Source organism: Bacillus cereus group sp. TH152-1LC (assembly GCF_027710505.1).
Taxonomy (GTDB): Bacteria; Bacillota; Bacilli; order Bacillales; family Bacillaceae_G; genus Bacillus_A; species Bacillus_A mobilis.
In genome coordinates, this window is sequence record NZ_JAQFNK010000001.1 from 634,387 (window position 1) to 690,195 (window position 55,809).

Here is a 55,809-nt window from a genome sequence, read left to right on the forward strand (position 1 = left end):
ATTGGACAACTTGCTTATTATTTAAAAGGAATTGAGAAAATAGCTTCAAACAAGTCTTTTAAAGTGGAAATTGAAACGGATGGTAAAGTGATTGAAGAAGAAGTTATGATGTTTTTAGTAACAAACACAAATTCAGTAGGAGGGTTTGAGAAACTAGCTCCTTTTGCAAGCTATCAAGATGGTTACTTAGATGCATTATTTGTGAAAAAGTGTAATATTGCAGAATTCGGTAAACTGATGACATTATTATTGCGTGGTGGTCACTTAAATGACCCTAAAATCATTCATTTCAAAACAAATAATATGGTAATTCGAACAGAACAGGATATTCAAATTAATCTGGATGGAGAATTAGGAGGAATGGCTCCTTGTAATTTTGAAGTGTTGAAAAAACACATTAAAGTTATTGTGAATCAAGATTTTCTGAATTAAGAAAGAAGCTGCCTAGATAGAGGCAGCTTTATTTTTTTGCTGTTTTTGTAAGGGTTTAAGATTGTGTAATAACTATCAATCCTTTTTATTATTATTGATAGTTATAAAACCTCTTATGCCTCCAAATATAGTTTCTAAAAGGATTGCTGTTCCTAAAAAGTGCCATATATCTTTAAAAATAAATTCTAAAACCTCCAACATTTTCTTCACACCTTTCATTATTCTATTAAATGAATCTTTAATCATTTATACATTTACGTATCATTAAAACCTGCAATAATAATTAAGAGATTTTAAAAATGATATCAAATATACATACTAACGGAACTATCTGTAACTTAACATTATAGTATGCAGCACGTATAACAAATTAGAAGTAAATAACGTAACTTTTCTCTCAATATAAACGAAAAATAACCATCAAATTCTATTACAAATTGATGGTTATTTTAATATGTATTTTAGAATTTTGTGAAAGGTAACGGAATCCGCTATCCACTCCACAAAGTTTATTTTAAAATTCCTGGTCCGTCTTTGGACAAATCCTAATTGTTATTCCTGGCTCACTTGAGCAATGTTAAACTCGTAAATAGCAATCCTCATTTACGAATGTAAAGATTGAATTAATAAACCAAGTTTTTATGTTGCTCGCCAACCCTCGAACCTCAAGAGGTAAATAACAGGTTTTTATGTTGCCTGCCAACGACACTGGCACCCGTAGTCCAGGACGGCGGGATGAGGTATTTATTCTCCCTTATCGAGTTATTTCGTTGCTTGGTCAACGGTGACTTTTGGTTACGTCTCATATTTTGTGTCTCCGACGCAGAGAATTCGAGAGCCACCCCCGAATGTCTTTCGACCCGTGTTCATTATATATTTTATTTAATTTTTTTCAAGTAATTCCTCTTTTAAAAAACAACAATCGCTGCGAGAACATTATTTCATATACATTAACTACAAAACAAATTAAATATCGAAAAAAGAAAAACATACAATGATGGGAAATTATAGTTAATGAATAATTGGGGAGGTATCAATAGATATGATGATGAACTTTTTTTATGTTACAGAGATTATATCTAAGCAAAATGAAAAGGAATATGTGCGTAACTTCGCTGTGGAAATAAAAAAAACAAAATATGTAGTAACAAAGAAAAAAGGAAGGCAAAGAGGTGTAATAGAGTGGGGAAAGAGAGAAGTGAAATTCGAAATTAGAGATAATAAATACCTGTTTCTGTTTACCAACAAAAAAGAAGATATTTTAATTATAGAGAAATGTTGGCGAAAGATGTACGGGGACGATGATTTAAAATTAGTTGCTCAAGAAATACCAAAAGGCTTCTTTATTGGTGAATACTTTTCTTCTGAACTTGTTGATTTTGAATGTACGCAAGAAGGATTACAAGCAGAGTTGTGGATTGAAAAGGAAGAAGTAATGGTAGTGTATGATGTTTTCGGATATGTAACGTTTACTATGCACATGAATCCAGTGATAGGTGATAAAGTAATAGATTTTTCTATTGATTTCTTGCGGAAAATCGATGAAATAACAAGTGCTCCGGATTAAGATAAAAATTATTACTCTAAATAATATAGTTTTGGGGTAAAGATGTAGGGGCGAATTTAATGAATTAGTGAGGTGGTAACTGTGTCAATGCAGCCGAACCCAAAGAAAACAACATGCCAAAAGTGTGGAAAGGAATTTATGGGCGAATTCACTACACTGGGATTTGCTTTAGGGTGGCATAAATTCTGTTCAAAATGCAGAAAAAAGCAATGAAAATAGGGATTGCTAGTAATGAAACAACAAACTTTTAAAAAGGGAAGGTTGGTGTAAAATGTGATAACTGTATTTGCTGTTACAAAAGAGAAAAAAATTATCAAAAATATTACAATCAAAGAATTATCAACTTTAGATGTAGATTGGTATTGGGTGGATTTTGATAATCCAACAGAAGAAGAGGTTTTGTTACTAGAAAAACACTTTAATTTTCATCCTCTTGCGATAGAGGATTGTCTGCACTTTATTCAGCGACCAAAAATAAACTTTTATGAAAAAGGTGAACTTGATAAGTATGCATTTTTAGTGTTGACTGCTTTAAATAAAGAAACGTATGAAGCAGAAGAAGTGGATGTATTCTTAGGACAAAATTATATTGTTTCTTTTCATAAAGGCATACTAGATGGGCTTTCTCAGTTGAGACAAAAAATAGAAAGAGGGAATATGGACGAGATTTCTCCGGTCTATGTACTACATGCCTTAATTGATAACTTAGTGGATGGATATTTCCCAATTATCTACGAAGTAGAAGACCAAATTTTAATGTTAGAAGATAAAAAGAACGTGCTGCCAACAAATATTATTATGGAACGACTATATGAAGTTCGAAGTGATTTAGTTATGTTAAGAAAAAGCATTGTTCCTATGAGGGACTTGTTATATAGAATCATAAATATATCGAAAATCGATGGAATTTTGGACTTTAAACATTACTTTACAGATATTTACGACCACTTAATGAAATTAACCGAAATGGTCGAAACAAATAGAGAATTATCATCAGATATTCGCGATAATCAATTGTCGATACAAGCGCATAGAGCAAATGCTATTATGATGACTTTAACAGTTATCACAGTAATTTTTATGCCATTGACCTTTATAGCTGGAATATATGGAATGAATTTTGATTATATGCCAGAATTAAGTTACAAATATGGATATTTTATTGTTTTAGGAGCTATGTTTTTGATTAGTTTAGTTATGGCTGTATTTTTCAGAAAAAAAGGTTGGTTTAAATAAAAATTAAATACGATAAATAGAAGAGAAGTTGAATTGTTAGGGGTAATGGTTAGATGGATAATAAAAGTAATATTTTACAAGCTGAAAATAATAAAGATTCATTTGAAACATTAATAAAAGAATTAGGTGGAAAAGTAATTGAGATAAATCCAGATAAAACTTCATATATAAATCCACTTGAAATCGATGAAATATAGATTGGTTATTTAAAAGAAAATTAGATATATAGAAAATGATTCATAATAAAAATCAGTTGATTTCTTCATATCAACTGATTTTTTTAATTTACAGAATGGACAAAGCAGGTGCCATATTCGTGTATGTAGATTATTAATTTAGCATAGTTTTGTTAAACTACTGTTGAAATTTTTGTTTTTAAATCTTTTAAACAACTTGGACAAAGCCTAAAGTTTGCCACATCAACACAGTCCGACTCGATGGGCAATTCAATTGATATACAAAATAGTTTTACTTCGTCTTTGTCGTTTTTTGTAAAACAGGAATGGCACCAAAGGTGTGGTTCTGATACGCCTGAAAGTTTAATCATTTTTCGAAACCTCTCTTGCTGAGTAATTATAGTTAATTTAGAATATATTTGAATTTTTTTTCGAAACTCCTATGCTTAAACTAATATCGATTCAGAAGGGAAAGTAGAAAAAATACCAAGGAAAAGTGATAAAAAAGCAGTGAAATTATAAATCACCGCTTTTAATATATATAGTTTGTCTGTATTTTGAATTCTGTAATTATATAAAAATTATACTTAGTTTTTGTTTAATTCTCTATTTATATAATCTCTAGCCCATTGTAATTCTTTGTAATGAACAAGAGACTGCCAATCAGGATAGTAGCGTACATTCCCATAAGTATCGTCTTTACGGTAAATACCTATCCCTTTATATGTTTCTACCAATCTACTCTTTTTTAATTCATTTTCTACTGTTTCAGCATGTTCTTTGCAATACTCTCCGTCTAGAGTGCTAAAATCGACATCTCGAACATATACGATTAAATCTCCAGATTGAATACCCTTATTACATTTTTGACATATAAGCATAACTATCACCTTTTCTATTTTTTATGTCTTACTCTTTTTGTCTTACATACAACTTACAATGTAGATTTAGGGTGCAAATTGCCCTTTTTAATAAGCGTTACTGAAATTGGGCTTACTCTATTGATATATGGTAGTTTACCGTCTAAAGAAATACCGAAATCACCTAGTCTAGATACCATAACAATTTTGTAAGTTTTGTATCCATATTTCACTTCATCGCCTTTTAAAATGCCATTATATCCAACAATTTTACCTGCATTTGGAGTAATTTCACCTAGGTCTTGGAATGCTATCTTTTCTATTCCATTTTCATTTGCGTCTGCTTCGTGCCATTCGATTTTAGGCATTATTAATCCCGTCCTTTTCACTATATGTGTGTATTTTTCATTTCCTTAGTAATTAATCTACTCTATGCAACTACCGTAGTCAAAGGCAATAGATTCTTTTCTCATTCTCAAAATGGTGCATCATTTTCATTATTCATCTTCAAAAGATAATTTGTAATCTTCCCATTCTGCCTCACAATTGCACTCTACAACGTTCGTTTCACCAACAGGTTGGCAGTCGCACTGGCACATATCTAAAACTAGTTCATCTTCGTCCATAAAATTTAATATCTGCCTAGCGGTGTAAGATGCCTTAATTACTCGATTTGTTTTTTTGCTTGTTAAAGTTACTTCCATGAATGATTCCTCCGGTTTGCAACATGATTCTGTTGCTTATTTAGTAGAAAATACAAAAAAGATATATCTTTGATATCTATTAAGAAAGTGGTTTTTGAATTTCGAAGAAAAAGTAACCTTCGTATTCGTCTTGTCCTTCACCTGTGAAATAGAACCCATTTTGCTTATACCAAAAATTGTCCAATGTTTCTTCTTTTGACATTCCCCAGATTTTGTTTATTTGAGGGAAATAACTAAATAATTCTGTAATAAATTTAGTGCCCCAACCTTTTCGACGATATGGTTCGAATACCTCGAATAAATCAATGAATAACGATTGTTCGCTTATATATAAGTGAACTTTCCCGATTTCGTTTTCATTGTCGATATAAGTATATCTTTCTTCTTTGCCATCTGCCAATAGATGAATGCCTGTAGATTGATAGTTTTCTTTTTTTAGCATTAGTATTGCTCCTTTATTTTATATTTTCCTTGAATTAATTATAGTTGTAATTTGAAATATTTGTTGATTTAAATTTTGAAAATTAATTTCAAAGAAAAATAATAATTGGTACACAATTGTATTTGAAAAAAGGTGTTGCGATTCATACATGTTTTATATAAGAGCCGTTTATTTAAAAAGATTCACGTAAAAAATGAATAGGTGTTAAAATATAAAAAAACAAAAAGGAGCAAGTGCTATGAAACAAAAATTAATACAATTACTTCAAGAATCTATTAAAGAAAAATGGGAAGAAAATAAACTTCCAGTCATGATAAATGTACAAGAATTCATTGATATAGAGGATGTTGAATTGGTAGATATTTCATTTGATATGAAACAAAGTAAAAATTACGAATTTGAATATGAACAATATATTCTGCATTTTCAGGTGAAAGAAAAAGAAATTAAAGTGGACTATTTAGGGGAAGATGAAAACGAAGATGTTTGTGTAGAAGAATTGCTTCCAAATAATTTATATGTAATCGCAGAGAATAGTGAAAATGGCGGGGATGTATTTTTCTATGAAGAAGAAAATATAGAATATGAATGGAATTATGGATTGGTTCGTACACTAAATCAATTAGAGATAAGAGAAGTAATAGAATCTTATAAGGATGAATTAAAAGAAGCAGAGAATGAATATGTCCAAGGAAAAGATGTGGAATTTTTCGAAAAATACAAGGATTACTTGAGCGGTGTAGTATCTGTTAAGAATAGCTTGGGTTCTACTGTAACGCTGATATTAGAAAGCGGTATGCCTCTTCATGTAAGTAAATACAGTATTGAAAGTTGGGTTTCTAAGAAAAAAGGATAAACAAATCTTTGTATGAAAAATTAAAATTCACAAATAGGAAGAGGGAATAAGGAATGAAAGTTTCATTAAAAGATGTAGCTGAGTTGTTGTGTTTCGGGGGTGTAAAAACAGAAAAAGAATTATTACAGCGAATAGACGGACAATGGGAATACAGAAAAAATAAAACTGTAGAAGATGTAAAAAAGGCTATGTCAAAAGGAATAAAAATAGGTATGGGAAAAACGGAAAATGAAATAGATGGTATTGCTCTATATTTAAAAGATGTATTTAAGGAAGTTCGAAAAAAGCGTAATTGAAAGTTATGAAAATCATAATGTTAGAAAGTAGATTAAGTTGACCGCTAAAGTAATAGCGGTCTTTTTTTATAAATTAATAAAAAAAACCAGAAAAACAGTATTTTTTCATTCTGAATTGGTAAAATGGTCTTAGAGAATATTAAGTCCTTGAAAGGAAGAAAATAATATGGAATTACGTCATATTTATAAAGGTTTTGCCGTTTATTACGATGAAGAAAGTCAAAAATACATGGCAGACGGGTACAATGAGAAAAAATCAAGTGCGACAGAACTACACTCTTATATAGATGATAAAGGGATTTTTCCTATTTTAAGTGATGCAGCAGTAGTTGTTATGTACAAATTAGGTTATTTCAGAGTCAGCTTTTTGATAGAGTATGAAAACTTAATAAAGCAGGAAACATGGTCTAATGGAGAAACAGAATTGGTATTTCATTATGATAATGTAAATATTGATGTCAAAGGACCAATTAACCCACAAGAATTTATGCAAATCATTCGAAAAGTGGGGAATTTCCATACCAAAAAAGATAACAAAACAGTTTTTAGCAACATTATACAGGGGCATTTGAAGGCTCATTTAACTAAGAAAGGCAAAATCGCTAATCTTAAGAAGACTAGCGATATAATTGCGAAGGGCATTGTATCTCATATAGAATTTCACAATGAATGAATGCAAGGAGAAAACAAAATGACCCTAATATTCAAAATAAAAGCTAATTCTACACCGGTGAAAGAAATTCTTACGGTAGATATGAATGAACAAGACGTTAAAAAATCTATTGAAGGATTTGACATGATTTTTATTGTGAAAAATAAAGAAAATCCCCAAATAGGAAAATTAGCAGCTAAAGTTGCAAAGGAATTGGGTATTTTATCTGTTGGTATTGCGTCGATGTCGAGTTTGGATTGTTTAGGTTCAGAAATAATAAATAATCCAATACCACAATTCTTAAAAGAAGAACGCAGAAAAGCATATTTAGGCAAAAACTTAATATAAATAGTTTGCCTACAAATAATATTTTATAAAATATTATTTGTTAAAGAAGCCTTGTTCATGTTATCTAAACTTAACTTGTACAAGGCTTTTTTCTTTTAAGGGAATTTCACATGAGGATAAGGATTATGAGATTGGAAATACCATCATACACTCTGTATAACCATATAGGATGATTGAAATATAAAACAGTTTTTCAGGTGTAAAATAAATAAAAAAGGCGTAGATATATTGTACATGTATGATATATCTACGTTATTTGTTTTACTGTCTTGGGAGTAAATCTCCTAAATATAATTTAAAAATCGTTCTTTATGTTTTTATTATGGATGTTAAATTACGATTCCGATATTAAGTTCTTTAATTAGCAGATAATCCATACCTCGACCATCTGTTCCTTTTCTAATCTCTGCTTTCACCGACGAAATTCTAGTTGGAGAATGAAGAGCCGTAACAGCATTTTCGAATTCTTCCACGCTGTTTACCTCGGTATATATATCTAATTCACGCTCAACTCCTTCTTTCAGGATTTCGTTCCCATCTAGGATAAAGTAATTCCCTAATAATATGACAACCGTTAAATTTCTAATGCTATCTTTCATTATTTTGTAGTCCATTTTTTCTATCTCTTCTAAAAATACTTTGGTGGTGTTTACCATTTCTTCATTGCAAATATAAATTAATTCAGCTTGTTTCAGGAAATCTTCTACATTATCAATTTCTTTATCTACCAAAGCTTTCAATTTATTTGTCTCGAAAATCTCTCTAACTTCTTTTTCTAAATGTTTCATTGAATTTCCCCCTATTTGCATTTGTTATAAACATTATATCCCAAATTTGGATTGTTTTATTGAAAATCATGTTGGTATTTTATCTGTTGGAGTGGTATTAATAATGGAAATGTTTAGCCCTTCGATGATATGTTATAAAATGACTTGTTAAAAAGCCTTGCGCATGTTATCTAAACTTAACTTGTGCAAGGCTTTTTGTTTTGAAAAAGAATTTTTAAAAATATGAGTGATACAATGAAAGTTGTTGTTTTTGGAGATACACCGGTTTTTTAGAATAAGTTTATGTAATTATTATTTAAGGGTTTTAGGTTCATCTACATAAAATGCTAATACGTACCCACAATCACCACAATACTCTGCTGACATTGGAGAGGGTTTGTCTCTTAAGTTATTTGGAGAATACATATTAACTTTTGCAACCCCGGAAAACATGACTCCTTTTTTTATATTTTGACATTCGCATTGAGGGCATGCATTTTGCTTCATAATCAATCACACATCCTGTTTCAATTTATTTTCTTAATATTATGAATTATATCATATTAATCGTTTTAAAAATAGCAACAAGCTATATGAACCATCATACATATTGAGAATTAGAAACAATGTATTCTAAAATTCTAGTGAAATTCCACCAAAAATTTGTAATTGGTATATAATTTTAAAAAAAATGAATGGTAAGGTCACTATTACACATTGACCCTTACTATCGAAGGAGAATTAAGATGAAAATACAAAAGGCATTAAACTACGCTATTACTACTTTAACAAAAGAAATTGAAGAGTTGGAAAATGCATTGGAAACGAAAGACTATAGCATTGGACAAAGAAATATTCTTGAAAAGAAACTAAATCGTATGAAACTCGACTTAACAGAATTTCGTTCAATTTCAATTTAATGACAGCACAACCAGACTAAAAACAGTAAAAAAACAGAAACTCGCCTTCCATTTGGATTTAGGCGAGTTCATTTTTTTTTGTCTTAAATCAACCTTTTACTTTAACGTAATAATTAAATAAAAAAAGAATTTATAAATAATGCTTTTTTCACTTGGATTATATTTATTTTAAATTTTGGGGAATTTTTTAGTATGAACCATATTCTTACCTAAAATCTTTATGAGAATGGTGTTAAATATATAGAAAACCACAGCGTTTATTAAAGCAGACATGATAATCAAAGTTGCCCAAATTGTAGTATTCAAAATGCCTATGCTAAAAAATAAGTCTGGGTCAGTTATTATGGTGAGGACAGCAACTGAAAAGCCACCAATAAAGAAATAGAATAAATTTGTGAAGAATAACCATTTTGAGTTCTTCCAAAGTTTAGGAATAAATCGTTTTAAATAAAAAAATTGAGCCACATCAAGAAAAGCCACTAATAATATAACCCAAATAAAACCTGGCGGAGGTGGCATATCAGCACCGGCAAGAAGAATAATAATCCATACAAAGAAAAATAAAAAAACATTAATCAATATAATTTTGTTCAATGTATTGTTGTCCACGCTCAATAGCCTCCTAAGTCCAGTTTATAAATAAAACAGTTAATAATAAAAAATGCATAAAGTCCTATTATATGTATTAACCTTTTTACGCGATGTAATGGTCTTTAATTAGTATGTCCTTTGCTCGGATAAATTTTATGTTTTTTATTTAAATTTACAAAAAACCTCTCATAACTTTAAAAAGTGTTTGAAGTTGAGGTAAAGGAAAGCACCTAAATATTATTTAGATGCTTTTTGTTTTGTTTCGTATTAAATAGCCTTCCATATACCAGGTTTAACACATTTTACTCTGTTATTTTCCTGAAGAATACGCATATCATTTTGGATGGTTTTCTTTGTACATCCAAATTCCGTAGCTAAATGAGATGTTTTAGACATGCCTAATTGCTTTAAAAATATGTAGATTGATTTAATACGTAAAATTTGTCTTTGTTTTTGATGTGTCATAGTGTTTCCTCCTGCATGCAGACAATGTTGTCGCAATTTTTTTGAAACAAAATAATACAAAATCACATAATGTCAATCATGTTGTATGAAATTAATTGTTTCTTTGGTGCGCGAGGTTTATAATGATGATTATGAAATAGGGAGGTACAGGAAACATGAGTAATAGAGTATATGTATGTCCAACATGTTCTAATAGGCATACAACAGCAGCTTGGACATATCGTACTAGGTATGAACTAGGGATTATGAATATTGATAAAGAAGACATTATTCCGCTTACCAATAAGGAAGAAGTTGAAGAGATAAATCCATATTTTTTCTGTCCTTCTTGTGGAAGTAGTAATGAAGCTTTAGTGATTATTAAAAAAAGTAAACAGATTTATAAAGAAGGGAAAATCCTTGAGCAAATGTTAACGCCATTAGTGGCGTATGGTGGGAGTATTATTGGGTTAAAATCAGAAAAAATAAATCGTATTAGCGTAGATTATTATACAGAGCAGAAAAAAATCGACGTAAGATATAAAGAAAATCCTACGACTACAGTAATTGAAGATTTCGACAACATAAATGATGCCGTAGATTATTTACTGGTATTGGAAGCTAAAATACCTTTAATGAACAATAATTCAGATGTTACCAGAAAAAAGGGTAGATGATAATTCCGAAGAGTATCTCTTTATATTAAGAAACTTAGATAACATGTGGGAAAATGTAAATAACTACACAAAAACACAAAGGACTATATAGTTCTTTGTGTTTTTAATTTTATTTACTTTCGTTTCATATTGTTAATGGAGGAATTAGCTAAACGTAGTGTTTCCCAATTGCTTAACTATTAACTTAGTGCTAATACAACATCATCAAACAACATTTTTAATTCTTCGATTGTTGTGCCATTCTCCTCATATTCCTTGTATAGTTCTATTAAATTATGTGCTGTGTCATCATTAATTTCACCATTGTTCACTTTAATTTCTAAAATACCAACTTTCACAGCTAAATTATTTTTTAATTGCTCTATTTCGATGTTATTCATTATTTTCTCCTTTTTGTTACCCGATAGCGGTCAATTTTTTAGTACACTTTCTCCATAATTATACATGAAATTTAAACTTTTGATAAAAATGATAATGATTTATCTTGGATTAGATATTAGATTAGAAAACCTACTAATAACTCATTTATTTCTCCTATAAAAATTAAACTACTTGCTCTTATATGAGAATTTTTTTTGTTTATGTTTAGTTGATTTTTTCTGTTTAACTAATTTAATTGTAGATAGTGTTCCCGCTAGTAAAATCAGAAAAATTGTCAAATCGAGAAGAATGATTTGTGTAATTCCTTTTTTTAAGAGGAAACTGATAGAACCTAATCCGCTGCCAAATGCAGCAATTAAAAACGATAAGTTATTCGATTTTTCTTTTGTTTTAATTTCTTTAATGAAACGAAAAATCATAAATAACGAAAAGAATAAATATATCAATGAAAAGTAAATATAATTTTCGATATGCACTGTATTTCACCTCGTTTTCTAACATTCAATAAGTGTGTAGGAAGACCTCTAACAGAGTGTGTAAAAGTTGAATGTAGGAGTCTCCAAAAATAACCCCAAAGGACTTTTTCATTTTAAAGAAAATTAAATTTTTTTAATGAAATAGACTAGGATTTTCCCTTTATTTTTTCAAAATATTATGGATATGTTTGAGAAACGATGATAACAAGCAAAGGGTGAGTTCATTGGGATTAAAGGCAGAGAGTTATAAAGAAATCTTGAATTATGATGTGTTGAAAAAAGGTTCATTAAATTTTTTTGATGTAGTTAAGAATTCCAATAAATTTTATACAATTGAATTACATAAATGTGATGGGTATTTTCGAATTAGTACCGAATACGGGCGTTTAGGAGTAACAAGTAAAAAAGACCAAAGGGTAGCTATGTCTCTGGATATTGCGGAAAAAGAATATAACAAATTACTTAAGGGTAAATTGAGTAAAGGTTATAAAGAGGTAGAATTAGCTCAAAGCAATACAGGAAGCGATAAAGCGAAAGAGTTGGTTGATTTAGATGAAGTGAAAGTCAAGAAGGTAAAAAAGGTAAAAAGTAAACTTCATCAAAGTGTACAGGAATTTGTTTCTCAGATTTTTAAAGAGGCACAGGTTCAATTAAATTACTTAGCCGTTGGTAATAATGATAATCAAAATTCATCTCCGCTTGGTAAGTTAACAGTTAATCAAATCAATAAAGGTCGTTCAATATTACAAGAGATTTCGGATATCATCAACAATAAAACTCATATAATGATTGATGATGTATTAGAGCTTTCTAATAAGTATTACATGCATATTCCAAAAGCATTTGGATTACGAATAAGCAAAGAAGATGTAGCAATTCGTACGTTAAATGAAATCAACGACCAAATGAATATATTAAAGTTCTATGAGGATTCTCTGCGAATGGGAAATATTATGTATAACGATAATATCGACGAAAGATATAAGCAATTGGCTTCTGATATCGCTCCGTTAGCGAAAAATACAAAGGTGTATAAGCAGCTTGTTGATTACGTAGTCAATTCACAAAGTCGTCATCATAATGTCAATCTTGAGGTAAAGAGAATTTTTACACTTTCTCAAAAAAATGCGCCTGCGTTTGATGATAGTGTGGGAAATACTAAACTGTTATTCCACGGAACACGTTCAGCAAATCTACCAGGTATTTTGAGTACACACATTAAAATGCCGAATCAGTTAAAAGGTGTGTATATTACAGGCGCTATGTTTGGACCTGGTATATACTTTGCAGACCAATCTACTAAATCAAGCCAATATGCATGCGCACGTTTCGGTGGGAATCCAAACAAATTCGACACTGCATTCTTGTTAGTATCAGAAGTGGCATTAGGACGAATCAAGGAAGAGAAGAATGCTCGTTACCATATTCAAGCACCAGCAGGATATGATAGTGTTAAAGGTGTAGAAGGAAGTTCTTTACTACATAATGAATACATTATTTACCGTGAAAATCAGCATCAATTAAAATACATTATTGAGTTTCAACCGAAGAGAAGAAGATAAAAGTTACAAAAAATAAGAGAACAAACGAAAAAGCTAAACCTATATGTTTTTGGGTTTAGTTTTTTTCTTTGTGTAAAATATGATGATGGAGAATATGTGGATTATATTTGAAGGTTTTTTTCAAAGACAGAGAAGGTTAAAGATAGTAAGACAAATGGTTCAAAAATAAAAAGTCTTAATAATTGTTTTGTTTTTTGTGAATAGGAAGTGATACATGATGAGTAAAAAGCGTAAAGAAATGATTCAAGAAATCGAATCATTGTTATCTAAAAGCAAAGAAGACCTTGAAGAAGTCGATGGAATTCTGAAAAGAATAAAGAAAGCAGCATTTGCTGAATATCGTAAAGATTTGAGGCAAGGCGAAAATAGAATGATACATTAAATTAAAAGTTCTCAGAGTGAGAGCTTTTTTAAATTATTTTATAAATGAGAATGAAAAATAATTTCACGTACCAAAATATTGTAATCTAAAATTCTGATTGTTATAATAAAGGAACTATGAATATAAGTAGGTGATGTGTTTGGATTTATTTACGAAACTAAAACTTCCAGGTTATGCAATGGATTATTTATCTCATTTAGAGAGTAAAGGGAGGCAATTATCTACATTAAAAAGATATTCGTATGACTTAGAGGACTTTTTTAAATGGAAAAAAGCTAGAGATGGAAAAGAGTTGAGTTTTGAAGAGTGGCGTCAATTTGATATGAAAGAATACCATCTTTATTTTGATGTATTAAAAAATGAAAAAAGATATTCAGATAGAACGCTTCATCGAATTTTTACGGTGTTAAGAAGGATGGCGATATATTATAATTCCATAAATAAAAACGCTACAATACCTGAAATAAATGTAAAACTAATAGATGCACAAGGAAAGAAATTAACTAAATACGACTTTGTATCAGAAGAAGAATTTGAACGACTGGAAAAAAGAATTCAATCATTGGAGGGGTTAAGCAATAGGCAAATTAAAAAGAGACCTTTAGTAGTGGAAAGAAACTTGAGTATTGTTTATATGATGTATTATGAAGGTTTAACTCTGCAAGAAGTAGTTTCTTTAGATATGAAAGATATAAATTTTGTGAAAGGTATTATTAAGGTAAATTCACAAACCAGTAATTCGAGGGAAATACAAATTCCAAAATGGAGAAAAAATATTTATTATGCCTATTATAATAAAATACCTGAAGCGGTTAGACCGAAAATGCACAGTGGAGAGTGCTTTTTTTGCGCATTTCATTTTAATTTAGGAACCTATCATTATGTTTTTAATGAAAGTTTGGAACCGCTTTATCCAAAAAGAATTTCAGAAATTGGTTTGCAAAGGATGTTGCAAAAGGAAGTATCACGAGCTGGACTAAGAAAAGGCTTGGCTCCTCAACATTTTCGAAATACAGCCATATTAAAAGCTATTATGGAAGGGAAAAGCAATGAAGAGATTATGAAGCAATTCGGTTTCAAATTAGAACTATCATTGAAGAGATATGTTGATTATGCAAATCATATAAGAAACAATTAGAAAAAGAGAAAGTTTTTAAATCATAAAATTAAAGGAAGTCCACTTTAAAAAATGAAACTATTAATAGTTTCATGAAAGATTAAAGGAGTGATATTAAAGTGGATTTCTTACTGTACTTGTCACACATTATGAAGGATGCAATGTTTATAAGTGCATTTTTAGCACCTATTTTATTCTATGGTTTAAAACGTTATAAATTAGCTCTAACAAGTTTTATAGCGATTGGTTTTTCTTTGGTGATGCTAAGTATGTACCATTCAACTATTTCTTTTGTTGCCGAAGAATCAAGAATGTTTTTATATTTAACTCAAGCATTAAATATATGTGCAGCATCGCTTGTTCTGATTAAAATTTTCAAAAGAAGAGTGAAAACGAATATGCCGACTAATGTAAATAATCGTCTTGAAGAAAAAGATAATGAAGAAGAGAATGTTTATGTTGATGGGATGACTGGTTTACTAAGAACAAAAGGTGTTGTAAGAGAAGATAAAAATAATAAACGATATAGAGCTTAAAACGTCCTTTGAGGACGTTTTTTTCATGAAATAGAATTATTTACCTTTTGAAGTGTGGAATATTTTTCATTCGGAATGATGAAAAATAGGTACATGTTCTCCTAAAGGAGGTTCGTCATTGTGAATATAAAAGAAAAAAATGTAAGAATAAAATCGACAATATATAAAAAACTAAAAGAAATAAATTGCAACGATATTGCCAGGATGAAAATGGTAAGAAAAATATTTACGGACTGCCAAAAAGTAATAATGCCGACATTATGGTATGGGAAGTTATTTGCAGAAGAAGTATACGAAGAAAGAGGAAAAGAATTTTACATTCAAGTAGGAGAATTAGATTGGCAATTTACAGAAAAAGGGGATTGTATTCACGGAAGTATTAGGTCTTTAAGTAAACAAACAATTGAACTGTTAAAAGAATTAGGAAGAGAAAAAGATGAAAAGCCTAAATAAAAAGTTTCTTTCAAATAAATGAAAGAAACTTCAATACATGTGAATATTATATGCAATTCATATATGGGAATGAATTGCATATCCAGTTAGTTAATATGGAAATAACGTTTTGATTGTATGGTTCCAATTAGGTGTTTCGGCAATTGTTCACCTTTATATAAGTAACCAATTAATGAGGCTGCGTCGGTTGCTGATAAATTTGCAATCGGTTTAGTAAGAATCAAACGACTATTTTCTAAAAGAGAAGATAAAAATGATATTTGCTTTTGGGTAATTGAAATATGTGTATCTTTTGATTTTGTATTTTCTTCTCTTTTCTTTACAGTGGTAATGGATTGCATGATTCTTTGTGTATACTTCCCAGATTTTATCCACGTAATGTCCGTTTCGTTTAGTTCGAACCATTCACCGTTTACTCGTTTAGCTTGAAACAGTATGTGAAATAACTTCTCCGTATAATGATAGTTGTTGCTTTCAATTACATGTAATAAATCAACATGAAACGGTAATTTGACATTAAAAGTATCAAGCCTTTGGTTGATATCTTTCGTTTTTCCGATTTTAATTCTTCCTGCATAATCTTCTTGTATGAAATATACGTATCCTCGTTCTGAAGATTCAGGGGCAGACTCCGTATCATTGTGCTTAGTATCAATGCTATCATTAGCAGTGTAACTTTTATGCAATACAGGTGAGTCAATAGGTTCATTTGTGTCAAACTTTTTCAATATTTCTTCTGCCAATAATTTATTGTATTCTTTTTCATCCTCCATATAAATTTCTGTAATTTCTCCGTAGTATTCTGATGGGATAGTGAACTCACGTAAAGCTTTTAGTGTATATTGCCTAACTTGTGGTTTAGGACTTTTAATATTTTTTAATAAGAATGGTAACGCTGAATAACAATTTATATCTGCGTTCATTAATTTTATAATAGCAGAAGCAGCTAAACGTTTATCGTTATCACTTCCATTATGTAAATAAACAATCAAATGAGGAAGACTCTCTTTTGACTTGTGTTCACCTAATTCGTATGGTGACATAGTATTAAAATTCATCTTTAAATAGTACCTCCTTGCTAATTCCCGTATTTAGAATAAACATCAAAATACAGGGGATTTTTTTATTTTTTATTTGAAAAATCAATTAATCCTTTTTTTTACATAAGAGATAGTTGATTATTGTAGTGAAATTATAGGTGTTGGAAGTATATGAAGTGGTATTAGAAGAGTATTTGAGAAATGAACAATTAAAATTAAAAAGCGGGGAGTGCGTCCCCGATTTTTAATTGCTTCCTGATACTGATATATAACTAAAAGTTATGTAATCAACTCTGGTTCCATCTATTGATTCAAATAGAATGTTTTGGTCTCCACTAGGGCTGGTGTAGGTTAAGTAATGTTTTCCGTTGTTTGTACCTTCTTCAAACAAAATAGAACTATTTTCTTTTCCAATGGATTCTTTAACTTGTTTTATACTGTAATTTTGAACGTATTTACCACTAATTTGAGTCTCATAATTCAACTTAGAAGATTGTGAAATTTTAAAAGAGGCGTCTTTATACTGCATTATCACATAATCACCTTTTTGTTCTATTTTTTGCGGTTGTCCCAATTCATTAGTCAAAGATTCTTTGTTTTTCCCAAGATGAAGCGTTGTAAGTAATTCTCCTTTTTTAAAGGATTCTAATAGGTTAACATCGGGTATTATTACTTTTTCTTGTTTGGAATCAAGGGGCTCATTTGAACGGCTTTTTGTATCTTCTGAAGTAGTAACTGAGTTTGTATTGTTTTGAAAAAAATATGTAAAGCCTAAAAATGAAACAATTGCTACGATAATCAAAATAGAAAGTAATCCCCAAAAACGTTTCATATGGCAATTCTCCTTTTTTAAGTTGATGAATAGAGGGTAAATGGATAATAATTCATTTCCTTTCTATAAAATTATACGAAAAAATAAGAACATTATATAGTATATGGTTGTAACTTTTTGTAAATTACAAGTAACTTTTTGCACGTATAAAATATTGACAATTCGGATAAATCGATTACTATTTTAAAAAATACAAGGAGGAATAAGTAATGAAAGGAATAAAAATTTTACTAGCACCAGAATGGGAGGATGCGAAAGATATTCAGGCGGTAGCAACTGTTGAAGCAGAATATGGATTAAAGGTATTAAAAGGTTCTATTGTCACTCTTGCACATCATAGTCTTGAATATAAATCGAATCCTGCTCCGTGTAATAATATGGAGGTTCCTACTATAACAGATGGAACAATCGTTATTAGTCATATTGATTTTGACACGGTTGGAGGAATTATGCATTTACTGGGGAGAAAGCCGTTTAATCCACAATTTTGGTCTTCTGTGGAATATATAGATTTAAATGGTCCTCATCATATATGGAAGGTGCAAACAAAACATAAAGAGATGATTGAAGCATATTGGGCATGGTGTTTTAAAGAAAGAGCGGTTCCTAAAATTAGAGAATTGACAGATGTTACGGAATTAGTAAAAAAACACATGAATGCTATTAATCGAATTATGAATGGAGATAATAGATTAATTGAAAACGGGAAAAGATGGTCTCAAAATGTAAATGAGAGAGTTGAATCATGTTTACGTTATGAAGATGATTTTATTCGCGCCTTTGTAACAGAAAACGTATTTTGTAGTGCTGGCTATTATTCACCGGCAAGAAAAAAATCTGTTCCTGTTACGGTTGTATTTCATGCGGGTAAAAAAGAGGTTAGAATCGCTAATTCAGATGGAAGTGTGAATTGTGAAGTAATAGCTCAAAAAATATGGGGAACTGAAGCAGGGGGAAGAGCAAGTATTGCTGGTTCACCTAGAGGAAGCTTAATGACTGAAAGTGATTTTTATAATGCAATCAATTATTTGAATACATTAAACTTGTTGAAAGTTTCATAATATAGAAAGTATAGTTACAGCTTACTCTTTATGAGTAAGCTCTTTTTTACTTTTTTTAGAGACTCTATCTTAAGTGTAAATCGGTAAGCTAAATAGGATTCGAAGACATACAAAAACCCACAGCAGCCGCTGCGGGTTTTCAGTAAGAAATAAGATGTTATTCCAATATTCAACAAGTCGTCGTCGTATGTTAAATAGGATTTAAAATTATTTCTTTATTATTATAATACGTGATTTTTTGCATTACAATTGTTTTATATTTAATATGTTTGCTTGGTGAAGGAGGTTGAAAAAGAAAAATAAAAAAAGCGCTGTAAATAAGCGCTTATTATTTTTAATTTCTACTTTTGAACATGATATCAATAGGAGGATTGTCTTCGTGCATTAGATTGTACAATCCCTTTTCTTGGTACAACCATTTTTCTTCATTAGTCATTTGTATTGAACTATCTGAAGAAGCATATGGTTCGAACCAATGATAAACACGTCTTTCTACAGCTATATCAAATATGTCTTTTATATTTGATTCAAGAATTAATTCATCTAATTTGTAGTCTAATAAATTAGGTTTTTGTTTCATAATTATATGAAGTGTTTGTAAAGCTCCAAGTGATTCATTTTCTACGCGGGCATAGCAAAGTAAATGAAGTAAAGCATCTATATTATATTGATTCTTATTTTCATAGGATGCACCATACTGAAGAAGTAAGGAAGCGAAATTAAACTTCTTATATTGTAAGCAGTAATGTAAAATGAATCCGCCTTCCTGTGAACTAACATTTGGGTCAACTCCTGATTTCAATAACAATTCCACTTTGTGTTCATCAAAAGAATATGCAATGAGGTTGAATTGTGTTTGTGTAGGTAACAAATTGACTTTGGTAAATGGTAATGCCATTTCGAAAGCTTTATTGTTTTTTATACTTACTAAATCAGATAAAAAGGATACTTCTTTATCGCTTTCGATATTAGTATTTGCTCCTTGTTTTAATAGCCATTCAAGTAAGAATAAAAGAGGTGGTTCTTTTTCTTCGTTCTTTTTAGATTCAGAATTGATAAAATAAGAAACCATTGAAAGAACATTTCTTGTGTTCTCTTCGTTAGTAATCTCAAAAAGATACGTTAATGCATTTTTTGAAGACTCATCTAATACGGCTCCTTTAGAAATTACATGCTCTAACATTTTAAATTGACGTTTTAATATCGTTTCAGATTGGTCGTGAAAATCAAAATCTTCAATAGATGAAATGGCATGATACAAAGGTGTATAGCCATAATTATCTTTTTCATTGATGTCGTAACCATTTTTTAATAAAACATCAATATGTGTTGTGTTAGTAGAATAAATAGCTTGTGCTACAGGATTGATTAACTTCCTAAATTTATCATTGCATTTATCTAAAACTTTTTTAATTATCTTTGGGTTTCCATTTAAACAAGCAGTACCAAGAGGAGTTCCATCTTGTAAAACATTTACTTCGGCACCATTGTCTACTAACCATTCAGCAAATGATAACTTATTCATAGATAATGCCATGACAAGTAATGAAAATCCTTGTTCTTTTTCATAATATTGAATAGCATGAGGATGTTTTTTACACATCGTTTCTAATTCTTCCATAAAACCTTGATTATTCCAGTCTAAGTCTGCATATTGAGTCATAATATCAGCTCCGAGTTTTTTCTCTCATTTTATCATGAGTTCCATATTTTAGTTTGAAAAACATGATTTATTCTTATAGAACCATCATTATGGAATTTGGCATATTTTTCATGCGAAAATCAAGCGAAATATCATTGAAAGTGAAAGGTTTTCTATGTTACTGTTAATATCGTGCCAAAATCACATAGGGAGCATGTTCATGTTTAAGTTATTTAGAAAATGTAAAAAAATGAATAATCACTTTTTTAGAATGGATAGAAAAGACCAAAAAGAGATAGAGACATTTCTAGTTACATATGAAAAATTTGTGAAGAAAACTGTTGGAAAAGTGCAATCTAAAGCGTGTATCTCCATTGTGAATGAGGGAATCAAGGCTTTTACTAAAGCAATATTTACATTTGAAATAGATAAAAATACCGATTTTGAATCGTTCGCAGATTTGAAAATTCGTGTCGCAGTTGCAAAGAAAATTTCTAGTGGGAAGGAATCGATTGTTAGGGCTGCTGAAATTCGACATTTTCAAGAGAAGTTGAACGAATTTGGGGTAAGGTTTGATGACTTGGCTCAAGTGACACCAAAAAGAGAAGAAAAGAATAAAATATTTGGCATTTGTGATGCGATTTGTGAAGATAGGGAAATGTCAGCATATTTATTAGAAAGTAAAAAGGTTCCGGTTAAAAAATTGATGACGGTTATTAATGTTTCGAACAATATTTATAAACGGTATGAATGTTATATTATTGCGATAGCATTGATGCAGATTTTTAAATATGAATATTTAACATTTTTGTAGGAATTCTTATGATTTTCTCAAGGAGAGTTGAAGAAGATTGGATAAAATAGTAAAAAAAATTTTAGAGAAAAAAAACATTAATGCAAACGAACTAGCGAAACGCATTAATATTACACCTGGAAACTTATCGAAATTTTTAAATAAAAAAATTGAAATTGGGTTTTCGACTATTCTATCTATCATAATGGAATTAATTCCAGAGGAAGAAATAGAATTAATGGATAGATATGCTAGATTGTGTAAGAAGCCCGAAAACATCCGCATGTGTATGGAGTACGCATCGAGACATCAGATGACCGGCTTATTAGATTTTTTAATTGAAAAAGCCAAAAAAATGAAGAATTGTCAGACAGTAGAGAGCGCTAGGGTGTACGAACTGTATGAAAAAGTGGCTAATGGAGAATTTTTGGGGAATTCGCCAGAATTAGGTTTGAGTTTTAAAATAGCATATGAAGAAAGTGCAATTTTATTTAGAATTATGTTTATTTACAATATGTATATTCACCAAAAATTCGATTATCTATTTTTAGTTGCTAAACACTTAGAAGTATGGATAGGTAAACTACCTAACAGTTATATCAAGGAATCATTTGAAAAAAGAGTATGTATGATTTTTTCAGATGCCTACAGATACAGCTATGATATGGAAAAGTGTAGGGAATATTCGTATCGAATTATTCAATCTCCTTATTCTAGAGGGAAAGCAGCAGGAGATGCTTGTTATAATCTAGGGATGTCTTATCTATATGAAGACGCAGAAAAAACATTGTTTTTCATGAGTGAGTCAATCAAAGCTTATAATGAATTTGGTTTTGAAAATTATGCAAAACAGGTTAAAGAAAGTATGGTTCCGTTCGTTAAAAATCTTTATAATCTTTATGATGATGAATCATCAATAGAAGAACGGGAAGAAATAGCACATTATTATGCTAAGAATGGAAAGTTTGAGGAAGCATTAAAAATTCTCAACGAATTAGAGGAAAGTCCATATACAGATTATTTAAAAGGACTTTGTTATACAGGCGAAAAAGGTGTTGAGTATTTATATAAATCTATGATATTCTTTGAAAGGAACGGTGACAAATTTTGTTCACAACTACCTAGGTTGGAACTAATTAAACGAGGGAAATCATGGGCTACATATTAACGAAAAAATATAAGAGATAATTGATGTAGGAAAATAAAATGACATAACAAATGACGCTTTTTGGGAGAAAGCGTCATTTGTTATGTCACGAAATGTTTCTTAAAAATATAAATATAAAAATAAGAAACTTGGAAGGAGGGATACTGGGGATAATGAAACAGGGATTGATTTTAGAGATTCATAAAAAATATATGATATTAGCAGTAGCAGGAGCTGATATTGTAAAAGGGAAAAAAATAGACGGTGCGCAAGTAGGAGATGAAGTTTATTTTGAGCGTTACCGAGGAGAAAATAAATCATGTATACATATATTGTTTTCTACATTCTTACGTGTATTGGATGCCACATTTGTACGTGTATTGATTTCTATGTTAGGAAACTCTTTACAAGGTCGTAGGTTCGTTTATTTGATGATAAATTCTGTTGTAATAGGTTCTTTTGTAATTCCTAGTTATCAAGTACAGGCGTCCACATATATCTCTATTGATACTTTATCCAGCATTGAAATCGAATTAGATGATGAAATGAAAATCTTGCATATACGTGGTTATAACAAACAGGGATATAAATTAGCAATTGATTTGAAATCCTTTAAAGGTAAAGATGTAGAGGAACTAATGGAGGTTGCTATATCTCATAGAAAAGAGAGAGGTTCAGTCAGTAAACAATATCAGCCGTGTATTGTTGTAACAAAAACCTCTCGAACTGAAGATAAAAGTTTAGAAAAGATGAATCAAGTAACAAAAGAAATTAGCATGAGAGACGGGTTTAAAGTTCGATACGAAGAGATGGATGAAGAGTTTCGAGATAAAGCACTACAACATGGGCTTACTCCAGGAAGGTATAGTGTCTTTTTAACGGCAAAAAAGAAGGGATGCGATGTAACTGAAAATTTGATGAGAGAAAGTAGTCTGGTGAAATATTGGATGCATGATAAGGTATGTGAAAAAAATTATAGCGAAAATGAGCAAGTAAATGAATACTTTTATAACGGTTATCAAATAGTATATAACGTACAAAACAGTTACTTCACTTAATTTAACTATGTGAAGTAACTGTTTTTTTGATAAGAAAAATTTTTCAGAAATATTTAATTTAACTTAAAAAACAAAGGATGATTATAGTATTTAAGATTGCTATTGGGTAAACGTGGTAAAATATAAGTAGAAAGAATAAATTATTTCACACAAAAACGTATTTTCATTTATAGTGTAATCAAAGCAATTAGGAGGTCATCATTATGACGGAAAAGGAAAAGAAAGTTCAAAATGCTTTAAACTCTCTTCGTGTAGAAGGAATGGAGTTAACCAAAGAAGAGGAAGAAAACTTACGTGCTCATCAAGATGGACGCATTGACAGAAATGAATTTATAAAAAACGCAGCAAGAATTGCAAAAGGAGATAATAAAAAATGACTACATCTAGATATACTTACATTGAAACAAGTGGAAAAGATACAGAGGTTTTGATTAACAATCAAAACCTCCGCACTCATGATGAATTAGAGTCATTTGAAAAACAAATGACAGCTAATAGATTAATCGAGTTGGAGAACAATCCATATATGGTAAAAGGTAATTTTGATTTGGCACATTTGTGTGAAATTCATAAATTTATCTTTGGGGATGTATATCCTACAAGTGAAAAGGAAATGAACGTGTTAAGCAAAAAACAAAATCTTTCAAATAGAAGATACTTCGTTGGTAGACTTCGAGAGGAAGATATCTTTAAAGGTGGATTTCGATTCATTCCAGCACTTTATGTGGAATCTGGTTTAATGGATTTATTTAGGGAGTTGCAGCAAGAGAATTTTTTGAAAAATGAAACTCTTGAGACGTTTCCGAAAAGATTGGCATACTACATGGCTGAATTGAATGTAATACATCCATTTAGAGAAGGGAACGGACGTTCTAATCGTGAATTCATTAGACAATTAGCGCTAAATGCGGGCTATAAACTTGAATGGTCGAAGTTAGATGCTAAGGAATTATTGCATGCTTCAATTCGTTCTGTTGTAGATACTTCACTTTTAGAGGCACAACTGAAGAATGCTTTTTCTAAATAACAATACAAACATCAGAAAGGACCTGATAATCGCTTATAATGAACAGACAATGTAAACAAAAAGAGGAATCAAAAATAATCCCTCTTTTTTATATTGTGCCATCTTCGTAATGCTTAATCCAATTTTTATCTCCACGATGTTGAATATCTTCTACAGTCTTTTCCAACTCTTTTATAAGAACATTTTTCACTGTTTTTAATGTTTCTTTAAAAGTAAGGTCTTCTTGTATATCAGGTTTAATTCCTGCAACAGCATTGGAAGCAGCTAGTATTCTATGATAATCTTCCAATTTTTTAATTTCTTCAAAAGTATGTTGAATTAATTTTGCTAGTGCTTTGTTTTCTTCTGGAAGAATAGAATACAGTTCGTTAATTTTCTTGTTCATAAAAAAAGCTCCTTTAAAATATAAAATATAAGTGTTTTATACTCTGGTTTTTTTGAATGTCAACAACTTTTTTAAAAAAACTATGAAAAGATAGTTCCTATTAATGATTAATCAATAGGTTAGTTTTAAGTTAAGGTGGGAGAGGATAGAGTGAAATCTGTAAAAATACAGGGAAATAATATTAATACAGGAACCGCGAAAACACAGAGAAAATGAATGCTTGAAAGTAAGAATATATAGCTATTTTTATAAAATACTTTAATTTAGTACCAGGTAATAAATTAAAAAGGGTTTTGAAAAAATAATAGAAATTCTATGATAACAAATAAGAATTTGAAATGGAGTGAAATTTGTGGGTTTATTAACGAATAAAACATATGTAGTAATGGGTGTAGCTAATCATAGAAGTATTGCATGGGGGATTGCTCAGTCATTACATGAACATGGGGCAAAACTTGTATTTACATATCAGGGAGAACGTTTAAGAGAAGGAGTAGAAAAATTAGTAGCTACTCTTGATGGACAAGAATCATTATTAGTTTCTTGTGACGTAACAAGCGATGAAGATGTGAAAAAAGCATTTGAAACAATTGGGAAAGAAGTAGGCGTGATACATGGCGTAGCGCATTGTATTGCATTTGCAAATAAAGAAGATTTACAAGGCGAGTTTATTGATACATCTAGACAGGGATACCATTTAGCACAAGATATTAGTTCTTATTCATTGGTTGCAGTAGCTAGAGAAGCAAAGCCTTTTATAACTGAAGGTGGAAGTATTGTTACATTAACTTACCTAGGTGGAGAAAGAGTAGTGAAAAACTACAATCTTATGGGAGTAGCTAAAGCTGCTTTAGATGCGAATGTAAAATACCTAGCAAATGATTTAGGAAAAGATAATATTCGTGTGAATGCTGTTTCTGCTGGTCCAATTCGTACGTTAGCTGCAAAAGGTGTTGGTGGATTTAATGATATTCTACGTCAAATTGAAGAAAATGCACCTCTTAGAAGAACAGTTGACCAGCGTGAAGTAGGAGACAGTGCGATGTTCCTACTAAGTGATTTATCACGCGGAGTAACAGGCGAGATTTTACATGTTGATGCAGGACATAATATTTTAGGCTTCTAATTCTAATTGGACAGTATATTTTAAAACATAGGGTGTCATTCCATTATCGGAATGACGCTTTTTTATTAGAATGAAATAAATTCAGATAATTTAGAAATAAATCAATAACTACACAAGGAAATTTTAACGAAAAAAGAAAATGATAAAAAATAATTCTAATGTTTAAAGAAAGAAGGCAGGTATAAGCATATGAAGAAGATTAAGGTTGTTCATGTTTTGATTGGAATATCGGCTGTAATTTGGGCATTATTTTGGTACGGATATGCAACAGCAACTCAAGAAAAAGATAGTAAAGTGTTAAACCAAAACACCCAAAAGCATGTAGGAAGTTCTGTGAAGGAAGGAAAGGATGATGTAGCTGAAAAGCATCATATAGATGAAGAACAAACAAAATAAAACATGAAAATAGAAAAATAAAAAGAGAATCATTAAAGATTCTCTTTTTTTAGTATGATTTTCTTTTTGATAATCACAAATGCAAGGTACATAACGATTAATGTAATAGATGCAAACATTACTGGTTTAACATAAGGTTCTGCTATTGTATTGATTTGTTCCCAATTGTCGTTCAATTTAACTCCTAAAGATAAAAATAAAATAGTCCACGGTACCATAGCAATAGAAGTATACCCTATGAACTTATTTAATGGCATTTTAGATAAACCAGCAGGAATCGATATAGCATGTCTTACAACAGGAATGAATCTTGCGAAGAAAACTACCGCGCTGCCGTATTTTTGGAACCATTTTTCTGCAAGGTCAACATGTTTCTTTTGAATAAATATATATTTTCCAAACTTGTATATAAAGGCTCTGCCGCCATATAAACCAATCCAATATAAAAATAGTTGCGCGAATAAACCGCCTATTGAACCAGCGATAACAGCGCCAATAAACGTAATTTTACCTTGAGCAACTAAGAATCCACCGTAAGAAAGAACGATTTCACTAGGAATTACTTCTATCATTAAACCAAGTGCGATACCTAAATACCCTAAGTCACTCAAAAACATTAAAACATGCATGATAAAGTCTTTCATTATTTTCCCCCTTTTACCTAAGTATTAGTGAAAATAAAATAAAATCCTAATAAAATGAAAAATTCTGTTAAAATGTAAGAAAAAACGGAGATGAAACCAGATGGAACTAAAATTAATCCAAAAGAACTTTAGAAAACGAATTCAACCTCAACAGATTAGATTTATGAAACAAGACGAAGAATTTTCTTTTGTCGTGGGTCTTAAAAGTGACCGATACTGTGAGGTTTCTTATGTCGTTGATAACAATGTATTGGTTTGTAGGAAGTTTATAAATAATTACAAAATGGATAAGCATCATAGTCGAACAGCAATTGAATATTTGTTGTGGTTATCGGAAAACAAAGGATATGATGGAATCATATTTGATAAAACAGAGTATGTGTTCGAAAAGGATTCGTTGGTAATGTTAGGGCTGTGTATAAGGGATAAATTATATAATTACGGAAAAGAAGAACATGAAAAAAATGAAAATTGGTTGCCCAACAAAGTGAATTTAAAGCTTAAAAGTGGAAGTTATTTTGTTGATTTCAGAGATGGTCTGTATCGAAAAGAACTACAATGCTTTAATGCATTGATGGACTTAATAACGAACACAGTAAGGGAACAACCAGGAACAAATTTTAATTATTTGCCAAAATACTATGCTAATGAATTTAACTATTATTATAGAGGACATACAGGGAAATTGACGATGACTAGGGACGATTCTAAGGTTATTCTTTCTGATATTGATAGTTTGGAATTCAAGGCTGAACCGGAATCTGTAGAAAGCTTGGCTAAAGAATTCGAAAGGTTTTTGGAAGCAGCTTATATGAGTGCTAAAACAAAAGCTTTGTTTGAAACACCAAGAAAAAACTTTGATGTTGCATTATTGGAAATAGAACCTTTGCAGAAGTCGGAAAATTTGGATTTGATTCTAAATTATCTATTGGATAATAATGAAGAGCCTGTGGATATTGATAGTAGAATTATGAAAGAAAAGCCTTTCTTTATGGAAGAAAGGGGAATGTTCTATTTAGAAGTTTTAGGTTATCCAATTATCATTGATAACGAAATGCAGTTTCATTTTTATCGTAAAGAGGAACTAAATGAGACGAGGAATCGTTTCAAGAAATTGGTGATTGAATCTTATGAGAAATATTTGGACAGTAAATGGAATGATTAGAATAGATGTATTTGATTTTATGATTAGGGTCGATTAAAAAATAAAAAGTAAAATTAGAAAGTAGTGGATTTCATAAAAATACCGCTGCTTTTTGTTTGGTTAAAGTAATTAATATAATGGGTTAATTATTTTATGAATTTATTTATAGAAAAAATGTAATCTATGAATATATAATAAAAAGTAGTGTTCTTATAATGCTGATTTTTTTTATATTTTATATAAGAATGTAACAAAAAATATAGAAAATAAATTAAAAAAGTTAAATTCAAAAAATATTGGTGAATTCACTTTAAAATTGTTGTTGAAATGATGTTTTTTTGCTAAACTAAAAATACAAACATATGTACTGTATTGGACTCAAATAAGGAGGTATTTAATATGCCGGATATTGGTTCTCGTCAAATGAAAATTTTGGATTTCTTATATGAAGAGATTAATGAAAGAGGGTATCCACCAACTGTACGTGAAATCGGAGAGAGAGTTGGATTAGCTTCCAGTTCTACGGTTCATGGACACCTGGAAAAACTAGAGGAAAAAGGATACATCCTAAAAGACCCTACAAAGCCAAGAGCAATTCAATTGCTTAAACACTACGATGTGAACTATGTTAAGAAAATCAAACAAGAAAAAAACTTAATACAAGTACCGATTGTTGGAAAGGTGACGGCTGGTCAACCAATAACTGCTTTTGAAAACGTGGAAGGATACTTCCCGCTTATTGGTCCTGGTCATATAAATGAAAATTTATTTTCCCTACGTATTATGGGGCAAAGTATGATTGAAGCTGGAATTTTTGATGGAGATTTAGTAATTGTAAATCAACAAAAAACAGCCAACAACGGAGATATTGTAGTGGCAATGACAGAAGAAAATGAGGCTACAGTAAAACGATTTTATAAAGAAAAAGATTGTTTTAGATTGCAACCAGAGAATATGAGTATGGAACCTATATTCTTAAAAAAAGTAACTATATTAGGAAAAGTATTAAGTGTATACCGAGAATTGGTGCGATAAATATAACAAGCCTGTATCAAACATTTATGAAATTGTTGATACAGGCTTGTTTATTTTTGATTTTATAAATTAATTCTTTTATTTGTGTAGGTTCTCGATTCGTTTTAGTTTTTTATCTGATGGTTTAATATTGTATTCTGAGAATCGTATAGAAGGAACGTTACAGTTTTTATAAACCCATAAATTCGACAATTCTCGCTGAATATTATTTTGGATTTGCTGTCTATCGTTATCAGAACACTTGAGTTTTACTTCGATATTTGAATCAGCGTGCTGAATAACCTTAAATTCTTGAATTTCTTCAGAAGCAAGCATCACGGCTCTTCGAATAAAATCCGGGAAAATAGTAATCGTTTCATTTGAATCCTTTTTAAATCCAAAAAACATGTCATCACATCGACCATCTATTCTTTCTAAAGCTAAGAAAGGGGAATTGCAGCGACATGGTTGTTTTTTTTCAATTAATATATCGTTTAAACGATAACGAATAATCGGTTGTGTTTTACGTGAAAAATCAGTAATGATAGGTACAAAAACTCCATTTTCTTTATCCAAATATTCTTTTTCTATATACACAAGGTCTTCGTTTATGTGTAAGGTTCCGTGAGCACAAGTAGTAGCAAGAAAACCTTCTGTGCATTGATAAACTTGATGAACGATTTGGTTAAATGTGCTTTGTATGAATTCTTTGTCGATGTCTTCTAATACTTCAGCAACTGAGACAATTTTTATTGGACTGATTTGAATGAGACCTTCGTTCTTCCATTCAGCAATTTTCCGAAGCAACGAAGGGGGCGCTATGATAATAGATGGTTGTGTTTCATTCAAACGCTTAATATGGTTCTGAAATTCGTCTAGTAAATCAAAAAAATGAAAAGAAATTCGTTTATTTTGGGTCGTTTCATATAAGTTGCTATTGGCACGTAAAAAGAAGGCAACTGTGTGTTTACCTAAAATGCTGGATGGTAAAACTTTTGCTAGGGTTGAACCAGCCCATAAATAACGTTCTTCTTCCGAAACCAAGAAAATACCTCTATTACCACTTGTTCCGGAAGAAAGACCAATCGTGACATTATTAATAGTTGGAGTAAAATCTCGTGTTGATTCTGCCTCAATTGCAACTTCAAATGCTTCCTTTTTGCTAATTTTAACTGTATTTAAAAGGTCAAAATTATCCATCATCGTTTGTTTATCGATGATAGGTAATGATGACCATTGTTTTTCTTTTGTTTCTTGTGAGAACTCACCATACAATGAATTATAGAAAGGGGAATGCTGCAAGACAAAAGCAATGTGTTTCTCTATCTTTGCATTCTGAAATTTTTGAAGCTGCTCTTTAGTTTTTAATCGGTTTCCGTATTTCGTTTTTACATATTGTTTTAAAATGGATAGCTTATTCATAAATAACACCCTTTCTAGCAATGTTCCAAGTTAGACTACAGTGGGTTGGTAGTATCTCAATGTGAGGTGAAGATTTTGAGAGCTCATGTAATTTATTGATATTCATACGATAAGAATATGAATCAGCAGTTAAGAAATTTGTAATAAAGCTTGGAAAAACTAAATTTTGATACGTTTTACTCAGCCATACGGCATCGGAACAAAGGAAAACAGTTTTGTTGCTGTTGAAAACAACGAAAACCCCGAATTGTCCAATAGCATGTCCTGTGACATCTACTGCAAACATGGAACCATCATCGAATACGTCATATCCTTCGTTAAAGGGGGCATATTCATTAGATAATAGTTGTTTAGGCTTTTGGTCTATGAAGAGCATTCTATCTTCTAAATCAGACGGTAACGTATCTAATAAGCAACCTTTTGTAAGAGCCTTGAATTTACTTTTCCCCTTGATGTCATTGTAGGCTTTTTCAAATGTCAGGATTTTTGCATGTGGAAAATCCTTTAATCCAGCCGTATGGTCCCCGTGAAAGTGAGAAATAAGGATATAATTGATATCATTTGTTGATATGCCATCTTTTGATAATTGATTTTTAATAGATTGTTCTTCTTTAAAATAAACCGGGGTAAGTTTAGCGTATACAGAATACGGAAACGATTTTGTTGCCTCCATAAAATGATTTGCATATCCGGTATCGAATAATATATAACCATGTTTTGGATGGTTTAGTAATCCTACGATAGCAGGGAAACCTATTTGTTTCCAAGGTCCTTTTGAATACACTATTTTTTCTGGATGAGTACAATATCCACAATCATATAATTTAAGACTATTTATTTTCATTTTCTTTCCACCACTTTACAAAGTTTTGAATTCCATCTTCTATGCTTACTTGAGGTACATAACCTAGTTCATTTTTTGCCTTATCGATATTGAGTGTTTGACTCTTAGAAAGAACACTAACGGTATATTTGGTTAAAATAGGTTCTTTCCCAAATAATATAGTTTTAGAGATTCCTTCCATAAGAGAAGCCAGTGTAAAAGCGTTCTTAAATGAAATGTTTTTGTATCGAAACTCTTTTCCGAGTAATTGCATTACTTCTTCGATAATATTGTATAAATTCACACGAACTCCGTTTGTTATATTATATTTTTGACCTAGTGTCTGTTCGCTTGAATTCATACAAAGTAGAAGAGCATCTACTACATTTTCCACGTAAGTAATATCTATAAGGACTTCTCCATCTCCTATCTTTGGAAAAACACCCTTTTGGCAAACGTTGATAAGGCGGGGGAGAATGGCGTTGTCTCCAGGTCCAAACAAAGCTCGTGGACGAATAGTGATAGTCGAAAGACCGTCGCGAAATGCTTTATCAATTTCTTGTTCAGCCATGAATTTGGTTTCGGCATAATGATTTACAAATTGTTTAGGAAGCGTATCGTGTTCTTTTACATCTAAGCGTTCATCATAATAAAAATAAATGCTTGGTGTAGAAACATGAATGAGTCTTTTTACACCAGCTTTCTTGCTTCCTTCAATAATGTTTCTTGTGCCAATAACATTGGAGTTATAGAAATCTTTGTACTTTCCCCAGGGAGAAGATAATGCTCCACTGTGGAATACGTAGTCTTTTCCTTGGCAAGCAGAAATAATAGGCTCTCGTTCTTCAAGAGAACAAGAAATAAATTCAATTCCAGATTTTTCGAGCTTTTGTCCAATTTGCTTGTTTCGTCCTATAGCAGTAACCTCGTATCCCATATTAGCTAATCGATAAGCTAATTTTTGTCCTAAAAAACCAGTGGCTCCTGTTACTAAAGCTTTCATTGTTCTTCACCATCCCATGATATGTCATATGTCGTTTGTTCCAATAGTGAGTGTTTGTGTTTTTTACTTTGAATCCATAGTTGATACATACTGTAAACTTGATAGAAAAACGGCTTTTTATCCTCTTTGCTATAAACAATGTCAGTGTGAGAAAAGAATGTATGGAGCCATTTTGTAAAATTCAACGGACTGCTCCAATAATGATGACCATATATTAGTAAGGCTAATTTTAAAGCTGTTTTCTGGTCAGAAGAAGGAGTAAGTAATGTTGAATTTTTGTTTTCAGTTATAACGGGTATTAATTGTTCTGAAAATAAATGTAACCCACTAGTTGCTCGTGGATTACACTCGATAGGGTAAGGAATACCTGAATTATCCATGATAAAATCAAAAGCAATTTGACCTGAAAAATTAAGTTTTGCTACAACATCTGATACAAACTGAGTTATGGATGGTACATTTGTGTGATTAAAAGCAATAGTTGCTCCTAGACCAGCAGTAAACTCTGTTTTATAAACAGTATGAGCTAATAATTTCCCATCTTTCGCAATGCTATAAGAACAATATTGGTTTCCTTCTATGCGCTGTTGAATAATCCAACCTGGTAGAAGCTTTTCAGATTCAGAAAGAAGGAGCTCTTTTGTTGTAAATGCAACTTTGTCCGAAAATCGAGAATAGATAGGTTTCATTACAAATTCATGATGAGATGATTGAATCAGGCTTTCTTTGCATTGATTCATATCATTTGTATGAATCGTTTCCGGAGCATTCCAACCAATACTTTTTATAAATTCAATGAAGTTCAATTTATTGTGAAGTAATGTTAGTTTATCAATCGTATCGACAAATACATCACAGTTGAATTCATCTTTAAATTTCGAAAGATAAAACGTTTCCTCGCAGGTTGGAATGATTAAATCAATATGAAATTTTTGAATTAGTTTCTTTATTTCCTCCACAAATGCGTTTGTGCTGAGTTTTGGTGAAGGTATTAGAAAAAATTCAGAAACAACGTTGGAAGCTTTGGATATTGGATAAGGCGTACAATCCGCTACGAAAACATTCATTCCTTTGCTTTTAAATAAACGGCATAAATGTAAAGTAACAGGGGCTCTAGCTCCTGTTACCAATACATTTTTCACCGTTTTATTAATATTCAAGTAAAATTCCTCCGATAGATAATCCGGCAGAAGTTCCTAATAATAAAACTTTATCTCCACGTTGAATTTTTTCTTGTTGAATTGCTACATGAAGAGCTAGCGGAATAGAAGCAGAAATCATATTTCCATAGTCTTCAAAAATGGTCATAAAGTTTTCTTCTTTCACATTAAGCTTTTTACGAATGAGTTTCATAGCCGGTGCACTTGCTTGGTGTGGCACGACTAACTTAACGTCATTAATTGTTAAACCGGTTCCTTTGAAAATTGTTTCTACGAAATTCGGAATTAATTTAGAAGAAAGTTTAAATATCGCTCTGCCATTCATATCAAACAAGAAATCTTCCTTGTTTTCTTCTCGATGTTCTCTAGGGTGAATATTAGTACCTCCACCACGAATTTCTGATAAATGAGCGCCAGAACTATAAGTTTCCATATGAGAAGAAATAATTTTTGAATTTTCTTCAACACTTTTTGAAATAACCATAGCTACTGCGCCGTCTCCAAATAAAATGCTACTTTCATTTTGTCCCCAATTCAGACCAACTGAAGAAATTTCTGAAGAAACTATCAATACATTTTTGTATCTTCTTGCTTCAACAAGATAAGAAATGATATCTAAAGCTGTGATAAAACTCAAACAAGTAGAGTTCACATCAAAAGAAGGAATTCCTGAGTCTTGTAGTCCTAACTGTTCTTGAATTAAGGAGGCAGTAGAAGGGATAGGTTGTTGCATGGTACCACTTCCACAAATAATACAATCAATATCTTGAAGGGTTAATCCAGCATTTTCAACGGCTTTCTTAGCAGCTTCAGCACCCATAAAAGAAGAAGTTTCATCTTCAACAAAGTAGCGAGTTTTTACGCCAGCTTTATTTTCAGACCAACCTTTTTTTGCGCCAATCAGAGCATCTATTTCTTCTGAATTTACTTTGCGTTTAGGTAAATATGTACCTGTTCCTAAAATTTTAATCTTACGTTGCATATGTATCATCCTTTGCGGTTTATTTTAGCATTTAAATATAATTAATTCGCTTATTCTATTATAGGAAATTTTAAAAGCAGTTTGGGAGATTTTGAATTTTTTTTATAAAATAAAGAAAAATAATTTTTGAGGGGACTAAAAAAATAAAATAAATTAAATTCAGAAACTTTATGTGGGGAGTATAAAGTTTATACAATTCATAAAAAAAATGATAGAATATGATAGATAAAACCAAGTGAAAATAACGAAATGAGGAATTCAAGTGTTTATAGGACAAAAGGTTAAAGTAGAAAATTCTCCCTGGACAGATGCAAACGGAGAGACAGGGGAAATTAAATCTATCATTCCTACAAGTAATGAAGGTAATATTGCTCTAGTTAAATTTGATAATGAAGAAATTAATAGAACAAGTAGAGAGATAGGTGGTTTTACATTTAAAAATAAGGAATTGAAAGCAGTGTAATAAGAATCTCTAAAAAAGGGTGAGTAATATGACAGTTTATTATATTAAAAGTGTAAAATGGACGAAACATAAAGAAACAAATCCATCGGGAGAAGATATCTGGTGGGGTCCTAATAATTCTGGATATACAAAAGATATTACACAAGCAGGTATATATACAGAAGAACAAGTTATTGACCATAGAAAGCATCACGGTCAAAATGTGAGTGAAATTGTTCCAATCGATGTTGAGCCTTGGAGTGACGAAACAGTACAAATGAATAAATTTCATTTATCAAAACAAAAAGAACTTATTGAGCATTGGAATCAAAAACTTGATGAGGCTCAGCAACTTGTAAAGCATGCGAAAGAAAATGTTAATTCGTATCAAGAATCCGTAAAACAGTTGAATATGGAATTGAAAATTCAAGAAAAGCTAAAAAACAGTTAATGGATAATTCGAATTTTTTGATTTTGGTAGAAAACAATGCAATCGCGAGAGGGGAAAACACTGATGAAGAACAAAGGAACAATGACTATTAAACATCCAAAAGGTTGTAGAGTTAATATTCATGGAGTGGACGAAAGTGGTACAACGTGGTGTTGTAAATTCTACGATACGAAAGAAATTGCTATTGAAAATGCAATAGAAACGATGAAACAGTATGGTCGACAAGATGACGAATTTATCGATACAACTTTATAAAGCACGTTATTTCATGTTAATACCTTGAGTTATAATGAAAAAATACATAAAAGATGAACCTCATTCTGAATATTGAATGAGGTTTTTATTTTTTATCACAACTTATATTTAATTATCGATTTATTAACAAGTATTTATCCTAAAATAAAACTTAAAAAAAAGCAAAAAATGTTTGTCTTTTTTAAAAATAATGATATAAATTCAAAAGCAAAAAAGCAGAAGATTTAAATTCATATTAAGGAGTGATAGGATGAATATTAGAACTAAATTTATAGCTGTTTCTACAGGTTTGTTAATAATTTCAAATACCGTAATAGGTCTTATGAGCTATAATCAAGCAGACAAACAATTAGATGCAATGGGAAGAATCGTATTGAAAAATGCAACAAACCAAGCAATAGCCGAGATGAAGGTTTTAAACAATCAAGTAAAAAAGGGTAATATTACTTTGGAACAGGCTAAAGAGGAAGCAGCAACTTCAATTTTAGGTCCTAAAAAAGAAAATGGTACAAGAGATATCAATAAAGAAGTCAATTTATCTAAAAACGGTTATTTATATGTAATTTCGCCTAAGGGAGAATTGTTAGTACACCCAAATAAAGAAGGAGAGAATATATATAATTCAAAAGACCCTGATGGGAATCCAGTGGGTAAAACGGTTATTGATGCAGCTGCAAAAGATGGGTTTGCAGAATATAATTGGGAACTTCCTGGTAAAGATGGACAAGCGGAAAAAATCGTATACTCTAAAGAGTTTAAGGAATGGGGCTGGATTGTAGCTGCTGGAACTTATAAGATGGATTTTAATGCGTCTGCAAAAGACATTCTGGAAAAAAATATCATTGTTTCTTTATTGACAATCGTAATTGGGGCTGGATTTGTTTTCTATTATTCTACGAGAATTTCAAAAGCTTTACATCTTGTAAAAAGACGTTTAGAAAAGGTTGCAGAAGGAGATTTGAGTTCAGAAGCATTAATTATAAATACAAAAGATGAAACAAAAGAATTAGCGGATTCTTTAAATACGATGTCTTCGAATTTAAGAACACTCATTTCTTCTGTGGGTCAATCTGCAAGAGAATTGAGTTCTGCATCGGAAGAAACGGCATCTTCTATTGAAGAAATTACATCATCGTCTGAAAGAATTAATGAGATTATTCAGGTAGTAGCTTTGGAAGCTCAAAACGGTCAAAATGCTACTATTGAAGCAGCTAATGCAATTGATGGATTGAATGATTTATTAGAAGAGGCTAAAACAAGAACATTGAATGGAAGTGAAATTTCTAAGCAAACAATGGAAACAGCACAAACAGGTGCAAAAAATGTAAAAGAGTTAGTTTCAAGAATGAGTGAAATTGAAGTGAAAACAGAACAAACACAAGAAGTTATCAAAGAACTTGAAAAGTATTCTCAAGAAATTAGTCAGATTACAAATACAATTACAGGCATAGCTGCACAAACAAATCTTCTTGCTTTAAATGCAGCAATAGAAGCTGCTCGTGCAGGAGAACATGGAAAAGGTTTCTCTGTAGTTGCTGATGAGGTTCGAAAATTATCTGAACAATCTAATGAAGGAGCAAATCAAGTTGCTGCATTAACTCAAAAAATTAATGAATTAACGAAGAAATCAGCTAAAGAAATGGAAGAAAGCAGAAAAATTGTTGGAGAAGGAGTAGAAAGTGCGCATACAGCTGGGAAATCATTAGAAGAAATTCTTGAAGCCATTAATAATACAGTTAACGAAATGAAAAATATTGCGAACTTAACAGATGAAGAAGTAGAATCAGCAAATCAAATTTTAAATTTAATTAAAAATCTGTCTGAGGTTTCAGAGAAGATTGCTGCTAGTTCTCAAGAAGCTACTGCATCTTCTGAAGAAACTACTGCGTCTATTCAAAGTGTTTCTGCTGTTTCTGAAGAAAACAGTGGCATGGCGAATGAACTTAATGTATCTGTAGAAAAGTTCAAAGTTTAATAAAAAACCACCTATTATATATAGGTGGTTTTTAAATTGGATATTAAGAATTAAAAAGTGAAATTTGTTACGGATTCTCCTAACGTTTTAATATTGACCTTCCCGGTATTACAATCAAATATAATAGTTCTACCTTTGTGCCCTCCAACATTAGAATTGATGATTGGAATATTATTTTCGTTTAGAATTTTTTTAGTGATTGCTATGTTTCTACTTCCAATGCTTAAAAGAGAAGAACGAGAAAGGTTTTGAAACATATCAGCTCCTCCATAAATGGCTGCTTGTAATCTTCTTTTATTTGCTCCAAGCAAATTCATAGTGTCTAATAATAGAGGAATACCAGTGTCGGCATATTTGGCTTTGTTTTCTTCATTTTCTTTTGTGCATTGAGGCAGTAAGATGTGAAGTAATCCGCCTATTTTAGTTGTCTTATCATATAATATAATACCTATACAAGAACCTAAACCATTAGTTTGTAATACAGTTTCGTCTTTTCCTACTGCTAAATCAGAAATGCCAACTATTAAAGTTTTCATTAAAAACCAATCCCGAATTTATTAAAAAATGAATGCAATGTATTAGGTTCTGGTAAAAATAGCATATATCCTTCTATTTTTTCGTTATCATAATAAAATGAAGTATTAATTATCATAGCATCATTTCCTATTTCTCCGTAAGAATGTATTCCATATGTTAAAATGGCACCTGCCATGTCTTTCGCAGATTGAGGAACTGTAAGTGATAATCTTGAACATATTAAATCTGATAAAGATGAAACATAACTAGCAGCTAAGATATTACCAAATTCATTAAATAATGAGTAATCCATTTCTACATTATTGGACATATTTAAGTGATTTTCTGTATAGAGATTATGAACTAGTTTTTTTAAAGAGTGTTCTTTTATAATTAAAAAGAAATTCCCTTCAAAATCGCCTATGACTCTGAAAAACACAGCATTCACTATTTCTTCTTCTCCTCCAACAAATTCACAGATATCTTCTATGTCAACGATGTCAACAGACGGGATAGTAATATCAATCGTTCGATTTAATAAAATAGAAAGGGAAGTAGCAGCATTAGCGACACCGATATTACCTACTTCTTTTAATGCGTCTAAATGAATTTCATTTAGTTTTTGAATCATCCAAAATCCTCCTTTCAAAAAGCTTTATTAAGCTTGTTGTATAATACTGTCTTTTGAAAGAAAATCAACCAGAAATTAAAAATCATTTAAGGAAGTTTCTTTAAATATAAACGGTGTTTTTTCGATGAAAAAGAGTATATTTTTAAGTTTTATGAACATTTGTTTCGTTAAGTTGTTATTGTTCAGGTAAAAATGTAAAAACATGCTGATTGAATTAAATACAAAAAAGAAACCTACTCTTAAATAAAGAGTAGGTCGTTTTTTAGAATACGCGTTTTGCTCCAGCGTAATGTTGAATATAATAAGAACCACTTAAGTTACTGATTTTTACTTTTTCATCGCCGCTACTAGCTTGGATGAATTGTCCATCACCAATATAGATTCCTACATGAGAAATGCCTTCTCTATATGTATTTTTGAAATATACAAGGTCTCCAGCTCTTAAATCAGATTTATTAACTGATGTTCCAACATTAAACATGTCATATGAAACACGAGGTAAGTTATTTATTCCGTGTTGTCTAAGTACATAGTAAACAAATCCAGAACAATCAAATCCAGAAGGGGATGTTCCACCCCATACGTATGGTACGCCAAGGTATTTTTTTGCTGTTGAAATAATTGCATCAGCTTTGCTTGAAGATGGGTTCTGAACCTGAGTTGATGGATTATTTACTGATGTACCATTTAAAGCATTTGCAATTGCAGCTTTTGTATTAGGACCAACGATTCCATCAGCAGATAATCCTTTGTCACTTTGGAATTGCATTACAGATGATTTTGTAATTGTACCAAAGTATCCTGTTGAATTAGCGTTGAAATAGTTCAATTTTCTTAAATTATCTTGTAATTGTTGTACTTCGCTATTGCTAGTTCCTTGTTTTAATAAACCATTTCCATTTGAAGGTTGAGATGGTGTAGAAGTACCATTTAAAGCATTTGCAATTGCAGCTTTTGTATTAGGACCAACAATACCATCAGCAGATAAACCTTTGTCACCTTGGAATTGTATTACAGATGATTTTGTAACTGAACCAAAGTATCCTGTTGAATTAACATGGAAGTAATTTAATTTTCTTAAGTTATCCTGTAATTGTTTAACTTCGTTATTACTGTTTCCTTGTTTTAATAAACCATTTCCATTTGAAGTAGAACCTTCAATTTTTGTAATTTCAGAAGCTAGTGCATTTTTCGTAAGAGTTCCAACATTTCCAGTGTCAGGTACTCCATGCGAACGTTGGAAATCTAAAACTGCTTGTTTAGTAACAGAACCATAGTATCCTGTTGTATTTGTATTAAAATAACTTAATCTCTTTAAATCTTGTTGTATTTTTGAAATATCGTTTCCTTGCATTCCTTGTTGCATAAAACGATTACCGTAATCACCAGGTGATGCTGCGGCTACAGATTGAGCTGCTCCAAACAGGGCTAAGCCTGCAACTAATATTGGCATTGTTTTTTTGCCTACTTTTTTCATATCTTAACACTCCTTTGTATGTTTGTGTGTATGTAAATTTGCAAGAAAAAATCGTTAGACCTTTTTGAATTTTTTTACATAAACATTACATTTTTGTTACAAGGAGTCTTTTTGAAAAAGAAGACATTGGGTGAAAAATAGTATAGAGTATATTACTTGTTTACAAAAAAATAGCCGCGAATTCCCTTTGAAAGGCGGGAGTTAACGGCTATTAAACACTATAACTGGTATTTAATTTGGGTGTTATTCCTTTGGGACAGAGTTTTGTTTTTCTAAATATTCCTGTTCAGCTTTTTTCATATGATTACGAACTTTATCAAGAACATCAAAGATTTTCTCTTCTTGCTCCTTTATAAATTCCTCTTTTGCACTGAATATATAAACGTATAATTTAGAATCAACAGGATAGGGGATAATGGCTATTTTATTTCCTTGACGTAACCAGTCCATTACTTCGAAAGCACTGGATTCTCCGGCTTTAATTGCCATTTTAAAACTTTCCACATATCCATTTGCACCTGATGTTAGAACTCTGGGTTTTTCTCCTGTCTTTTCGAGTATCCATCTATATCCACACCATCGCATATGTACCAATTGATGGTTTCCTCGTCTAGTGGCATATGTATCAAATTGTACCCATTCTTCAAAATTGACTTCTCTATCTGGGATTGGATATATAGGACAATCTTCTATTTGGACTTGAATCGTACCTTTGTTGAGGTATTCAACAAGCTCTTTCCAAGTCGTTTCGAGTCCATTCGCTCCCCACCAACCATTTACTGATGCTAGTACATTCTTTAAATCGGTTATGGTCCAGTGATATTGACCTTCGTTAACTTGTTTTATGATATCTGGCTTCATAATATCCCACCTTTGTTATTGGAATCCCCAATTATAGACAAACTGATAATTATATTTTGGTACAAAATAGGTATCTTTGCAATAAATTTTCTTTTTTGTGGTAAAGTGTATAAAAATCAAAAGGAGAATACAAGATGAAATTAATGGAGAAACTTGTGGAGAAATTTTTCGAATCAGAAATGAAATGGGAATATAAATTACAAGACGAAGTTATCAGAGTAGGAAAACAAAGATTTAAACGTACTTTTCCCGATGTCCTTTTTGGTCAAATCGGAGAGGTCCCAGTTAAAGCAAACGGTAAAAAAGTTATTTGTCCTATTTATTATGCTAAAGATGGCTTATGCTTTATGTTTCGTAACGAGAAGATATTATTCAATAATCTTAAACGTATTAGTTAAGTCGAGAGAGAAGCTCCAAAAAGAATATTTATTGATTTGCAGAGAAGTTTAAAAATATTAATCATTAAACTGACAGTTTTATTCCTGTCAGTTTTTTAAATTAGGGATATTCGATTTTTAAAATACAATTTCGATGTTATACTGGATTAAAAAAAGGAGAAACATTTATGCAAAACCCTATTCAAATTGAATTAAAAAATGAATTTATGAAACAAGCAAGAAATTTCGATTTAGAAAAGTTGAAAAACCAAGAGGATAGAAATGATACGGTTACATTGTTTCATGGAACAAATACATTCTATTTAAACTCTATACTGGAAAACGGAATTCTACCTCGAAATAAAACAGGGAACAATAACTGGGATAAAGAAGAGGCATATTCGAACGAAGATATTGTTTATCTAACAAATAAATGGCATTATTGGTATGCATATAATTCTACTGAAAGACTATTAGAACGTAAATATGGTGAAGACTGGAGTTCTGTTAAAGAAGCGCAGTGGTGGTTAACAGGCAGTATATTCCCTATTTACTTGGAATGTGAGATTCCAAAGGTTTACCTTACGCTTGATGAAGATATAGTTTTTAGTAAATTTGTAAAAGATGAAATTAAAAGAGCGATAAAAAAAGGAACGGATTTACAATTGAATGTAACCTGGGAAGATTCATTAGCTCACCAAGGTACAGTAGGAGTAAGAGGAGGAATCCCACGAGAATTTATTAAAACTATTCATATTTTAGGGGACCCTCATTTATATTTAGAATTGATGGATAAAAAAAGACAACATATGAGAGATTATGATAAATGGATACAAGGAAAAGGGAAGGGGAAATTAAAACTTAAAGATTTACAAGAAATTGAGCAAAAGTATCAATATATTGGAAGTGTTCCATTGAATGCAATTCCTAAAGGATATAAATTAAGTCAATGCTATTATGATAGGAACCAACAATCAATGTCATTTGTAGCAAATACCCCAGAAGAATACGAATCACAACCTAGACAATTAGAAAAAATATAAGCTCAGCTTTGCTGGGCTTTTTTTGTTGATGTCTCTTTTACTACTACGAACTTAGATATGCAGATAGATACAAAAAAGCATATCAGTATTGATATGCTTTAGTTTCTTATACTAGCCTGAGTTTGGGCTGACTTCTTTTATCTGTGTTCCATTCATTAACAGATTTCATTAATGAATTTGAAAGGATTTCTAGTTCAGATATAGTTAAATAGAATGGTTTAGGAGAGAAGAATGGTTTTTTGAATTTAAACCAATGGTCTACACCTGTCCAATGATATAGAAAACAATGTTCTAATATATATTCTTTTTCGTTATATGTAAAATGAAAATAGAAAGTTTGGTACTTTCCATCTCTTGTACGGTTAAAGTCTGTTAAAGTCATGTTGTTTAATATGTTTTTAATTTTTTCAGGGATATAGCTATGTTTGTAATCTGTGTTTTTGAAAAATTGTTCTAGTTCCATAAGAACCCCTCCGTTAATATTATTTAACTAATATTAATAAGAAAAAAAGAATATTCCTTTTTAAATCGTACAAATAAAAATATTAAGGAAGAGTATCTTGTGTCTTTTGTGTATGAAAAATAAAAGCCTATGATATAATGTATCAAAAACCGAAGGAGAATTTTTAAATGTTTGACGCAAAAGAAGCATATTCAAAAATGTTAGAGATACTAGGGGTAAACGTTCCAGAAGGATATTTTTTCAGTCCAACGTTTAGACATTATCAAAAAGTACGGAATCAAATATATGTTTATGTAACACCCGAATATGGACATAGTTGGAAGGTTCAGGCTTATGTAAGAGGAACAGCTGCAATGTGTTCTTTAGAAGCTAGAATTTCTATGGAATCAAATATAGAATTACAGAAACTTTCACAAGCTGAAGTATTAGAAAGATACGGACAGAACATCTCGAAACTTTTTGAGTTGGCAGATATTTGGTTAGATAGATATGGAGATGATTCGGAAGCAATGAATGAGGATATTTTTAACCCGTTCCATGTCAATGGTTGGCAAGGAAGAGATATTAGTAATAAAGAATTACAATATAATTAAAATAGAGTGCTACGATTAGTAGTGCTTTTTTCATTAAAAGATATAAAAATTAGAGATATTCGTATCAACATTTCATTATAGGCGGCAAGCCGCTTTTGCCTTGCAAAATAAATCAATTCAATATCAATTCATTACATATTTATAAGTATCCAGTCACTTGATAACATTCGCTCCGGTTCCACCTCCGCTTTCATGATAATAACATATCCTAATCAGAAGTTATGATTAAAAATAAAAACGCAGCGTTGCAGCTCAAAAGGAATATATTATTATGAGTCATTAATCCATGCTTTAAATACATGATTGGAAAGTTACTAAAATACTATTGGTAATAGAGTTTATGTAACGAATCATGGTAGAAGGGGAGGGATGATTTGAGGTGATATGACGCCTATAGAAACATACATTAGTATTCATACTGTTATTTGTCCTATTTGCTATCGCATATCATTGAAACTCGCTCCTGTTTACTGGTAACAAGGTACGGCATCAAATGGTTACATGACCTAAATGTCTATCACGCTTCGTTTATTAGTAATTCGTTATGCTGCGCATAGTTCCCCAAGCTTTTCCTAGTTATCACTTGTATTCCTTGTAATAATCCTAGCCTTTCCTAGAAGTCCTTAGTTTGAATACATTTGTTCTAATAAACTTATTCATTTGTAATCGTATATCGTAAGCTACGCTTAAGAATTAAGTTAATGGATATATGTCGATTAGGTAACGTATGTATATGCTATTCTTGTCTTTCCCAATTTGTTCTGCCAAGCCGTTAGTAATTTGTTTATTTGATTTATATTTATTTGTTATTTAAACACATATAAAAAGAATGACTTACGCATTCTTTACACCAAAGCCAAAAGGCGTTCTTTTTTTGAAAAAGACTGTTATTTGTATATATAAAAAGAGCCAATTGATATGGCTCAGTTGTGGTTACGTTTGTTTAAATGATATTGTAAAACTTCGAATAATGAATCTGGAGTTTTTTCATTTAATAAAGCACTAAATGCAGTATCGTTATTAATAAGTTCTACAACCATATTGTGCATTTTTAAGTGTGTATCACTATTAGTAGCAGTTATACCAAATAACAATCTAACTGGTTGATTACTCAATTTCCCAAAATCAACAGTGTGTTTTAAGCGAACTAATACTAGTGCATCATCGTGAACATCTTCATAAGCATCTGTTTGTGCTATTGCAACCATGTGACTTAGTACAAAAGGATTGATATCCATTCTATATGTATCTAATAAAGAAAATACATACTCTTTATTTGATAAATTATTTTCTACTAATAGAATACCTAATTCTTTAACAGCTTCTTCAGCTGTTGTTGCATCTATATCTAATATAATAAATTCTCTGTTTAAAATTTGCATGTTAACCTCCTGTTATTATGAAACTCGTGATGATAATTTTATGAGTTTAATAACATGAAAAAAAGATTTAGAAAAGAAATTATGTTATTTATTTTTTACCGATTTCTCAAATATCATTGTTTTTAATTGAATTTCAAAAATAAGGATTATAATGCTATAAAATAAAAATACTATTTGTAGTATAAAGGAGCAGTTTAAATGGAAATAGCATTGTATCACAGGACTTCGAAGGAAAAAGCTGAGAGTATTATGAAAAATGGGTTTCGCTTACCTGATGAATCAGGAAGGTGGGGGAAAGGTATATATTTCGCTACAACTGATAATTGGCAAATAAGTAGTTTCGGAAATACAGTTATTAAAGTCGTCGTAGATAGTCAGGATATTTTTTCGAGGAGATATGAGTTAATAGCTAGAGATTATGACCTTGATTTAGAAGAACCAGAAGGTTATACGCATATGGACGAATTTGTAACAAGAATACTTGGATACAAAGGTATAGCAATAGATTATGAAAATAACGAGTATGAAGATATTGAAGTATGTATATATGACACGTCAATTCTTCTTGGAATTCAGATATTAAGTTGCGAATAATGCACAATTCAAATACAGTATATTTTGTAGACCTTTTTACATTAAAGAGGTCTTTTTTTAACTTAAATTAGCGATTTATACGAAAGCAGCGTTATTGTTAACCATTTGCGAATAAAATTTGTTATTATGTAGTTATAGAGGGTTATTTAAATAGATTAGAGAATATATTATATGATAACACAATGAAATGGAGGAAATATCATGAGAAACGATGATAAAAACATATTTTCTATTAACGATAAAGAGAAATTAGAAAAGTTTATGGCAGATAAAAGAGAAAAAGCAGGAGAAGTCGAAGAGACGTTACGAAAAAATACAGAGACTGTAGTGGAAAATGCAAAACAGGCAATACAAAGAGGGATAAATAATATAGAAAAATAGACAAGGTTAGTAAAAAACCTTGTCTATATGTTTTTATTTTCTGTTAATCCCCATAAAACTAAAAACTACATTTTTTAATTCCACGGTTAATTCAGTTGTCTTCTCATTTAGGATGGTTTGTTCTCGCTGTTCTTCTTCTCTTTTATTTTTTAAAAACTCATCGAGTTTTTCCTTGTCATTGATAGAGAATAATAGCATCCTTCGTCTCCCCCTAAGTGTTACCTTATTTAGTTTTTAATTGAATTACTTGTTTTAAAATGTTGATGAGTCTGCTTTCAGATACAATATATCCTAAAAGAAACTCAGCTGTTATTAGGTTATTCTTATCTTCGTTGAAATAAGTAATAAACCAACGTTGACCATTTACACTTAAAATATAAGTGTAAAAATCAAAACTCTGCTGTTCTCCAAATAAAATGGTATCAACAGAATCTGTTTCTTTAATAAACATGTATTGCTTAAAGAAATCTTCTTTTTCATATGAATCAATGGTATCAAATGAAGTAGTGTCATGTTCTAAAATGACTTCTGTTTCAGTTTCTTTGTAAACTAAAAACGGTGTTAAAGCTAAATTTAGGTCTTCATATGATACTTTTTCTTGTGCTAAATCTTGCGTTACCTTTGTGACTTTGTTGATTAAACTTTTGTATCTTGTTTCTATTTCTTTCTGTTTCTTTTGATAATGTTGGACCTCTTGCTTGTATGCAGACTCAACAGAAGCTATGCTTTCCATTACATTTGTTTGGGAAAGGACATCCAATGCTAATTTACCATTTTGTAAATCGTCATATAGCTTGTTAAATGAATCGCTGTTTTTTGCTAATTCTTCAAAAGCTTTATACATAGCAGGGTGCATTACTTTGAAAAGTTTGTAGAAGAAAAACGGGTTATTTTTGTCCATTTTCTGCATTAAATACAAACCTTGTAATAAAGATAATAAGTACCAAAATAGAAATAATACACCGTACACCCAATATGGCATTTCCGTATAAGAGGAAAATCCAATGAATGATAACAAACCAACAATTGTAGTTTGTACAGCAATTGTTCCTTTCAAAACCTTAGCGGATTGCACTAAAGTTTTTAATTGTGTAAAAGGGTGCATTAGCACTCTTGTTACTAAACCGCTTTCTGCATGAGCGGTTTGACTTTTTTGAATTAACTTCAAAATGTCTTGCGCATTCTCACGAAAATGAGAAATGACTTTGATTACAGCATCTATTTGCATGCAATCGCCTCCTAATTCTAATGTTTTATTTTTTGTGTTTGATTAGCTCCTAGATAAACATTTCTATTTTCCAGTTTCTAACCAAATAAATAATAATAGCGAATGGTAAAAAGTCAATAAAAAAGAGGCACATATACAAAGATATGTACCTAAAAATAAATTAAAGTTAGGAATTGCTAGAAGTGAATCTAGCAATTAATTTTTACACCGATATTTTGAATTTGTAAAGAATTAAATCCAAAATGTTTTTATGGATATGGATTCATTTTAATTAAACTTACAAATCCAACAAACGTCATTAGATGCGTTTCAATGACAAATGTTTGATGGTTGAATTATGTTGATAAGACCAACAATAGAGCCGGTTTATTGAAGAAAAATATAGATTGATTTTAATTAAACTTTTTTAAAATTAAAAATCCAACAAACGTCATTAAGAGCGTTTCAATGACAAATGTTTGATGTTTGGATTATGTTGATAAACCCGAAAATAGAGATGGTTTCCTGAAACTACCGATAGTTTTTTCACATTGAATGAAAAATTAGATTATAATTTGTTAAAAAACAAAAGGGGTAAAGATAGGTATGAAAAAAACAAAAGTGAAAGAAACAAAAAAAGGACTATTCAATGAAATTCCAGAAGGTCAATTAGATTTATTTTTGGGTGACATGGAAGTTACTATTAAACCAGAATTTTTATTTGAAGAGCAAAAGAAATTACCTGTTAATGCGCTTTCTAAACTTCCTAAAAAAATTACTGACCTAAACCAGCTGCAAGTAGGTGATAAGATTCATGTGTATGATGGTCATTTGAAGCGTGAATTTACAGGTTATTATATTACAAAAGGTTTTTGGGATGGAAGGGACAAAAGTAATTTCAGTTATTATTACATGGAGATTATAGACGAAGAGAACCCAATGGAATATACACGTAATTTCCGAGGATTTGATAAAATGTGTCAAGTGACATTACTTAAAGAAAATACGAGCTATGTTCCACCAAGGAAAGAGGAGGTATCTCAACTTTTAAAAGAGAAATTGCAAGCTGTAGCCTTAGATAAGCGTATTGGGGTATATCAAAAATTTAGAGACAATTATCCATCTCTTTCATATGAATGGAGTCCAATTTTAAGAGATGCTTGGCGTAAAGCTATAGTAGAGGTTACGGATGAACAAGATTACTTAAATCTTTTGGTGAAAATGAATAAACAAATGGCTAAAAAAATTCCTGAACCAATTAAAGAACGGTTAGAAAGCATATTCAATGAAGTTGCACCTGGGGAAAGAATGAATCAGATAAAAAGACTGCAATGGGTAGAACCTTATAATTCATCACATGATAAGGAAATTGAGTTTACGTACCATACATTGAATGAAAACGATTCTACTTATTATAAACCACTTACTTACATGTTTTTGGAGAAAACAAACAATGTTAAATTGTATTTTGAAATTTTGAAGCATTTAGGATTTGTTTGTCGATATATGATGAAAGGTGATATTACAAGCATTGACCCTGTTGCTTTAAAAGGAAAGATTCGAATGTGGCATTCTGATGAACGTCTGAAATCAACATTTGTACCTTTATGGGAAAGAAATGCACAAGTTGCAAGTTAAATAAAGACATAAATCAATATAAGGTCCTTCTCATCTAGAAGGACTCTTTTTTATTGTTCTGGGATTCGTCTTGAATTGATTTTTACTAGTATACGTTTTAAAATATAGCGTATATCAATTATGTTTATGTTTATCATTAGAATTTCACGTATTTCTTTTTGTGAATGACTATTTATGATATTTCGTTTAAATATTCAAGACAAAGGAGAAATAGATGAAACAAGTATTTTCGAATCTAGAGAACCAAATACTGGTTCAAATTATGGAAGTGGCAGAGGAAAACGATGGGGTAGCCTCGATGCGAGAGTATGTTGATTCAGGAAGGATACCTGATATTGATACAGTTATTACTGTCTTTGGTTCATGGAACAATGCGGTTAATATTATTGATTATGTCCCTTATGTAGAATCTGACGTTACTATATATCAAGAAGATATTATTAGACAAATGCGGGGATTTTATGAAGAAAACAATAACCATATTACCTTAGAACTATTTAAAAAAAGATACAAAAAAGAGGGTTTTAAACATATAAATCGTGCTTTCGGTTCTTGGAATAACGCTTTGCGTGTTGCTAATATTGAGCAGGGACAATACACAGAAAGAATATACTCGAAAGAATTTATTATACAAAATATCCGGGGGCTCCATGCTAATAGTGGGTCTGTATATTATACGAAACAAAACTATATAGATTCTAAAGCGGAACCCGATATAAAGACTGTTTTAAGAGAGTTTGGTATATGGAGTAATGTACTGAAACAAGCCGGGCTCCCTTTTCGAGGTAATGTAGAAGAAATAGAAAAAAAGCACGCCGAGAAAAAGAAAGAGATTATAGAACAATTGAGAGAGTTGGCAGAAGAGTATAAAGGGAAAATAACGATTCGTGTATATAGAGATTCAAACAGGAGTCCTAAAGCGGATACTATAGTGAATTACTTTGGTACTTGGCAAGATGCTCTTAAAGCAGCAGGAATATACCAATACATTAAATCTATTGTAACTGAGGAAGATGCATTACATTTTAAAATGTATGCGATAAGGCAACTTCAACTTCATAACAATGAATATGTTGGGAAAATCGATAAGGATAGTTATCGAGCTTCTGGTAGACTTCCTACTGTAACTAGTATTTATCGTGTTTTTGGTAGTTGGACTCAGGCAATACATGAAGCACAAATAACATCTGCTAAACAAAAAAGCCCTAGGTATCCAGATGAGGATAAGTTTTTAGAGACGATTAAGCAGGAACTTAATAAATTTTACGAAGAGACCGGTTCTTTAAGTGAACGTTTATATAAAGAGTTAGGGAGAAAACCAAGTGCTACTACGATTAGAAGAGTGGTAGGAGACTGGAAAACAGCCTTGAATATATCAGGACTATCGAATAAGCCTGTAAAACGCCCATTAAAAGACAATCAAAAAGAGTGGATAGTTAAACAATTAACAGAGTTTTATGAGGAAACGGGTTCTGTAAGTGAGAGATTGTATAAGAAATCAGGAAGAAGACCGAGTGCTACTACTATAAGAAGGTTGATAGGGACTTGGCAAGATGCTATACTTTATGCGAATCTTCAAAGTAAAACTTCTCGAACAAAAGACTGACTTAATATTAAGCCAGTCTTTTTTGTGCATTAAAATAATTCTTTACACATTTATACGATTCGAATCTTTGAAGAAATACTTGTAAGAAATAAGTTGCGTAATCAATATCTAAGAAAAGCTTTTCCGCGAAAACAAAAGCATAATAACGAATATCTTCAGCATCTAGGTTGAATGATTCGCCATCCGCCATTAATACTTCTGCATTTCTTTCATATGGTGAATTGTCATCTGAGAATTCGACCAAATAAAGGTGACATCTTAAAGCGTTTCTTGAAAATTCAATTGTGTATTCATATAATAATTCTTTACTTTCGGTATAATCAATGACTTTTTCTCGAACATTTACAATGCGTATATTATTTAAGTCTTCTCCTAATTTAAGAAGGTATTCTAATCTATCATGTCTTTCGAGAGGACTCCCACCTCTAAACGTAAGTGAAGGTGGTGAGGTGAATCGAAAAAAATATTTTATTTTCAAGAAAAAATAGTGGAAACATACGTTCTCGTTTTGATATAATCTCCTTAACAAGGAGGTGAATAAAATGACAACGGAAAATCAATCAAACTATAAAACTCTTCAAATCTGGATTAAAAAAGGGCATCGTATGTATTCTTACTTTCAAGAATCTTGTCATAACGCTAAGAATATGTATAACACGACAAATTTTTATATACGTCAGGTGTACACTGGATTAACACAAGAAAAAGAGTTACAACCTTTGCAAAAAGAAGTTCTGGATAATATTCATAAAAACATTGGAGAAATGAATGACACACAACTTATTTCCTATCAAAAGAAATCGGAAAAAGAAAAATTGAAACCAAAAGAGAAGCAAAAAGAAGTAAAATGCAACTTATTTTCAGAACCAACTACAGAAAAACCTTATGTAGATTATAACTTTCTGGATGCATTATTTAAAGCGATGATTCAGAATGATTATCGAGCTTTACCTACGCAATCTAGTCAATCGATAATGAAAACTGTATTCCAAAATTGGAAATCCTTTTTTGTTAGTTTAAAAGACTATAAAAAGAATCCAAACAAATACAATGGGAAACCTAGAATTCCAAAGTATATTCGTTCTTCTGAAAAGGAAATCTTGTATACAAACCAAGATTGTGTAATTAAAAACAATAGATGTTTAAAGTTTCCAAAGACGAAATTGCAATTAAATATTGGGAAACTAGGCTTTACCGAAGGTAAACTGAAACAAGTTCGTGTAATTCCAAAATACAATGAATATGTAGTGGAATTGGTGGTAGATGTTCCTTCAGAACAACAAATTATTGAAGAGAATGGTCGCTATATGAGTATTGATTTAGGCATTGATAACCTCGCAACCATCGTAACAAACACAGGCATGAAACCTGTTCTTGTTAAGGGCAAACACGTCAAAAGCATAAATCAATATTACAACAAAATGAAGAGTCATTTTACAAGCGTTCTACAACAAGGTAAACAAACAAATGAAGGACCTTTTACTTCTAAAAGAATAGAAAAACTTCATCAAAAACGTTACTTGAAAATAAAAGACATCTTCCATAAAGCTAGCCATCATATTGTAAAACTAGCTCAAGAAGAAGAGGTTTGTAAAATTGTTATTGGTCAAAATAAAAGTTGGAAACAAGAAACGAATATGGGAAAAAGAAATAACCAGTCATTCTGCCATATTCCGCATAGTTTATTGATTCAAATGATTACATACAAAGCAAATGCCATAGGCATTCAAGTTGTTGTGACCGAAGAATCGTATACATCGAAAGCAAGTTTTCTAGATGATGATTTCATTCCAACGTATGGAGTAAATAACCAAAATGTAACTTTTTCAGGGAAGCGAATTAAGCGTGGTATGTATCGTTCTGCAAACAGAGTATTGATTAACGCAGATGTAAACGCTGCGGCTAATATTTTACGAAAAGTAATCCCAAATGCATGGACAAATGGGATAGAGGGGTTAGGCGTGAAACAGCTCGCTAATGTGTTAACTCCCCTGACGTTAATCGTCCGTTAGGTCGAAACGTTAGAAACCTCCACTTCAAGCTTTGCTAAGTGGGGGAGTATTCATCAGGACTAGTTTCTAAGAATTGTTCAAAATGTTCTTGTAACTCTACCATTATCATTCAGTCCTTTCCTTTGCATAAGAAAGGTTTTCTGAAAAATAAGGATGTTCCTATGCTGTATAGAGTTAAAATAACTTGTAACCTTGAAAAGTTTACTTCCATTTTTTTCTTTCGTGTTAAAATGTATCAAAAAAAGAGAAGAGGAAATTAAATGAGTAAAGTAATGTTGCAAGAAGTAGAATTAGGAAGCCCGACGTTTAATGGAAAAAATGAATTAGTTATTTTAAATGTAATAGGTGTTTGTTCTAAAACAAGTCCTTTAAAATTCGAAGGTATTATTACTAATGATGGTAAAGGACAATGGAACCTAAAAATTAAACAAGCACAGTACGAATCAGGAAGAAATGGAGATAATGCAATTGAGAAAATGTTAGATGATTTAAAAACATTGATATTGCAATCGAATGAATTTAAGTCACAGGAAAACAGTATACAATCTTTTATCAATGATTATAAAATGAAAAAGCCGCTTCCTGATATCGAATTAGTATCTCAGGAGTTCGATAATGGAAATGCTTCTTTCATTTTTACAACAGAAGAGATTGAAGAAGATAGAAATAATCGTGATATTCAACATGACCCTGTGCACTACGACTTATATGGATACATGCCTGGCGCAGAAGGGATGATGGAAAGGGGCATTATTAACTTTCGATTAGAGGATGACGCATGGAAAGTTCAAGAATACCAAGGCGTGAAAAGTTTCTACTATGATTACTCAACATATTTCGGATTTAAGGAAGATATGGAAGAACATTTATATGAAACACTAAAATTAGCACTTTTAATGCACCTGGTATAACCGGGTGCTTTTTACTATTCCAACAGAGAATAAATTTTCGTGGATGAAAATCAATGGGGGAGAGAGGGAGAAATAGAATAAAAAAGGACGCCCTATATGGACGCCCTTTTACTATCATATTACTTTTTATTTGTGCTTTCCCAATCACTTAAGAATTTTTCAATTCCAGAGTCAGTAAGAGGGTGCTTTGTTAGTTGTTCGATAACGTTATACGGCATAGTAGCAATGTGAGCACCAGCTAAAGCAACACGAGTAACGTGGTCAGGATGGCGAACAGATGCAGCAATAATTTGAGAATCTAAATTATGAACGCGGAATAACTCTGCGATTTTTGCAACTAATTGTACACCATCTTCTGAAATATCATCTAAGCGACCTAAGAATGGAGAAACATAAGTTGCTCCAGCGCGAGCAGCTAGTAATGCTTGGTTTACTGTGAAGATAAGTGTCACGTTAGTTCTTACGCCTTTTTTAGTTAAATAGCGGCAAGTTTCTAAACCAGCTACTGTCATAGGAAGTTTAATTGTAACTTTTTTGTCTCCGCCATTAATTTTAATAAGTTCGTCAGCTTCTGCAATCATTTGTTCAGCAGTAACTGCATATGGAGTTACTTCAGCAGATACAGATTCAACTTCTGGAACCGCTTGGCAAATTTCAGTAATTCTATCTTCGAACTTTACGCCTTCTTTAACAACTAATGAAGGATTAGTTGTAACACCAGCTAAAACACCAATCTTATCAGCTTTTTTAATTTGTTCTAAATTTGCAGTATCAATAAAAATTTTCATTATAATATCACCTCATATAAAATCTACTTCTATTATTTGCAAGAATTTTTAGGATACCCTTTTGTTTTAGTAGATAAAATATCTATTACAAAAAGTGAAAAAAATTCGTTGATAAAATTAAATATTATGATAACCTATATGAAAAACAAACAAAATAGGAGAATGAAAAATGATTATTAAACAAAACATTGCAGATGTATTAAAAAACAAAGGTGAAACAAGAGAAATATTTAAAAAAGAGTTACAGGAATTTTGTGAAGAGTGCGTTTATCCTTTGGGGTTATATGGAACAATTTCACCACACAATAACGAAGATATGAAAAAAATTGACCAAGACTTTGTTTCTTATATTTCTAATAATGACAATCATAAAGAAATTCAAAAAGAAGTGTTAGAAATGGTTAAAGAATTGCCTCGGTTAGAATCTTTGATTTTTTTGAAATCGATTGTACATGGTAAAGGTAATGATGTTTTGTGTAAAAGTGATGAACTTTATTACGAATTCAAGAAGAGAAGTGGTCTCTAAACTAAAAAGAAAGTATTAATTAACAAGGCGGAGATTTTCCGCTTTTTTTTTAAGTTGGGAACTTAAAATAATGGTATGATTTAGGAAAAAAGAAGTTAAAAGGAGAATATTATGTATATTAAACAAAACATTTCAGATGCACTACAAAACAAAGGCGAAACAAGAAAGGAATTCAAAAAAGAGCTACAGGAATTTTGTGAAAAAGTTATTCCAAATATAAAGACTTTAGAGTTGTTCCATTCGGAAAACAATAGAGATATGAAAAAACTAGAACAAGACTATCTGAATTATATTTCTAAGAATAATGAAGATAAAGATGAGTTGTTAAGATTGGTAATGGAATTGCCTCCTTTAGACTCGTTAGTTCTTTTGGGCGCCCTTGTGAAAAAAAGTGAAAAGATTAACGATGCTTTACATTCAAATGATAATCTTTTCAATGAACTTGATAAGAGGTCCGAAAAGTTAAGAAAAGAGGAGCAAAAGAATAAAAAGAATATCATATTTACTCCTCAACCACATATGTTGTATTTCAGGAAAGAATTAGATTTGTTATCTAATGATTTTCATGCAATCAATTCATTAAGTAGAACTAAAGATATAGAACTCTCCAAGGATTCAGTTGTGTTAGAAAAATTCAAGGAATTTATTTCTAAGTGCAATGACCTTCATGATGAGTTGGAACAAAAATTGAGATAGTATAAATTATTAAAGGCGGAAGTTATTCCGCTTTTTTTAGTTGAAAACTTAAAAACAAATAATTTGATATGAAAATTTAGCATTTGCTTCCTATGCGACAATTTAGTTTTTGATGAACTTGAAAATCATTAAAATACCTAAAATTGAAGGTCTGTTTTTTGTTGTGGAAGGGGATGAATTCCATTTATTTCAAAAATGATGATAAGAAATATAAATGGAAATAAAAAAGATACTCTAGTAAAAGAGCATCTTAAATAAATTAATTTTCTTTGATAAATGCTTGTAAAGCACCTAAGTTTTCAGTATCTGTTTGTATAAAGTTGTCGTTCCTTTTCAGTTCCTCTTGTTGCTTTGAAAGAATAGCATTTTGAATTTCTTCTTTGATTGTATTCAAGTTTTTAACTAGGAGA

At 31.0% G+C, this 55,809-nt stretch carries 70 protein-coding genes (2 of these 70 cut by a window edge); 40 read left to right on the forward strand and 30 right to left on the reverse strand.

Going from position 1 to position 55,809, the window contains the following annotated elements; translation table 11 throughout:
- The 4 genes from PDL00_RS03255 to PDL00_RS03270 form a co-directional block, all read left to right on the forward strand.
- On the forward strand, positions 1–432 hold the final stretch of the coding sequence (locus PDL00_RS03255) for a diacylglycerol kinase (protein WP_098879767.1). 465 nt of this gene lie to the left of the window's left edge; 432 of the gene's 897 nt are visible here — the last part of the coding sequence; its start codon lies off the left edge, out of view; the stop codon is at positions 430–432.
- 1,042 nt (positions 433–1,474) lie between these two features.
- The gene (locus PDL00_RS03260) at positions 1,475–1,999 is read left to right on the forward strand and encodes a hypothetical protein (RefSeq protein WP_270726347.1); all 525 of its coding nucleotides are present in this window, start codon (positions 1,475–1,477) and stop codon (positions 1,997–1,999) included.
- Positions 2,000–2,272: 273 nt separating this feature from the next.
- Positions 2,273–3,235, forward strand: a complete 963-nt coding sequence (corA, locus tag PDL00_RS03265) for a magnesium/cobalt transporter CorA (RefSeq protein WP_270726350.1) — start codon at positions 2,273–2,275, stop codon at positions 3,233–3,235.
- A gap of 53 nt (positions 3,236–3,288) precedes the next feature.
- Positions 3,289–3,432 (forward strand): hypothetical protein, encoded by a 144-nt coding sequence (locus tag PDL00_RS03270; protein ID WP_270726353.1) that lies wholly within the window; start codon positions 3,289–3,291, stop codon positions 3,430–3,432.
- Between the two features lie 566 nt (positions 3,433–3,998).
- Here the strand turns inward: PDL00_RS03270 and PDL00_RS03275 are convergent.
- The 4 genes from PDL00_RS03275 to PDL00_RS03290 all read right to left on the reverse strand — a co-directional run bounded on the left by PDL00_RS03275 (position 3,999) and on the right by PDL00_RS03290 (position 5,417).
- A complete protein-coding gene (locus tag PDL00_RS03275; RefSeq protein ID WP_270726355.1) occupies positions 3,999–4,292 on the reverse strand; it encodes a hypothetical protein in 294 nt (97 codons plus the stop codon).
- A 53-nt stretch (positions 4,293–4,345) separates the two neighbouring features.
- On the reverse strand, positions 4,346–4,639 hold the full coding sequence (locus tag PDL00_RS03280; protein WP_270726359.1) for a hypothetical protein: 294 nt from the start codon (positions 4,637–4,639) through the stop codon (positions 4,346–4,348).
- Between the two features lie 129 nt (positions 4,640–4,768).
- A complete protein-coding gene (locus PDL00_RS03285) occupies positions 4,769–4,975 on the reverse strand; it encodes an acetyltransferase (protein WP_270726362.1) in 207 nt (68 codons plus the stop codon).
- A 79-nt stretch (positions 4,976–5,054) separates the two neighbouring features.
- Positions 5,055–5,417: a hypothetical protein gene (locus PDL00_RS03290; protein ID WP_270726365.1), complete on the reverse strand. Its 363-nt coding sequence runs from the start codon at positions 5,415–5,417 to the stop codon at positions 5,055–5,057.
- Between the two features lie 238 nt (positions 5,418–5,655).
- Between PDL00_RS03290 and PDL00_RS03295 the strand changes: the two genes are divergently transcribed.
- The 4 genes from PDL00_RS03295 to PDL00_RS03310 all read left to right on the forward strand — a co-directional run bounded on the left by PDL00_RS03295 (position 5,656) and on the right by PDL00_RS03310 (position 7,569).
- Positions 5,656–6,273 carry a hypothetical protein gene (locus PDL00_RS03295; protein ID WP_270726368.1) on the forward strand — a complete coding sequence of 206 codons (618 nt, stop codon included), beginning with the start codon at positions 5,656–5,658 and terminating at the stop codon, positions 6,271–6,273.
- 53 nt (positions 6,274–6,326) lie between these two features.
- A complete protein-coding gene (locus tag PDL00_RS03300; RefSeq protein WP_270726370.1) occupies positions 6,327–6,569 on the forward strand; it encodes a hypothetical protein in 243 nt (80 codons plus the stop codon).
- A gap of 166 nt (positions 6,570–6,735) precedes the next feature.
- Positions 6,736–7,242, forward strand: a complete 507-nt coding sequence (locus PDL00_RS03305) for a hypothetical protein (protein ID WP_270726373.1) — start codon at positions 6,736–6,738, stop codon at positions 7,240–7,242.
- Between the two features lie 18 nt (positions 7,243–7,260).
- Positions 7,261–7,569, forward strand: coding sequence for a hypothetical protein (locus tag PDL00_RS03310; protein WP_270726376.1), 309 nt, complete (start codon positions 7,261–7,263; stop codon positions 7,567–7,569).
- A gap of 329 nt (positions 7,570–7,898) precedes the next feature.
- On the opposite strand, the gene PDL00_RS03315 is transcribed toward PDL00_RS03310, so the two are convergent.
- Together PDL00_RS03315 and PDL00_RS03320 are read right to left on the reverse strand one after the other, a co-directional pair.
- Positions 7,899–8,357, reverse strand: a complete 459-nt coding sequence (locus PDL00_RS03315) for a hypothetical protein (RefSeq protein ID WP_270726377.1) — start codon at positions 8,355–8,357, stop codon at positions 7,899–7,901.
- A 291-nt stretch (positions 8,358–8,648) separates the two neighbouring features.
- Complete coding sequence (locus PDL00_RS03320) at positions 8,649–8,843, reverse strand: acetyltransferase (RefSeq protein ID WP_098007267.1); 195 nt, start codon at positions 8,841–8,843, stop codon at positions 8,649–8,651.
- A 239-nt stretch (positions 8,844–9,082) separates the two neighbouring features.
- Between PDL00_RS03320 and PDL00_RS03325 the strand changes: the two genes are divergently transcribed.
- Positions 9,083–9,256, forward strand: coding sequence for a hypothetical protein (locus PDL00_RS03325; RefSeq protein ID WP_270726381.1), 174 nt, complete (start codon positions 9,083–9,085; stop codon positions 9,254–9,256).
- Positions 9,257–9,424: 168 nt separating this feature from the next.
- Here PDL00_RS03325 and PDL00_RS03330 read toward each other — a convergent pair whose 3' ends face one another.
- Together PDL00_RS03330 and PDL00_RS03335 are read right to left on the reverse strand one after the other, a co-directional pair.
- Positions 9,425–9,865, reverse strand: a complete 441-nt coding sequence (locus tag PDL00_RS03330) for a hypothetical protein (protein WP_270726384.1) — start codon at positions 9,863–9,865, stop codon at positions 9,425–9,427.
- 249 nt (positions 9,866–10,114) lie between these two features.
- Entirely contained in the window at positions 10,115–10,312 is a 198-nt protein-coding gene (locus PDL00_RS03335) for a DeoR family transcriptional regulator (protein ID WP_270726385.1), read from the reverse strand.
- 155 nt (positions 10,313–10,467) lie between these two features.
- Here PDL00_RS03335 and PDL00_RS03340 point away from each other — a divergent pair, with 155 nt between their 5' ends.
- Entirely contained in the window at positions 10,468–10,968 is a 501-nt protein-coding gene (locus tag PDL00_RS03340) for a hypothetical protein (protein ID WP_270726386.1), read from the forward strand.
- Between the two features lie 179 nt (positions 10,969–11,147).
- Here PDL00_RS03340 and PDL00_RS03345 read toward each other — a convergent pair whose 3' ends face one another.
- Positions 11,148–11,348, reverse strand: a complete 201-nt coding sequence (locus PDL00_RS03345) for a hypothetical protein (protein WP_270726387.1) — start codon at positions 11,346–11,348, stop codon at positions 11,148–11,150.
- A 701-nt stretch (positions 11,349–12,049) separates the two neighbouring features.
- On the opposite strand from PDL00_RS03345, the gene PDL00_RS03350 reads away from it, so the two are divergent.
- The 5 genes from PDL00_RS03350 to PDL00_RS03370 all read left to right on the forward strand — a co-directional run bounded on the left by PDL00_RS03350 (position 12,050) and on the right by PDL00_RS03370 (position 15,875).
- A complete protein-coding gene (locus tag PDL00_RS03350) occupies positions 12,050–13,387 on the forward strand; it encodes a WGR domain-containing protein (protein WP_270726389.1) in 1,338 nt (445 codons plus the stop codon).
- Between the two features lie 214 nt (positions 13,388–13,601).
- The gene (locus PDL00_RS03355; RefSeq protein ID WP_170953119.1) at positions 13,602–13,769 is read left to right on the forward strand and encodes a hypothetical protein; all 168 of its coding nucleotides are present in this window, start codon (positions 13,602–13,604) and stop codon (positions 13,767–13,769) included.
- A gap of 139 nt (positions 13,770–13,908) precedes the next feature.
- Positions 13,909–14,907, forward strand: coding sequence for a tyrosine-type recombinase/integrase (locus PDL00_RS03360; RefSeq protein ID WP_270726392.1), 999 nt, complete (start codon positions 13,909–13,911; stop codon positions 14,905–14,907).
- A gap of 98 nt (positions 14,908–15,005) precedes the next feature.
- Entirely contained in the window at positions 15,006–15,422 is a 417-nt protein-coding gene (locus PDL00_RS03365) for a hypothetical protein (RefSeq protein WP_270726394.1), read from the forward strand.
- Between the two features lie 120 nt (positions 15,423–15,542).
- On the forward strand, positions 15,543–15,875 hold the full coding sequence (locus tag PDL00_RS03370) for a hypothetical protein (protein ID WP_270726395.1): 333 nt from the start codon (positions 15,543–15,545) through the stop codon (positions 15,873–15,875).
- A gap of 86 nt (positions 15,876–15,961) precedes the next feature.
- On the opposite strand, the gene PDL00_RS03375 is transcribed toward PDL00_RS03370, so the two are convergent.
- Together PDL00_RS03375 and PDL00_RS03380 are read right to left on the reverse strand one after the other, a co-directional pair.
- The gene (locus PDL00_RS03375; RefSeq protein WP_270726397.1) at positions 15,962–16,933 is read right to left on the reverse strand and encodes a GIY-YIG nuclease family protein; all 972 of its coding nucleotides are present in this window, start codon (positions 16,931–16,933) and stop codon (positions 15,962–15,964) included.
- Positions 16,934–17,159: 226 nt separating this feature from the next.
- Positions 17,160–17,747: a hypothetical protein gene (locus PDL00_RS03380; protein WP_270726398.1), complete on the reverse strand. Its 588-nt coding sequence runs from the start codon at positions 17,745–17,747 to the stop codon at positions 17,160–17,162.
- A 209-nt stretch (positions 17,748–17,956) separates the two neighbouring features.
- Here PDL00_RS03380 and PDL00_RS03385 point away from each other — a divergent pair, with 209 nt between their 5' ends.
- Positions 17,957–18,808 carry a hypothetical protein gene (locus PDL00_RS03385; protein WP_270726399.1) on the forward strand — a complete coding sequence of 284 codons (852 nt, stop codon included), beginning with the start codon at positions 17,957–17,959 and terminating at the stop codon, positions 18,806–18,808.
- Positions 18,809–19,142: 334 nt separating this feature from the next.
- Here PDL00_RS03385 and PDL00_RS03390 read toward each other — a convergent pair whose 3' ends face one another.
- Positions 19,143–20,471 (reverse strand): ankyrin repeat domain-containing protein, encoded by a 1,329-nt coding sequence (locus PDL00_RS03390; RefSeq protein WP_270726400.1) that lies wholly within the window; start codon positions 20,469–20,471, stop codon positions 19,143–19,145.
- A gap of 199 nt (positions 20,472–20,670) precedes the next feature.
- Between PDL00_RS03390 and PDL00_RS03395 the strand changes: the two genes are divergently transcribed.
- The 5 genes from PDL00_RS03395 to PDL00_RS03415 all read left to right on the forward strand — a co-directional run bounded on the left by PDL00_RS03395 (position 20,671) and on the right by PDL00_RS03415 (position 24,475).
- Entirely contained in the window at positions 20,671–21,264 is a 594-nt protein-coding gene (locus tag PDL00_RS03395) for a hypothetical protein (RefSeq protein WP_270726401.1), read from the forward strand.
- A gap of 37 nt (positions 21,265–21,301) precedes the next feature.
- Complete coding sequence (locus PDL00_RS03400) at positions 21,302–22,411, forward strand: AimR family lysis-lysogeny pheromone receptor (RefSeq protein WP_270726403.1); 1,110 nt, start codon at positions 21,302–21,304, stop codon at positions 22,409–22,411.
- A 152-nt stretch (positions 22,412–22,563) separates the two neighbouring features.
- Positions 22,564–23,448: an anti-sigma factor domain-containing protein gene (locus PDL00_RS03405; protein WP_270726404.1), complete on the forward strand. Its 885-nt coding sequence runs from the start codon at positions 22,564–22,566 to the stop codon at positions 23,446–23,448.
- 203 nt (positions 23,449–23,651) lie between these two features.
- Positions 23,652–23,825, forward strand: a complete 174-nt coding sequence (locus tag PDL00_RS03410) for an antitoxin VbhA family protein (protein WP_170953184.1) — start codon at positions 23,652–23,654, stop codon at positions 23,823–23,825.
- The gene (locus PDL00_RS03415; protein WP_270726405.1) at positions 23,822–24,475 is read left to right on the forward strand and encodes a Fic/DOC family protein; all 654 of its coding nucleotides are present in this window, start codon (positions 23,822–23,824) and stop codon (positions 24,473–24,475) included. Before PDL00_RS03410 ends, PDL00_RS03415 begins: the two co-directional genes overlap by 4 nt.
- A gap of 88 nt (positions 24,476–24,563) precedes the next feature.
- Here PDL00_RS03415 and PDL00_RS03420 read toward each other — a convergent pair whose 3' ends face one another.
- On the reverse strand, positions 24,564–24,860 hold the full coding sequence (locus PDL00_RS03420; protein ID WP_098517938.1) for a hypothetical protein: 297 nt from the start codon (positions 24,858–24,860) through the stop codon (positions 24,564–24,566).
- A 352-nt stretch (positions 24,861–25,212) separates the two neighbouring features.
- Between PDL00_RS03420 and fabI the strand changes: the two genes are divergently transcribed.
- Together fabI and PDL00_RS03430 are read left to right on the forward strand one after the other, a co-directional pair.
- A complete protein-coding gene (gene fabI, locus PDL00_RS03425; protein WP_270726406.1) occupies positions 25,213–25,986 on the forward strand; it encodes an enoyl-ACP reductase FabI in 774 nt (257 codons plus the stop codon).
- A gap of 189 nt (positions 25,987–26,175) precedes the next feature.
- Positions 26,176–26,382, forward strand: a complete 207-nt coding sequence (locus PDL00_RS03430) for a hypothetical protein (protein ID WP_270726407.1) — start codon at positions 26,176–26,178, stop codon at positions 26,380–26,382.
- A 32-nt stretch (positions 26,383–26,414) separates the two neighbouring features.
- Here the strand turns inward: PDL00_RS03430 and PDL00_RS03435 are convergent, their stop codons facing one another.
- Positions 26,415–27,026 (reverse strand): DedA family protein, encoded by a 612-nt coding sequence (locus PDL00_RS03435; RefSeq protein ID WP_270726408.1) that lies wholly within the window; start codon positions 27,024–27,026, stop codon positions 26,415–26,417.
- Positions 27,027–27,126: 100 nt separating this feature from the next.
- Here PDL00_RS03435 and PDL00_RS03440 point away from each other — a divergent pair, with 100 nt between their 5' ends.
- Positions 27,127–28,191: a hypothetical protein gene (locus tag PDL00_RS03440; protein WP_270726410.1), complete on the forward strand. Its 1,065-nt coding sequence runs from the start codon at positions 27,127–27,129 to the stop codon at positions 28,189–28,191.
- Positions 28,192–28,569: 378 nt separating this feature from the next.
- The gene (lexA, locus tag PDL00_RS03445) at positions 28,570–29,205 is read left to right on the forward strand and encodes a transcriptional repressor LexA (protein WP_270726412.1); all 636 of its coding nucleotides are present in this window, start codon (positions 28,570–28,572) and stop codon (positions 29,203–29,205) included.
- 78 nt (positions 29,206–29,283) lie between these two features.
- Here the strand turns inward: lexA and PDL00_RS03450 are convergent, their stop codons facing one another.
- Genes PDL00_RS03450 through PDL00_RS03470 form a run of 5 tightly spaced genes read right to left on the reverse strand, consistent with a single transcriptional unit; the run spans position 29,284 to position 34,574 of the window.
- Complete coding sequence (locus tag PDL00_RS03450) at positions 29,284–30,606, reverse strand: F390 synthetase-related protein (protein WP_270726414.1); 1,323 nt, start codon at positions 30,604–30,606, stop codon at positions 29,284–29,286.
- Complete coding sequence (locus tag PDL00_RS03455) at positions 30,599–31,450, reverse strand: MBL fold metallo-hydrolase (protein WP_270726416.1); 852 nt, start codon at positions 31,448–31,450, stop codon at positions 30,599–30,601. The genes PDL00_RS03450 and PDL00_RS03455 overlap by 8 nt, the downstream gene beginning before the upstream one ends.
- Positions 31,437–32,432 carry an NAD-dependent epimerase/dehydratase family protein gene (locus tag PDL00_RS03460; protein WP_270726417.1) on the reverse strand — a complete coding sequence of 332 codons (996 nt, stop codon included), beginning with the start codon at positions 32,430–32,432 and terminating at the stop codon, positions 31,437–31,439. Before PDL00_RS03460 ends, PDL00_RS03455 begins: the two co-directional genes overlap by 14 nt.
- A complete protein-coding gene (locus PDL00_RS03465) occupies positions 32,429–33,592 on the reverse strand; it encodes an ATP-grasp domain-containing protein (RefSeq protein WP_270726419.1) in 1,164 nt (387 codons plus the stop codon). Before PDL00_RS03465 ends, PDL00_RS03460 begins: the two co-directional genes overlap by 4 nt.
- Positions 33,582–34,574, reverse strand: coding sequence for a beta-ketoacyl-ACP synthase III (locus tag PDL00_RS03470; protein ID WP_270726421.1), 993 nt, complete (start codon positions 34,572–34,574; stop codon positions 33,582–33,584). The genes PDL00_RS03465 and PDL00_RS03470 overlap by 11 nt, the downstream gene beginning before the upstream one ends.
- A 262-nt stretch (positions 34,575–34,836) precedes the next feature.
- Here PDL00_RS03470 and PDL00_RS03475 point away from each other — a divergent pair, with 262 nt between their 5' ends.
- The 4 genes from PDL00_RS03475 to PDL00_RS03490 all read left to right on the forward strand — a co-directional run bounded on the left by PDL00_RS03475 (position 34,837) and on the right by PDL00_RS03490 (position 37,697).
- The gene (locus PDL00_RS03475; protein ID WP_270726423.1) at positions 34,837–35,037 is read left to right on the forward strand and encodes a hypothetical protein; all 201 of its coding nucleotides are present in this window, start codon (positions 34,837–34,839) and stop codon (positions 35,035–35,037) included.
- Positions 35,038–35,065: 28 nt separating this feature from the next.
- Positions 35,066–35,467 (forward strand): hypothetical protein, encoded by a 402-nt coding sequence (locus PDL00_RS03480; RefSeq protein ID WP_270726425.1) that lies wholly within the window; start codon positions 35,066–35,068, stop codon positions 35,465–35,467.
- 63 nt (positions 35,468–35,530) lie between these two features.
- The gene (locus PDL00_RS03485; protein ID WP_270726427.1) at positions 35,531–35,722 is read left to right on the forward strand and encodes a hypothetical protein; all 192 of its coding nucleotides are present in this window, start codon (positions 35,531–35,533) and stop codon (positions 35,720–35,722) included.
- A 358-nt stretch (positions 35,723–36,080) separates the two neighbouring features.
- Entirely contained in the window at positions 36,081–37,697 is a 1,617-nt protein-coding gene (locus PDL00_RS03490; protein WP_442868314.1) for a methyl-accepting chemotaxis protein, read from the forward strand.
- Positions 37,698–37,747: 50 nt separating this feature from the next.
- Here PDL00_RS03490 and PDL00_RS03495 read toward each other — a convergent pair whose 3' ends face one another.
- The 4 genes from PDL00_RS03495 to PDL00_RS03510 form a co-directional block, all read right to left on the reverse strand.
- Entirely contained in the window at positions 37,748–38,233 is a 486-nt protein-coding gene (locus PDL00_RS03495; protein ID WP_270726432.1) for a chemotaxis protein CheD, read from the reverse strand.
- Positions 38,233–38,844 (reverse strand): chemotaxis protein CheC, encoded by a 612-nt coding sequence (locus PDL00_RS03500; protein ID WP_098517943.1) that lies wholly within the window; start codon positions 38,842–38,844, stop codon positions 38,233–38,235. The genes PDL00_RS03495 and PDL00_RS03500 overlap by 1 nt, the downstream gene beginning before the upstream one ends.
- Before the next feature lie 262 nt (positions 38,845–39,106).
- A complete protein-coding gene (locus PDL00_RS03505; RefSeq protein WP_270726435.1) occupies positions 39,107–40,321 on the reverse strand; it encodes a C40 family peptidase in 1,215 nt (404 codons plus the stop codon).
- A 243-nt stretch (positions 40,322–40,564) separates the two neighbouring features.
- Positions 40,565–41,182, reverse strand: a complete 618-nt coding sequence (locus tag PDL00_RS03510) for a hypothetical protein (protein WP_270726437.1) — start codon at positions 41,180–41,182, stop codon at positions 40,565–40,567.
- Between the two features lie 134 nt (positions 41,183–41,316).
- Between PDL00_RS03510 and PDL00_RS03515 the strand changes: the two genes are divergently transcribed.
- Both PDL00_RS03515 and PDL00_RS03520 read left to right on the forward strand, forming a co-directional pair.
- Positions 41,317–41,580, forward strand: a complete 264-nt coding sequence (locus PDL00_RS03515; RefSeq protein ID WP_270726439.1) for a hypothetical protein — start codon at positions 41,317–41,319, stop codon at positions 41,578–41,580.
- A gap of 167 nt (positions 41,581–41,747) precedes the next feature.
- A complete protein-coding gene (locus PDL00_RS03520) occupies positions 41,748–42,602 on the forward strand; it encodes a hypothetical protein (protein ID WP_270726441.1) in 855 nt (284 codons plus the stop codon).
- 106 nt (positions 42,603–42,708) lie between these two features.
- Here PDL00_RS03520 and PDL00_RS03525 read toward each other — a convergent pair whose 3' ends face one another.
- Positions 42,709–43,065 (reverse strand): hypothetical protein, encoded by a 357-nt coding sequence (locus PDL00_RS03525; RefSeq protein ID WP_270726443.1) that lies wholly within the window; start codon positions 43,063–43,065, stop codon positions 42,709–42,711.
- A 167-nt stretch (positions 43,066–43,232) separates the two neighbouring features.
- Between PDL00_RS03525 and PDL00_RS03530 the strand changes: the two genes are divergently transcribed.
- Positions 43,233–43,658 (forward strand): hypothetical protein, encoded by a 426-nt coding sequence (locus tag PDL00_RS03530; protein WP_270726445.1) that lies wholly within the window; start codon positions 43,233–43,235, stop codon positions 43,656–43,658.
- Between the two features lie 923 nt (positions 43,659–44,581).
- Here the strand turns inward: PDL00_RS03530 and PDL00_RS03535 are convergent.
- On the reverse strand, positions 44,582–45,040 hold the full coding sequence (locus PDL00_RS03535) for a PTS sugar transporter subunit IIA (RefSeq protein ID WP_270726448.1): 459 nt from the start codon (positions 45,038–45,040) through the stop codon (positions 44,582–44,584).
- A gap of 198 nt (positions 45,041–45,238) precedes the next feature.
- Here PDL00_RS03535 and PDL00_RS03540 point away from each other — a divergent pair, with 198 nt between their 5' ends.
- Positions 45,239–45,634 (forward strand): hypothetical protein, encoded by a 396-nt coding sequence (locus tag PDL00_RS03540; RefSeq protein WP_270726449.1) that lies wholly within the window; start codon positions 45,239–45,241, stop codon positions 45,632–45,634.
- 201 nt (positions 45,635–45,835) lie between these two features.
- The gene (locus PDL00_RS03545; RefSeq protein ID WP_270726450.1) at positions 45,836–46,015 is read left to right on the forward strand and encodes a hypothetical protein; all 180 of its coding nucleotides are present in this window, start codon (positions 45,836–45,838) and stop codon (positions 46,013–46,015) included.
- 33 nt (positions 46,016–46,048) lie between these two features.
- Here the strand turns inward: PDL00_RS03545 and PDL00_RS03550 are convergent, their stop codons facing one another.
- Complete coding sequence (locus tag PDL00_RS03550) at positions 46,049–46,213, reverse strand: hypothetical protein (RefSeq protein WP_170953153.1); 165 nt, start codon at positions 46,211–46,213, stop codon at positions 46,049–46,051.
- Positions 46,214–46,238: 25 nt separating this feature from the next.
- On the reverse strand, positions 46,239–47,243 hold the full coding sequence (locus PDL00_RS03555; protein WP_270726451.1) for a hypothetical protein: 1,005 nt from the start codon (positions 47,241–47,243) through the stop codon (positions 46,239–46,241).
- 585 nt (positions 47,244–47,828) lie between these two features.
- On the opposite strand from PDL00_RS03555, the gene PDL00_RS03560 reads away from it, so the two are divergent.
- Together PDL00_RS03560 and PDL00_RS03565 are read left to right on the forward strand one after the other, a co-directional pair.
- Positions 47,829–48,860, forward strand: a complete 1,032-nt coding sequence (locus tag PDL00_RS03560) for a hypothetical protein (RefSeq protein WP_270726453.1) — start codon at positions 47,829–47,831, stop codon at positions 48,858–48,860.
- 214 nt (positions 48,861–49,074) lie between these two features.
- Positions 49,075–50,466 (forward strand): homing endonuclease associated repeat-containing protein, encoded by a 1,392-nt coding sequence (locus PDL00_RS03565; RefSeq protein WP_270726455.1) that lies wholly within the window; start codon positions 49,075–49,077, stop codon positions 50,464–50,466.
- Positions 50,467–50,473: 7 nt separating this feature from the next.
- On the opposite strand, the gene PDL00_RS03570 is transcribed toward PDL00_RS03565, so the two are convergent.
- Entirely contained in the window at positions 50,474–50,710 is a 237-nt protein-coding gene (locus tag PDL00_RS03570; protein WP_270726457.1) for a hypothetical protein, read from the reverse strand.
- Positions 50,711–51,008: 298 nt separating this feature from the next.
- Here PDL00_RS03570 and PDL00_RS03575 point away from each other — a divergent pair, with 298 nt between their 5' ends.
- Positions 51,009–52,478 (forward strand): RNA-guided endonuclease InsQ/TnpB family protein, encoded by a 1,470-nt coding sequence (locus PDL00_RS03575; RefSeq protein WP_270726459.1) that lies wholly within the window; start codon positions 51,009–51,011, stop codon positions 52,476–52,478.
- A gap of 260 nt (positions 52,479–52,738) precedes the next feature.
- A complete protein-coding gene (locus PDL00_RS03580) occupies positions 52,739–53,389 on the forward strand; it encodes a hypothetical protein (RefSeq protein WP_270726461.1) in 651 nt (216 codons plus the stop codon).
- 119 nt (positions 53,390–53,508) lie between these two features.
- Here the strand turns inward: PDL00_RS03580 and fsa are convergent, their stop codons facing one another.
- Complete coding sequence (fsa, locus tag PDL00_RS03585) at positions 53,509–54,177, reverse strand: fructose-6-phosphate aldolase (RefSeq protein ID WP_098007174.1); 669 nt, start codon at positions 54,175–54,177, stop codon at positions 53,509–53,511.
- 169 nt (positions 54,178–54,346) lie between these two features.
- Here fsa and PDL00_RS03590 point away from each other — a divergent pair, with 169 nt between their 5' ends.
- Together PDL00_RS03590 and PDL00_RS03595 are read left to right on the forward strand one after the other, a co-directional pair.
- A complete protein-coding gene (locus PDL00_RS03590; protein WP_270726464.1) occupies positions 54,347–54,703 on the forward strand; it encodes a hypothetical protein in 357 nt (118 codons plus the stop codon).
- A 111-nt stretch (positions 54,704–54,814) separates the two neighbouring features.
- A complete protein-coding gene (locus PDL00_RS03595; protein ID WP_270726466.1) occupies positions 54,815–55,399 on the forward strand; it encodes a hypothetical protein in 585 nt (194 codons plus the stop codon).
- 259 nt (positions 55,400–55,658) lie between these two features.
- Here PDL00_RS03595 and PDL00_RS03600 read toward each other — a convergent pair whose 3' ends face one another.
- Positions 55,659–55,809: the end of a hypothetical protein gene (locus PDL00_RS03600; RefSeq protein WP_270726468.1), read on the reverse strand. 455 nt of this gene lie beyond the right edge of the window; the window shows 151 of its 606 coding nt (coding positions 456–606); the start codon falls outside the window, past its right edge — the gene reads right to left on this strand; its stop codon occupies positions 55,659–55,661.

Excerpts from the sequence above, each read along its gene's own strand:
- PDL00_RS03575 (WP_270726459.1), top strand. The coding sequence starts at position 51,009 with ATGACAACGGAAAATCAATCAAACTATAAAACTCTTCAAATCTGGATT.
- PDL00_RS03395 (WP_270726401.1), top strand. The coding sequence starts at position 20,671 with ATGTTTAAGTTATTTAGAAAATGTAAAAAAATGAATAATCACTTTTTT.
- PDL00_RS03405 (WP_270726404.1), top strand. The coding sequence starts at position 22,564 with ATGAAACAGGGATTGATTTTAGAGATTCATAAAAAATATATGATATTA.
- PDL00_RS03520 (WP_270726441.1), top strand. The coding sequence starts at position 41,748 with ATGCAAAACCCTATTCAAATTGAATTAAAAAATGAATTTATGAAACAA.
- PDL00_RS03320 (WP_098007267.1), bottom strand. The coding sequence starts at position 8,843 with ATGAAGCAAAATGCATGCCCTCAATGCGAATGTCAAAATATAAAAAAA.
- PDL00_RS03535 (WP_270726448.1), bottom strand. The coding sequence starts at position 45,040 with ATGCAAATTTTAAACAGAGAATTTATTATATTAGATATAGATGCAACA.
- PDL00_RS03280 (WP_270726359.1), bottom strand. The coding sequence starts at position 4,639 with ATGCCTAAAATCGAATGGCACGAAGCAGACGCAAATGAAAATGGAATA.
- lexA (WP_270726412.1), top strand. The coding sequence starts at position 28,570 with ATGCCGGATATTGGTTCTCGTCAAATGAAAATTTTGGATTTCTTATAT.
- PDL00_RS03305 (WP_270726373.1), top strand. The coding sequence starts at position 6,736 with ATGGAATTACGTCATATTTATAAAGGTTTTGCCGTTTATTACGATGAA.
- PDL00_RS03515 (WP_270726439.1), top strand. The coding sequence starts at position 41,317 with ATGAAATTAATGGAGAAACTTGTGGAGAAATTTTTCGAATCAGAAATG.
- PDL00_RS03310 (WP_270726376.1), top strand. The coding sequence starts at position 7,261 with ATGACCCTAATATTCAAAATAAAAGCTAATTCTACACCGGTGAAAGAA.
- PDL00_RS03595 (WP_270726466.1), top strand. The coding sequence starts at position 54,815 with ATGTATATTAAACAAAACATTTCAGATGCACTACAAAACAAAGGCGAA.
- PDL00_RS03285 (WP_270726362.1), bottom strand. The coding sequence starts at position 4,975 with ATGGAAGTAACTTTAACAAGCAAAAAAACAAATCGAGTAATTAAGGCA.
- PDL00_RS03455 (WP_270726416.1), bottom strand. The coding sequence starts at position 31,450 with ATGAAAATAAATAGTCTTAAATTATATGATTGTGGATATTGTACTCAT.
- PDL00_RS03530 (WP_270726445.1), top strand. The coding sequence starts at position 43,233 with ATGTTTGACGCAAAAGAAGCATATTCAAAAATGTTAGAGATACTAGGG.
- PDL00_RS03325 (WP_270726381.1), top strand. The coding sequence starts at position 9,083 with ATGAAAATACAAAAGGCATTAAACTACGCTATTACTACTTTAACAAAA.
- PDL00_RS03510 (WP_270726437.1), bottom strand. The coding sequence starts at position 41,182 with ATGAAGCCAGATATCATAAAACAAGTTAACGAAGGTCAATATCACTGG.
- PDL00_RS03450 (WP_270726414.1), bottom strand. The coding sequence starts at position 30,606 with ATGAATAAGCTATCCATTTTAAAACAATATGTAAAAACGAAATACGGA.
- PDL00_RS03380 (WP_270726398.1), bottom strand. The coding sequence starts at position 17,747 with ATGAAACGTTTTTGGGGATTACTTTCTATTTTGATTATCGTAGCAATT.
- PDL00_RS03565 (WP_270726455.1), top strand. The coding sequence starts at position 49,075 with ATGAAACAAGTATTTTCGAATCTAGAGAACCAAATACTGGTTCAAATT.
- PDL00_RS03460 (WP_270726417.1), bottom strand. The coding sequence starts at position 32,432 with ATGAAAGCTTTAGTAACAGGAGCCACTGGTTTTTTAGGACAAAAATTA.
- PDL00_RS03505 (WP_270726435.1), bottom strand. The coding sequence starts at position 40,321 with ATGAAAAAAGTAGGCAAAAAAACAATGCCAATATTAGTTGCAGGCTTA.
- PDL00_RS03355 (WP_170953119.1), top strand. The coding sequence starts at position 13,602 with ATGATGAGTAAAAAGCGTAAAGAAATGATTCAAGAAATCGAATCATTG.
- PDL00_RS03335 (WP_270726385.1), bottom strand. The coding sequence starts at position 10,312 with ATGACACATCAAAAACAAAGACAAATTTTACGTATTAAATCAATCTAC.
- PDL00_RS03480 (WP_270726425.1), top strand. The coding sequence starts at position 35,066 with ATGACAGTTTATTATATTAAAAGTGTAAAATGGACGAAACATAAAGAA.
- PDL00_RS03410 (WP_170953184.1), top strand. The coding sequence starts at position 23,652 with ATGACGGAAAAGGAAAAGAAAGTTCAAAATGCTTTAAACTCTCTTCGT.
- PDL00_RS03435 (WP_270726408.1), bottom strand. The coding sequence starts at position 27,026 with ATGAAAGACTTTATCATGCATGTTTTAATGTTTTTGAGTGACTTAGGG.
- PDL00_RS03315 (WP_270726377.1), bottom strand. The coding sequence starts at position 8,357 with ATGAAACATTTAGAAAAAGAAGTTAGAGAGATTTTCGAGACAAATAAA.
- PDL00_RS03500 (WP_098517943.1), bottom strand. The coding sequence starts at position 38,844 with ATGATTCAAAAACTAAATGAAATTCATTTAGACGCATTAAAAGAAGTA.
- PDL00_RS03260 (WP_270726347.1), top strand. The coding sequence starts at position 1,475 with ATGATGATGAACTTTTTTTATGTTACAGAGATTATATCTAAGCAAAAT.
- PDL00_RS03270 (WP_270726353.1), top strand. The coding sequence starts at position 3,289 with ATGGATAATAAAAGTAATATTTTACAAGCTGAAAATAATAAAGATTCA.
- PDL00_RS03580 (WP_270726461.1), top strand. The coding sequence starts at position 52,739 with ATGAGTAAAGTAATGTTGCAAGAAGTAGAATTAGGAAGCCCGACGTTT.
- PDL00_RS03560 (WP_270726453.1), top strand. The coding sequence starts at position 47,829 with ATGAAAAAAACAAAAGTGAAAGAAACAAAAAAAGGACTATTCAATGAA.
- PDL00_RS03295 (WP_270726368.1), top strand. The coding sequence starts at position 5,656 with ATGAAACAAAAATTAATACAATTACTTCAAGAATCTATTAAAGAAAAA.
- PDL00_RS03525 (WP_270726443.1), bottom strand. The coding sequence starts at position 43,065 with ATGGAACTAGAACAATTTTTCAAAAACACAGATTACAAACATAGCTAT.
- PDL00_RS03385 (WP_270726399.1), top strand. The coding sequence starts at position 17,957 with ATGAAAGGAATAAAAATTTTACTAGCACCAGAATGGGAGGATGCGAAA.
- PDL00_RS03420 (WP_098517938.1), bottom strand. The coding sequence starts at position 24,860 with ATGAACAAGAAAATTAACGAACTGTATTCTATTCTTCCAGAAGAAAAC.
- PDL00_RS03300 (WP_270726370.1), top strand. The coding sequence starts at position 6,327 with ATGAAAGTTTCATTAAAAGATGTAGCTGAGTTGTTGTGTTTCGGGGGT.
- PDL00_RS03485 (WP_270726427.1), top strand. The coding sequence starts at position 35,531 with ATGAAGAACAAAGGAACAATGACTATTAAACATCCAAAAGGTTGTAGA.
- PDL00_RS03555 (WP_270726451.1), bottom strand. The coding sequence starts at position 47,243 with ATGCAAATAGATGCTGTAATCAAAGTCATTTCTCATTTTCGTGAGAAT.
- PDL00_RS03540 (WP_270726449.1), top strand. The coding sequence starts at position 45,239 with ATGGAAATAGCATTGTATCACAGGACTTCGAAGGAAAAAGCTGAGAGT.
- PDL00_RS03490 (WP_442868314.1), top strand. The coding sequence starts at position 36,081 with ATGGGAAGAATCGTATTGAAAAATGCAACAAACCAAGCAATAGCCGAG.
- PDL00_RS03375 (WP_270726397.1), bottom strand. The coding sequence starts at position 16,933 with ATGAATTTTAATACTATGTCACCATACGAATTAGGTGAACACAAGTCA.
- PDL00_RS03430 (WP_270726407.1), top strand. The coding sequence starts at position 26,176 with ATGAAGAAGATTAAGGTTGTTCATGTTTTGATTGGAATATCGGCTGTA.
- PDL00_RS03590 (WP_270726464.1), top strand. The coding sequence starts at position 54,347 with ATGATTATTAAACAAAACATTGCAGATGTATTAAAAAACAAAGGTGAA.
- PDL00_RS03415 (WP_270726405.1), top strand. The coding sequence starts at position 23,822 with ATGACTACATCTAGATATACTTACATTGAAACAAGTGGAAAAGATACA.
- PDL00_RS03550 (WP_170953153.1), bottom strand. The coding sequence starts at position 46,213 with ATGCTATTATTCTCTATCAATGACAAGGAAAAACTCGATGAGTTTTTA.
- PDL00_RS03495 (WP_270726432.1), bottom strand. The coding sequence starts at position 38,233 with ATGAAAACTTTAATAGTTGGCATTTCTGATTTAGCAGTAGGAAAAGAC.
- PDL00_RS03290 (WP_270726365.1), bottom strand. The coding sequence starts at position 5,417 with ATGCTAAAAAAAGAAAACTATCAATCTACAGGCATTCATCTATTGGCA.
- fsa (WP_098007174.1), bottom strand. The coding sequence starts at position 54,177 with ATGAAAATTTTTATTGATACTGCAAATTTAGAACAAATTAAAAAAGCT.
- PDL00_RS03545 (WP_270726450.1), top strand. The coding sequence starts at position 45,836 with ATGAGAAACGATGATAAAAACATATTTTCTATTAACGATAAAGAGAAA.
- PDL00_RS03340 (WP_270726386.1), top strand. The coding sequence starts at position 10,468 with ATGAGTAATAGAGTATATGTATGTCCAACATGTTCTAATAGGCATACA.
- PDL00_RS03470 (WP_270726421.1), bottom strand. The coding sequence starts at position 34,574 with ATGCAACGTAAGATTAAAATTTTAGGAACAGGTACATATTTACCTAAA.
- PDL00_RS03275 (WP_270726355.1), bottom strand. The coding sequence starts at position 4,292 with ATGCTTATATGTCAAAAATGTAATAAGGGTATTCAATCTGGAGATTTA.
- PDL00_RS03345 (WP_270726387.1), bottom strand. The coding sequence starts at position 11,348 with ATGAATAACATCGAAATAGAGCAATTAAAAAATAATTTAGCTGTGAAA.
- PDL00_RS03440 (WP_270726410.1), top strand. The coding sequence starts at position 27,127 with ATGGAACTAAAATTAATCCAAAAGAACTTTAGAAAACGAATTCAACCT.
- PDL00_RS03390 (WP_270726400.1), bottom strand. The coding sequence starts at position 20,471 with ATGACTCAATATGCAGACTTAGACTGGAATAATCAAGGTTTTATGGAA.